Genomic DNA, 56,654 nt, shown 5'->3' on the forward strand with positions numbered 1-56,654 from the left:
GTGGGCGCGCTTGACGCGCCCAGCGCACAAGGTGCGGCTCCTTGCCATCTTTTGGAGCGTCGTGAGTTCTTCGGCGGTCAGCGAACGGACGCGGACAAATGCACGCATACTCGCACCTCCAGAAATACCTATCCAGTGTGCGCCCTGCTGAAACTTAGCGGATGAACCATTAGCGGGAAAAACGGTTCCAACTCTAGCGTGACCCCTACTGGGGACGGTGATGCGTGCGGTGGGGTGTTCCGGGGTGAGCATAGGAGGACCTCCGTAGTGGGTAGGGGATGGGCTGGGTGGAATGCCAGTCCGTTGTACGGGCGCGAGGGGCATGACGCGATGATGGAATGCTGCCCCTGGCGCATGGAGTGGCGCCTCGCTGACGGGGGCGCTCCCCCGTAGGGTGGGGTGCATAGGGGTGACGACAGGGGAAACGCCGTGTCCCTCCCCAGGGTCACGGCGTCGATGCTGCGGGTCGAGTTCTCCAAACCAGTGGCCCCGCGTCTCCCACCCTACCCTGTGGATGGAGGGTGTGCGGGGGCGAGGCGATGCCTGCCGGAGGTGCTCGTTCAGCCCGCCGGAGCGCTGATGCCATCGTCCTGTCAGGCCCTGTGCCCTGCCATGCGTGGGGGTGACGAACGTGAGACCCCAGTGGGGGGGCCGGGCGGGTCACCCCCAGGCCAGTGAGGGTGAAGGGCATGACCACAGGACTGATGCAAGCCCCTGGCCTTCGGACCGACGCTGTGCCTACCGTGGAGACCGTGGTGCGGTTGGCGCTGGGTGAGGTGCCCCGCGCGGACGATGGGCGGTGGTTGACGCGGACCCTGGCGCGGGAGGTGCTGGGCGGGCTGCTGCGGGTCTGGGGTGATGTGGGGGTGCTGGGTGCACTGGACCGGATCATGGCCCTGACCCTGGAGGACCTGCTGGCGCTGGAGGGCCTGGGTGGGGCGGACGGGGCGTTGCGGGGGGCGGTGGCGCGCGTGCAGGATCTGCCGGCAGTGCATGCGGCGCGGGTGTGGGGGGAGGTGCGGCGGGGCGTGGCGGTCCTGCTGGCGGCGTGACGGGGTGGTCGGAGCCGTTCCGGTGGACGGTGGTGGTGCAGCGGGCATTGATTGGGGAGACGGAGGCGGCGGTGCGGGCGTTGGCGGTGCGGGTGGTGGCGTGCTGCCCGGCGGCCGCGTCGGTGATCGTGAGCAGCTGCGCTGGCGTGGGGCTGCTGGATGCGGAGGGGGAGGTGCTGGACGTGGCGGATCTGGATGCGGACGTGGCCGTCGAGGTGGCGGAGTTGTTCGGGGTGGGCGTGTACGCGTTGCCGCTGCAAGGGCGGCCGGGGTGCCGGGTGGAGGCTGCCTACGAGCCGAAGGTGAAGCCCAAGGTGAAACCGTGAGTCCCGAGGCGGTGTGGCCGCCCGAGCTGCCGGAGGTGGTGCTGGACTGGCCAGTGCCGCGGGGCGTGAAGATTCGTCCGGCGCGGTGGGTGGGCGGGGACGCGGCGAACTACCGGGCACACTTTCAGGCGGCGGTGGAGGCGGGGATGGTGTTGGCGGTGATCTGCAATGATGCGCCGAGGGGGCCTAGGGCGCGAGTGACGCGGTGGTTTTGCCCGGGGGTGCCGATGCACGTGACGGGTGAGCAGGTGGTGGGGGAGGATGGGCGGGTGCGGCACGTGTTCCTGGTGCCGGCGGCCGCGGCGCTGCTGGCGCTGGAGCGCGGGCTGGTGACGTGCTTGCCGGAGTGAGCAGCCATCAGGGCAGGCGGTAGAGTGCCGGGCAAAAAAATGGAAAAAGGCCGATCAGGACGATACAAAGAAGACGGTTGAAAAACCGTCGACGGGAAGCCGTCAACGGTACGGCTCCCCGGGACGTGACCGGGCAGGTCCGGTGGAGTCACGTTTCCAACGTGTAGATCAGGGCTGTGAAGCTCGCCCGGTCGTACTCCGGCACGACCGGAGACGCCTTCTCAGGTGCGGTGACGCGCGGCGGCGTTCCAGCACGTGGACGAGGATCACCGCCACGCACCTGCGGGCCTACCCGACAAGCAGGGTGCGAGGCAGTGGCGGGTCGGGAAGCAGGTTGAGCGACAGAACCCCGGTGCCCATCAGGAACTGGAACGCGTGCCCGACACCAGTGCGCGCCGGGTTTACCGGGCCGCGTCCTCCACTGGCCGCCACTGTACCCGCATCTCCGCGACGGGCCGGTCGAACAGTCCGGCGCCGCGCCCACTGAACAGCTGCTCCCAGTCGGCCGGGTCGAGCGCCTTGCGCAGCCGCGTGGCGTAGTTCTGCACGAGCGCGGCGCGGTAGTGCCCCGCGTCGTAATCGCGTCCGTCCGGGTCGGTCAGGACGCTCAGGCCAACCCCCGTGCGGACGTACAGGTCAATGCGGTCCCCCACCCGGAAGTCCAGGCCCGCCTGCCACGCCGCTTCCAGATGCGCTTCCTTACGCTGGCCGCGCGTCTGCGCGTAATCGGCGCGCGCCTTGCCCATCCGGACGCGGCTGCTCACGTCCGCGTTCGTGACGTCACGCGCCGTCAGTCGGGTCGTCGTGTCCTCGAACGCCGCCTGCACGCCGGGCACGTCACCCTGCAGCAGGGCCCGCAGCGCCGTTCGCAGGAAGGCCGTGCCGTACCGCTCGGACCGGCTGGATTCGAACGACGCGCCACTGAGGTCCAGCGTGCCGTCGTAGCGGAGCAGCACGTAGTTCTTCACCTGATGGCTCAGCATGGCCTGCGCGCGGCCGTCGAACTCCAGCGTGATGCCGTCCGGGAGGCCCGCCGAGACTTCGCTGATCAGTTGTCGCTCCTGCGCCTCGCCAGTGTCCTCCCCGGTGCTGAAGTACACGCCGTCGGTGTCCGACTCGATCAACTGCACGCCCCGGGCTTCCAGCGCGCCCGTCACCTGCTGGAGCAGCGCGCGACCCCGGGCGGTGACCCGGTCGGCAGCCTCCCGGTCCCCCAGCCGTGCGAGCCGCCCGGCGCCGAGGTACCCGTACGCGGCGTTCACGACGAGCTTCATGGCGTCCTGCATCGCGTGATGCTCCCGGCGCTGTGGGCCACTCAGGGTGGCGTCGCGGGCGGCTCGTTTGTGGGTGAGCCGCTGGGTGGTCAGGTCACTCACGATCCGGTGGAAGACGCCAAGCTCGTCCTGGCGTGGCCCGATGCCCTCGGCGCGGATGATGCTGGGGTACATGCTCGCCACGTCCGCCTTGACAACGTGCCGCAGGACGCCCTCGGCGTGCAATTGCACGTGCCCGCCCCTGTGCGGTTCGAGGTGCCCCCGTTCCGACGCGGGGAAGGGCCGACCTGCTTCGACATATGCGCGGATCAGCATGGGTTCGAGCACGCCCTTGGCGGGCCCGGCGCGGGTCAGGCGGTGGTACGGGCGGGGCGTCAGGCGGGCCAGCGCGAAGCTCGGGGCCAGCACGATGCGGGCCAGGTCGTCCACCTCCTGCACGTCCTGCCGCGCGTACTGCCGCACGCGGGCCGAGTGGTCCCGGTAGGTCTGGACGATCTGGTCGCCCTCAAGGTAGACGCGGTCCTCCGGGGCGATGCCGAAGTGCCGCGCGGCGGCCTTCAGGCCGCTGGACGGCAGGTTCAACCGGCGCACGGCGTCGAGCGTGTCGAGGATCTCCCGCCCGGGGCAGACCCACATCGGCACGCGGCTGCCGTCATCAACGGTCCAGGGCACGCCGTCGCCGGACCGGCCGAGCCGGAAGGGAATGCCGTGCCGCCGGGCGCGGGCGGCCAGGAATGGCAGGTCGAAGCCATGGATGAAGTGGTTCTCGATGACGTCCGGGTCACGCTCCTGCACCAGGGCCAGGAACGCCTCGATGATCTCGCCCTCCTGCGCGGGGCGCCTGGCTTCGAGCAGGGTGTCCAGGCCGCGGTTGTCGCGCACGGCGATCAGGAAGAGGCGGCCCTCGTCGGGGCTCAGGGCGGTGGTTTCCAGGTCGAACTGCAGGCGGACGGGCTGATCGAAGGTCAGGCCCTGGTGGTACGTCTGCCGGGTCGCGATGAGGTACTGCTCCGCGTACCCCAGGCGCAGGTAGCCGCTGAGGTCACCGAGCGCAGGTCTCGCCTTCAGGGCGCGGGCGGTGACGGCGCCCCGCTGGATCTCCCCTTCCAGCTGCCGGGGACTGGGACCGCTCAGGAGGTAGCGGTAGGCGCGGGGATCCACCTGGCTGTCCGGGGCGAGGTCCTGGGCGTGGAAGACCGCTCCGGGCGGGGCTGGGTCAGCGGAGACCGAGAGCCGGTTCCCGAGGTGGCGGAGGTCGTCCACGGTCCGGGCGTAGATCCAGCCCCGCTGCCGGGTGCGCCGCACGTGCCCCTCACCGGTGACCGGGTCGCGGCGCCAGACGTCCACCGCGCCGTCCGCCGTGGCGTGCACCGAGACGATGCCTGTGCGTGGTGCGGACGGCGTGGTGAGGTCGGGGGCGGGAAGGCGCACCGACCCAGTATCCATCAGGGTGTGGGGTCCACGGCCCCATCAGCGGTGCTCAGCAGCCTGAGCAGGGCCCGACGCCATCACTACGGCGCGGGGTCGGGCGTGAAGGTGCGGGGGTAGTCGTCGTGGTCGTCATGAGGGACAGTGTTCCAGAAGCGGGGCGCTGAGTGAGGCTCAAGTGGGAACGGGCAGGTGCCGGTCCTACCCCAGCTCGCGCCTCCATGACGAAAGCGTGGGCTGGGGTAGGACCATCCGGTTGCCGAGTGTCGTCCCAGTGGTCCCTCGTTGGGCACGTGTGGCGCCCATGCCTGAAGATGCTGATGTCGTTCGGAACCCCTCGCCCACCGTCGCTACTCGGTATTCTTGAATGACATGGCCTTACTTCAATTCCGTGTTCAACACTTCCGCAGCGTGAAGGATAGCGGGTGGATTAGCTGTGACGACGTTACGACCCTGGTAGGGATGAATGAGGCAGGAAAGAGCAACATCCTGCTGGCCCTCTGGCGCCTGAACCCTGCACAAAGTGGAGAGATTGTCGCCCGCGCCGATCTTCCTCGCCACCTGTTCGCCGAAGCGCGCAACAAGCTCAAAGACTACACTTTTATTGAAGCCGACTTCCAATTAAACGCTGAGGACACTGCAAGAATTGCCGAGAAGGCTCTCATTAAGAATAAGGACAGCCTCAAGGTGCGGGTGTCCCGCCGCTTTGACGGGTCGTATTCCATCCAGTTTCTCGACGCGCAACCGGCCGAGAGCTTTACGTGGGGTCTTATCCGTAATGTTCTCCTACAGCAATTACAAGCAGTACAGGAGGGCCACGCTGGAACGCCGGAACTGCAGGATGCCAAGGAAAAAGTCACGACTGTCCTGACGCACGCCACTGAAGCCCTGCCAGAAGGCCAATCCATTACAGAACCGCTGACGAAAGATCTCACGGCGAGATTACTCAGCGTCTGGTCGGCGCTGCCTGACAGTCCGTTCCGCAAACATGTTCTGACCGCCTGGAATCAGGTGCGTGACGCGCACCTGCACTTCGAGAACCCCGCCAAGGTCAACGGCGTCCAGGACATCGTGCTCAAAGCCATTCCGAAATTCGTCTACTACAGCAACTACGGCAACCTCGACTCCGAGATCTTCCTCCCGCACGCCATTGAGAACATGCGCCGCACGGACCTCACCGGCACGGCCGAAGCGCGGGCCCGCACACTGCGGGTTCTGTTCGAGTTCGTGGGCCTGAACCCTCAGGAAATCATGGAGATGGGCCAGGAACTCCCCACCCATCAGGCCACGGAACAGAATGTTCACGCCATCGCCGAGCGCAAAGCGGACCGTCAGGCCCTGCTGCACTCCGCGATGGCCCGCCTGTCCCGGGAATTCAAGGCGTGGTGGAAACAGGGTGAGTACGATTTCGACTTCCGCGCGGACGGCAACTTCTTCCGCATCTACGTCTCGGACAAGCTCCGCCGCGATCCGATTGAACTCGAGAACCGCAGCACGGGCCTGCAATGGTTCCTGAGCTTCTATCTCGTCTTCCTGGTGGAAAGCGGCGACGCGCACCGCGATGCGATCCTGCTGCTTGACGAGGCGGGCCACAGCCTGCACCCGCTCGCTCAGCGGGACCTCGCGGCGTTCTTCGCGAACCTCAGCCAGACCAACCAAGTGATTCACACCACCCAGTCCCCCTTCTTGGTCGATACGAACCACGTCGAGCGCGTCAAGGTGGTCTACGTGGACGACGAGGGCTACACCGTCACCAGTGAGAACCTGCGCGCCAACGAGGGCACCGGCACGCAGCAGCGTAGCGTGTATGCCGTCCACGCCGCCCTGGGCCTGAGCATCTCCGACACGCTCCTCCAGGGGTGCCTGCCCGTGATCGTCGAAGGGGTGTCGGACCAGATCTACCTCAACGCGATCAAAAACTACCTCGTGAGCACCAAGTCCATCAGCCCGTCTCGGGAAATCCTCTTCGTGCCGTCCGGCGGCACCAAGGGCATCAAGCCCCTAACTGGTCTCCTCGTCGGTCGCGAGGGTGATCTGCCCAGCGTGGTGATGGACGCCGACCAGGCCGGCCGAAACATGCACACGCAGCTGAAAGCGGACCTGTACAAGAGCAGCCCCAAGCGCCTCATTCCCGTGTCGGACTTCATCAGCGTGCCGGACGGTGAAATCGAGGATCTGATTCCTTTCGAGATTCTGGCGCCGTTCCTCGACCGGATGCTGCGGGACGCCCCCGACCTCTTCGCCGACACCCATAACCCTGCTGTGCCACTTGTGAACCAGGTGGAAGCCTTCGCTGCGGCGCACGGCATCACCCTCGATCCCGGATGGAAAGTCACGCTGGCCAAAGGGTTCAAAGGTCGCCTGCTGCACAAAACACCTCCGGCGATCGATAAGACGACGGTCGCCCTGTGGAAGAAGATGTTTAGCCGAATGCTCGCCTGATCGCAGCTTCCATGCCGGAGGGGGTTGCTGGGAGCGGCCGCGGCCCCACTGTTATCGCTTCTTGGCCGGGGGCTTCTGTGCCAGTGCGCTGCCAGCAGCCCGCTTGGAGGTTTGACCAGTGGAACGGCTCTGGAGCACATTGGAGGCAGCCTCTGCGGCCTTCTTGCTCGTGGTGCGGCCCGTGTTGACCTGAGACAGCGCGCTGCCAGCAGCGGACTTGGAATCCTGACTCGTGCGCCCGTCACGCAGTGTTTTGGAGGCGGCTGTGGCGGCTTTGCTTCCAGTAGTCTTCCGTGTCATGTGATCCTCCGGTTGTGTGGAACACCATCAGTCTACCCGCCCCCGCTTGGGCTGCGCCTGCGATCATGGGGTATGTTCCGCCCCGTACCCAGGCAACCCGGCAAGGTCGCTGCGACCGTCCTCCACCACCAACTGATCACTGTGGAGTGGAGTGCCGACGGTCCCCAGTACGTCCGTCCTCCGTGGACTGGGATGGTCGAAACGCTCTACATGCGGCTCCAGGCTACCCAGGAGCGTCTGCCGTTCCGCGTGCGAACCACCGCGCAGGCCCGTACGGCTGCTGAGGTGGTCGGGGTACGCGAGGCTTCTCTGTTGGGTGCGCGAGCCGCGCTGCACAGCTGGTTGACCGCTCCCCCACCTCACGTGGCCCCACTCATCGTAGATCACACTGCCGTGCCCCACCTGATTCGGCAGACCGATGATGAGGACGCGCGGGGGCTGCTTCGCCGGTTGTTGCAGGCATTGGCGCGCATCGACCAGCAGCTTTCCCTTACTCCGGTGGGGGCAGCCCTGGGCACAGGCTTGCCTTTCGAGCAGTGCCGCATACTGCTCTTTCAAATGGAACGCGACGGCCAGCTGCACGTCTACGCGGATCACTATCGGCTCAAGGTCCTCCCGGCGCCCACCCCAGTTGCGGCTTTACGTGATCTGCCCGCACCGGCCTTTCATGCCCTGACCCGTAATCCTCAATTGGCCGATTTGCTTGAGGACCGGTGGAATGAAGCGGAACTTCTGGCCCGTACACCTGCCCACCGCATGGCGTTGATTGCCTACGGTGCTGTCCTCGAAGGGGCGCTCCTGGCTGCTGTGCAGGACGATCCTCGTGTGGCGAACATCCAGGTGGCCACTCCGAAAGAGCGTGATAGCGGTAAACCAAAACCCTTCCATGATTGGACCTTGACAGATCTTATTCAGGTGGCTGAGCAGGCTGGGTGGCTTCACAGGGCGCGGGGAAAACTGGGGCACGTTGTGCGTGATTTTCGTAACTACGTCCACCCCCGTGAGGAACTTCGCCAGCAGACCTCTATTGACCTGGGCGTCGTGCATGTCAGTCGGGAGGGCGTGTGGTTCTGCGTTGATGACCTTGTACGGGCGCGCCCTCAGTAACCTGTGGCGCGGCCAACTCTGCTCTACGAATGAGGTCAAGGAGTGATTCAAGGGGACGGGTGGTGTGGTGCAGGGCTTGAAGGTCAGTCTCTCAAGTGGCTGTGGTCTACGATGCTCTGGGCGTGCCTGAGGGCTTTTCGGTAATCCTTGTCGCGGGTGTAGCCGAGGGTCTGTGGGGTGCCGGGGTGGTCGCGCAGGGCGGCGCGGCGGATCATGCCTGGGGGAATGAAGGGGAGGTCGGCGTCACGGGTGACCTGGCGCAGGCGCAGGCGCAGGGCGTCCTGGGTGTCGTAGGGGAACATGCGGAGGTCTTCGGTGCGGCCGTGGGTGTCTGGGTAGAGGGGGTCGTAGCCGGCGCGTTGGTGGAGGCGGGTCAGGGCGGCTTCGGTCTGGGGGGTGAGAGGGGTGATGAGGTCGCCGCGCAGGAGGGTGCCGTCTTCGGGGGTGAAGGCGCTCCATTTGAGGCGGAGGAGGATGCTCGCAGGTAGGGCGTGGTGCCAGAGGAGGAGGATGGCGGCGTGGAGGGCGGGGTCTTTGTGGGCTGCCTTCAGGAGGCGGTCGAGGTCGTCTCTGGTGGGGAGGGGGTCGTCGGCGCGTTCGGCGGTGGCGTTCTGGAAGTCGATGAGGGGGTCGCCGGTGAGGAGGGCGAGGCGGCGGAAGGCTTTGTAGAGGGCGCGGAGGGTGCTGATGCGGGCGTTGCGGGTGTTGGGTTTGGCGCTTGAGCCGTCGAGGTTGGTGGCGAGGATGGTGTGGAGCCAGGGGTGGAAGTCGGGTGGGGGGCGGAGGAGGCTGAGGTGGTCGCGGTGGGCGGCGTGGAGGATGGGTTTGAGGTTGCTGATGTGCTGGGCGGGGGTGCCTTGGAGGAGGTCAGCGTGGTGGAGGGTGGTGATGAGGGTGTCGGGGTCGGCGTCGCGGAGGGCTTGGGTGACCTGCTGGGCGAGCTGGTCGTGGGGGTGGGTCATGTCAATGAGTTTATCTGGCGGCATATAACGAAAGGGTGTGATAAAGCGCCTCTGCTCTTCTTCGTCACCCCTGCGTCCACCACTGTGCGTGAATGCCAGCGACACTTGTTCAATCTCAGTCTTGGTTGTGTGGGAAGCCGGGGCCGTTCTACACACGGGTGAAGATTGACGCCCCAACTCGGAACGCTGCAGCGTTGGCATATGCACGGCAGACTTACCGATCCGCAACGGTAGAACACCGTGGACGTGGCTGGTACGACATCACCATCCCCGAATTCGAGTGGGATGGCACGCCCTGCACCCTCGTAAACCACCTCCGCGTGGCACGGCCACCCAGTCAGGAAGGTCGAGGCCTACATGAAACCGCGGCCCGGCAGGCACTCATGGCGTTGCATCCAGCCAGCTGGGCCATTCCGGAGATCAACATCCTGTCCGCTGAGGGCTTCTCCGGTCGGGCAGATCTCTGTGTGATGCCAAATGAAGGCCACAGCATTGGGTACGAGATCAAAACGGAGAAGGACAGTCTGAGCCGATTAGCACACCAGGTCCGCATGTACGACCACTGCTTTGCGGAGCGCGCTCTGGCTACGACGCCGCGTCACCTGGCAGAGGCGCGCCAGTTACTCCCTGAGGCCTGGGGGCTCATCGTGTTGGATCCAGTCAGTCACGAAGTCATCGAGCGTCAGCGGTTGCCTCAGCTACAGGAGCAGGACCTCGCTGGGCGCCTCATCCTCGAGACGCTCCGCGTCGAGGAGCTCAACGGACTCCTCCATCACCTAGGGGTGACCCGCACCCACACGATGAACAACGATCAACGCCGCGCCTTACTCAACACCCACTACGACGTGGCGACCCTCCGCGAACTGGCCTTACGCACTCTGGCCACCCGAGAGAACGCGCGTGTTACGGCTACACGATTGGGAACGACGTGAGCAATGCACCACAAGTGGGCATAAGGGAATGGGGAGGGAGGATGGGGATGGGAACCGGTTCTCGTATATGCCGCCACATGTAACAGATGATGAATCTCCTACTGAAAAAACACTTCTGACCGTTAAATGAGAAGGAAAAAGCGCGATACACGCACAGACTGCGCGCAACGCCTCAGCACCTGACACTTTGCGATGAATGGCGTCCTGGACGCAGTGCGGCATGACAAAGGGCAGCATCTTGGTCTGTGAGGTTCTGGCAACTTAACGCTGATAGGCTGCCGAGCTGTGACTGACCGGAAGCCCTATCGACATCGATTCCCGCTGAGTGTCATTGGGTATGCCCTGCGGCTCTACCACCGCTTCCCCCTCAGTCAGCGGGACGTTCAGGAACTGCTTCACGAGCGTGGTGTTCAGGTCAGTCACGAGACCCTCCGTCAGTGGAACATCAAGTTCGCCCCACTCCTGACCGAGGAACTGCGCCATCGAGAACCCCGGCGGGGTTCTCGATGGCATCTGGACGAGGTCTGCGCCAAGGTCGGCGGGGTCAAGCATTGGTTGTGGCGAGCGGTCGACGAATACGGGGACGTGCTGGACATTCTGCTTCAGGAACACCGAGACACCCAGGCGGCCAAGTCCTTTTTTGTCCGCCTCCTGGGGGAATACGACGTGCCGGAGGTGATCCATACCGACAAGCTGTGGAGCTATGGGGCGGCGCTGCGTGAGATTCCTGTGCTCCACGACGTGGAGCACGTTCAGGTCGTTTCCACCGCCCGCTGTAACAATCTGGTGGAGCAATCTCACCGACCCACCCGGCAGCAAGAACGAAGCCAACTGGGCTTCAAGCGCCGGAAACGAACACAAGAATTCCTCGCCCTGCACGCCCGAGTCTCGAACCTCCATCGACACGCGAACCACCGTTCCCGCCACCCTCAGACGAAGCCATCAATCCGCAGCTCTTCTCCGCTTGCGAGAGGCGATGCAGCAGGTGGCTTGAGAATCAAGCCACCTGCTGCGCTACTCCGGCGTCACTCAGGTTAAGTTGCCAGAACCCTCCCAGGCGTGAACAAGGCCCGCCTGGGCATGTGGGGCCACTCCATGGGCGGCCACATCACCCTGCGCGCCATGGTGGTGAGTCCTGACATTAAAGCCGGCGTCGTCTGGGCGGGCGTGGTGGGCCCGTACGATCTGCTGTTCAAGGCGCTGCCCCAATGGGGCCGCGGCGACCCTAACGATCCACGTGCCCGACTGCTCGCCACCCTGGGGCGCCCCGAGCGCAACCCGGCCGCCTACCGGGCCATCTCCCCGAACGCCTACCTGGCCGACCTCCGGGGCCGGCCCCTCCAGCTGCACCACGCGACCGGAGACACACACGTGCCCTACAGTCTGTCGCAGTCACTCGCGAGCAGCCTGAAGGCCGCCGGGCAACCCGTGACCTTCTACACGTACGCAGGCGACAACCACGACCTCAGCCGCAACCTGAAAGCGGCGCTGGACCGGTCCATCGCCTTTTTCAAGACGCACCTGTGATTCCCTGTGAGGCACCCATGACCCTGACGCCCCTGCACCGCGCCCTTCTGCTGAGCGCCGCCCTGCTCACCAGCGTGGCGGGCGCGTACACCGTGAAACCCGGCGACACCCTCTTCAGCCTCGCGCGCGCCTCTGGCACGACGGTCGCGGACCTCATGCGCCTCAACGACTTGAGCAGCACCACCCTGGAGGTCGGGCAAACCCTGCGCCTTCCGGGTGAAGCCGCGCCGTCCGCGTCGCCGGCGCCTGCCTCGCCCTTGCCTCTTCCCCCTGCACCGGCCCTGCCGGGGGTGAACGTCACCGCGCCGACCAGCCTGCGTATGGGCGACGCGTTCGCGCTGCGCCTCACGGGTCCGCGCGCGGCAGAGGCCCGCGTCCACTTCCCCAGTGAAGTGGGCGAGGATGTGCGCCTGCCCGCCGAGCGCCTCACGCCGGTCCCTGCAGGCAACGGCACGTTCATCGTGCTGGGCCGGGTGCTGCTGGGCAAAGCCACGCCGCTGATCTACGAGATCGAGCTGGATGGGCAGGTGCTGCGCCGCAGCCTCCCCGTGGCGGGTCTGCCCCAGCCGGTCCAGCGCCTGAACCTCCCGCCCAGTATCAGCGGCAAACTGCAGGACCCGGCGCGCGCTGCGGAGGACGCCGCGGTGGAGCGCGCGTACGCCCTGCGAACCCCGCCCGTCTGGACGAAGCCCTTCCAGGACGCCGTCCAGGTCCGCGCGCAGAGCAGCGCGTTCGGGCAGCCGCGCACCTACGTGGCGGGCGGTCCCGTGCAGTACCACTACGGCACGGATTACCGCGCCCCCGCGGGCACTGCGGTCCGCGCCGTCAATGACGGCACGGTGGTCATGGCCGGGATGTATCCCGTGCGCGGCGGCCTGGTCATCCTGGACCACGGCGCCGGCGTGACCAGTCTGTACTTTCACCAGCGCCGGGTGACGGTGAAGGTGGGGCAGAAGGTCAGCCGCGGCGACAAGATCGGCGAGGTGGGGAGCACTGGGCTGAGCACCGGCCCGCACCTGCACCTGGAACTTCGGGTGCGCGGTGAGGGCACCGACCCGGCCGGGTGGATGAACCGTCTCTGGCCGAAATAAGGGGGCGCCCGAAGGTCGGCCGGCAGGCGACCTGCCGTTTGCACCACTGCTCTGGGTCACCTCCTATGACCGCTCTGCCCGGCGGTCAAAGCCTCCTGGGCTTCTGCCAGGGGTGGCGTGAAGTCGGATACGCTGATGGCATGAGAAGGGCCAGGACCGTGTTCGGTGATGGGCGTCAACCATGAGTCGGGGCCGCAGCGCTCAGCGCGCGGCGGCTGAGGACGCGCCGGTGGCGCCCAAAGCCTCCCCCTGGAACCTCGGCAATATTCTTGGGTTACTTGCCCTGCTGGCCACCATTGCCTTTGGCATCATCCCGCTGATTGTTTCATCAGCCCAGCAACGGTTGCGGCTGGACGCCACCATTCAATCTGCGGCGCAGATCGTGGGTTCCACACTGCCTTCACAGGTCCGCGTGACCGTCGGTGGCAAGGAAGCGAGAAACGTCTACGCGACGGTGCTCAAGGTGGCCAACTCGGGCGCGCGGCCCATCACGCCTGACCTCTTTGCACCGGGCACGGTTCTCCGCTTACGCCTGGGCGACCAGTGTGAAGTGGTGGAGCAGCGCGTCGTTGGCGCACGTCCTCAGGATGTTCGCGAGCGGGCGCGGGTCACCGTGATTCCAGGCGGCGTGGCCCTCGCACCCTTGTTGCTGAATCCTGATGATAGGCATTGCGGTAGTAATGGAGCGGAGAGTCGGGTTTTGGGGGTCGTGCATCAGCCTTCAGCGTCGCCTGGGGCACGCAATTTTCTGAATTTTCCGGAACGGGTCGTTTCCTCTAGATTGAAGTGATACCGACCCTTGAGGTGGATGTGCTCATATTTCAGTGGAGAAAGGCGCTTGGCCTCTTCTGGATTGACCATTTTTCCCTCTGACCGCAGCTGTTCCAGCACCAGACCGATGTATCTAGAATTCCAGACGATGATGGCGTTCATGACCAAGCCCAGCGCGCCCAACTGATCTTCCATCCCGGCCAAGTAGTGTTGCCGTAACTCCCCACGTTCTCCCTGAAACAGGGCGCGGCCCAGACTATGCCTGGCCTCCTGGCGATTGCGCTGCGTGCCGATGACCCGGCGATAGACCGGATCATCGTGGTAGGTCAGCAGATGCTGGGTGTACGAAATGCGGCCAAAGTGTTCTACGGCCCGCACCACCGAGCTTTTGGGCGTCACGCCCAGGACTTTAATCAGGTCAGATGCTCTGACCTGACGGGTCACCAACGATCCAGCAATCCGCAGGAGGTCATCCCAGTGCGCGGTAATCAGTTTGGACTGAATATGGTTGGTGGCAATGGCGTCTAATGCGCCGTACTTGGCCTGTGGGTTCAGCCGCCAGTAGCGGCGTTCGGGCAAGTTCGCCAATTCTGGGCTGAATTGATAGCCCAGCAGGCTGAATAGCCCAAAGATCAGATACGAGGAGGCCCCTGTATCCGAGATCAGTTGCTTGGGTCGCAGCGTGGTGTTGTGTTCAATTAGGCCATCCAGGGCGTACAGCGAATCTCGCAAGGTGCCTGGCACCACAATGCCGTGAAAACTGGTGAACTGGTCGGCCACAAAGTTCACGTACGTGACACCACTGCCTACGCCAAAATATTTGGGGTTCTGACCACTGTAAATGGATTTCACAGGCACTCGAAAGCGCAGGCCATCCACCGAAGCGACATACCCCTGGCCCCAGGCGGGTAGGTCCGGCAGGGTGGACTGAAAGTTCACCAGACGAGCATTCGCCGCCGCGATGGTTTCAGCCCGGACATAGTTCTGGCTGACCCAGGAGAGACGACTGGACCGGAGCGCCTCGCGCTCCGGTTGCACGACGGCGTCCAGACTCACGTTGCAGGCCTCGGAGAGCAGCACGGCACAGACGCTCATGGGCAGGTGCTCCACCCGGCTGCGGCGCTCACTGAGGTGCTGGAATTCATCGGCAAAGCCCGTCCAGCGGTGAACTTCCAGGAGCAGGTCAGGGAGGTCGATCCTGGGTAAACGTGCGGCCACATCTTTGTGAAGCTGCCGCAGACTGGGCGGTTCATCCTGCGCTTCATCAAGCTGCAGCACCAGACGCGATTTCCCGTCCACCTCCTCAATGGACGCAGAGGCATTCTCGGGGAGGCGTTCGGCCAGGAGGTGGTAGGTCTCATCCAATTGCCGCTCCAGACGGGCCAGGACCACTGCAGGATCAGGGTCGAGATCAAGACTGCGGCAGACTTCCACCTTGAGGTCCGCCCAGCGCGGCCCCGAGAGGAGCCGCAACCTGGGGTCATTGAATTTGTCGCTGGCTGGCACATAGAGGTCGCGGCGCTTCAAGCTCAGGTGCAGCTGCTCCAGTACCCCGAGGGTGTACGCACTGCGCTGCACCTCACCTGCCGCAGATCTCAAATGCTTTCCCCAGCGGCCGGTGATCCAGTCGGTAGGCAGCGATGACAGGTCTTTCTTCCGGCGCTCCAGGGTTCGCAGGGCATTGATAGCGGCCAGCAGAGGCTGACCGGAGCGGTTGGCTTCAAAGCCCACCGTGTGCAACAGCGTCGGAACAAATTGCTGAACGTAGCTGTAGCGGGCCAGCAACTGCTCAATGTGCCGATCAGCGGTCGGTTGGGTCAGCTCAGCAATGGCCTGCACGGTCCGCTCCAGCACATCTTTTGAAACAAGGGTCAACACCTGCTGTGAAAAAGCATCAAAATCATGCTGCTCCGTCTTCAAGTGCTCTAGAAACAAGCGAGTCAGCTGGTTCTGAGAACGGGCCGCTTCTTCCAATGAAGGCAAGGAGGCCAGCTTCTGCTCGGTGTCCTGGCGTTCTATCCGGTTAAAGACATCCGTCAGCAGGCTGTCGAGCACGGTCAGGGCGTCATCCAGCGCACTGGCCTCCAGGCGCGAGACCGTGACGAGCAACACCGCCAACTGACGGGACGAGGTCAGCCTTCGTAACGTCTGCGTCTTCGACCCCAGTCCTATTCTTGACAGCGTGTCCAGGCGCTGCGTGGGGAAGGAACGTAGGTTAACGGTCCGCACACCGACCTGGCGAATCCGTTCGACCCGCTTCAGCGCCCCGACCAGGCCCTGGGCCGAAATGGAAATCGGGGCTTGGCGGAGTTGCTCGAAGGAAGAGACTTTGGCCCGCTCAGGCACACTCAGCAGGGTGACCAGACGCTCGCGCTGCTCAGGGCTGAGCAGCGCCACCAGACGGTCACATAACTGTGTCTCACTGCGCTCCTGCACCCGGGCAATCAATCGGGAGAGGGTGGTCACACCTGGCAGAATGATGTTGTGTTCGTAGAGGCGGGCCGTCGCCCGGTCCAGCAAGAGGCTTGGAGATTCGGCTTGTAAGTGGGTGCGGGCCATCAGGAACCGGATCAAGCCGATCCAGACGGCGGGCTCGGAGAAGACGCGGTAGCCATACGTTTGCCCGATGTCCCGCTGGTGGTCCCATTTGGTTTCACCTTGACGGTAGCGATCAAGTTTGACCTGCTTGGCCTGCACACCAAGTTGCCGGGCGACAAAGCGCAACACATTGGGGGGCACATCGAGTGGATTGAGGAGGAATGTGCCCAAAAACCGCAAGGTCGTGAGCTGGAGGGCGTATCCGAGGCGATTATGCTTGCCTTTTTTCGAAGCGATCCGCGTGTGATCGCGGTCATCCAGAATGAAATACCGCCGGAGTTGCTCGGGACTGGGCGGTGCATTGAACTGGCCGTACTGATCGGTCCCTCCTGCGGCCAGTTCAGCAGGCACAGATCAGGCGGCGCGGCGCAGGAGACGGAGAATGGTACTGGGATGCACCTTGAAGAGCCGCGCACACTGCGCCGCAGTGTGCCGCCCAGAGTTCACCGCGTCACGGATTTCCTGCTCTTGTGTGGAGGTGAGCTTGCGTTTGCGGCCGCCCACCCGGCCTTCCCGCCGGGCCTGCTCCAGTCCGGCCCTGGTGCGCTCGCGGATCATGGCCCGCTCGAACTCGGCGAACGCCCCGACCATCTGCATCATCATCCGGCCTGCTGGTGTCGTGGTGTCAATGGCTTCGGTGAGACTGCGAAAGCCTGCACCAGCAGTTTCGATCTTCTCCATCAGGTGCAGGACATCCTTCAGGCTGCGGCTGAGCCGATCCAGCTTCCAGACGACGACGATATCGCCTGGCCGGAGCTGGGCGAGCAACTTGTGTAATTCAGGTCGATCCCAGCGGCCCCCGGACGCGTGTTCGGTGAATACGCGCTCGACTTCGGCATCTTTCAGGGCGCGGAGTTGGGCGGCGGTGTCCTGATCCTGCTGTTTGCTGACGCGAGCGTACCCAAGCTGCATAGCGCCTCCCCTTGTTGCGTCAGCCTATTGCCAATGAGGAGTATTGTGCAATATGGATGTGCAACGCGGGGAGGCGCAGCTGGTCAGAGGCCGAAACCTATTGCGGAAACGGCCGTTTCTGCAACCTTAGCGTACAGTCAGGACTGATCCGTGTCGTGACCCCACATTGGGCGGGTTGGAGGCTCCTGCAAGATGGGCATACCCGTGGCCGCTATCCGCTGTTTTTCCCGCCAAGGATCGACGACCCCCTGGTCATCTGGTATTTTGAGACTCCAGGCGATGGCATTCGCCTTTCAGAACCGCCCCGTGTCCGGCTGATAATGCCTACCCTTCAGGACGCAGGGGGAAGCTATGCCCATCTGGATAGGAATTGCACTTGGCGGCGCCTGCGGTGCACTGGCGCGTTACGGTCTCAATCTGGTGATCCAGACCCGGCTCGGCCCTACGGCCTGGGCCGCGTTTCCGCTCGGGACGCTGGTGATCAATGTGCTGGGCTGTTTTCTCCTGGGGCTAGTGATTGCCCTGAACGCCCGGGGTCTGGTCAGTGCCGAGTGGCGTCTGGCTTTCGGAACCGGCTTCGTCGGGGCCTTCACGACCTTCAGCACGTTCACCTGGGAAAGTGATCTGCTCCTGCGCAGCGGCGAAAGTCTGCGCGCCTCGCTCTACATCGTCGGCAATCTGGTGTTGGGCTACGTGGCCGTCCTGCTCGGGCGCTGGGTGGCCATCCGGCTCGAAGGTGGATTATGACGTGGCAGGATGCAGAGTTGCTCCGCTGCTACTTGGGCAGCACCGACAAAGTGGGCAGCGAAACGGCTTACGATTGGCTGGTCTCTACAGCACAGCGGGCAGGCCTTCCTGGAGCCACCGTCACCCACGGGAGTATCGGCTATGGCCAGGATGGCCAGATTCACCGCAACCGCGCTTTTCAGTGGGCCCCTGACCTTCCTGTGGTTGTCGAATGCGTCGCCTCCACCACGCAGCTGGAAACGTTCCTGGCCGAGGTGGCCCTGACCTTGCCTGATCTCCTGATCACCCGCCAGGCGGTTCGTCGCCTGATGCGGCGCGGTGAACATCGATGAGTGGGGCTGAACCACTGTGTTTGCTGCGCTGTTATACGCGTGCCGGAGATCAGTTGGAAGGTCGGCCTCTGGCAGATGTCGTCATCGAGACCGCCCGTGCCCTTGACCTGACACTGGCGTTTGCCCAGCACGGAGCAGGCGGATTTGGACGGCGCGGTCAGGTCGCCAACCCCATCCTTCTGGAGATGCGCCCGGCCCAGCAGCCCATCATCGTTCAAATTCTCGGCCAACTGACTCAGTTGGACGCCCTGTTGATCAACCTGCACACCAGGGGTCTCCCTGACCGACTGTGCGTACTTGAACCCTTCGCGGCCTTCGATGTTCAGGGATAGGGCGGTGGGTGTCTCCAAAGCAGGAGACACATGAAGTCGGGATAATTCACCAGTCCATTCAGGAAAGACCGGGAGTGATCCATCGCTCCCGGCCCTCCAGCACATTTCATCTGTACACGACCTGACGTCCAATTCAGGGCTGATTCTGCCCCTGCAGAGCCGCTGTTCTGGACTCCAGAAGTCGGTGCATGTAGTCGATCTCCAGCGCCTGTTCCGTCAGGATTTCCTGGGCCAGTCGCCGCACCTGCGGGTCCTTCCCGTAGAGGAGCTCGGCCTTTGCGGCGTCCACTGCCCCCTGGTGATGCGGAATCATCATGGTCAGGAAATCACGGTCCGGGTTGCCGGAAGGCGTCGCCGCGTGCATACCCGCGTGCATCCGCATCATGGCCGAGTCCATCAGACCCTGGAAGGTATTGCCCGCAGCGAACGCGCCGCCGGTGAGCAGCAGGACAAGGGCGACCCGCCTCACTTGCTCTGCACCAGCACGGTCGCCCCGCCTACTTTGGCCACCACGCTCAGCTGACCGGCACCCTGCGGGGCATTCAGGAGCTGCTTGACTGGCCCGATGGTCTGTGCGGTCACGCCGCCCTGGGCCGTGGTCATCAGGGCGGCGAGGTCCTGCGCCTGCCCCGTTGGCCCGGTCAGGCGCAGCACATACGCCGTATTCGGGGTCAGTCCTGTCGCGACGATCTGCACCAGATCGACCAGGCCCAGGGGATTGACGCTGACGGTGGCCCGGGCTGCGCTCCCGGAAGTCAAGGTCAGGGTCAGTGTGGCTTTCGTGCTGTCCAGGGGCTGTAAGTGAGCTGTGCCCGCACCTGAGCGCACTGCGCCGGGCACATAGACCAGCGCCTGTGGCAACTGCCCGGTGGGAACCTGACCAGTCACCGTGTTGCTGGCTGTGTCGATGATCTGGACCTGGTCTGCCGCTTCCAGTCCTACGTACACCCGTTTCCCGTCCGGCGCGGCCCAGGCACCATGGGGGAGTGCCCCCGTCGGAATGGTCGCCACCAGCCGGGGCGCAGCGTCGCGCGTATATACCTTGACGACGTTCAGGCCGCCCACAGTGACATAGGCGAAGCGGCCCGTGGGTGTATCGGCCAGGGCGACATGGTTGGTGACGGGGCCGCTGTCCAGCGTCGCCGTGATGTCGAAGGGTGGGCGCGCCCGCATGACCTGCGTTTTGCCGCTGTCTTTGAGGGTGAACCAGACCTGATCGCCCTGCGGACTGACCGCCAGATTCGGGCTGAATGGGCTGGCCTGCGGGACCCGCGCCACGACCCGGTACGTGCGCGTGTCGATGACACTCAGTTCCGGGGTGAAACTCGAAGGCACATAGGCGTAAGGCGCTTTCGGATTGAACAGCACCATGCCAGGGCCGTCCGGAACAGGAATACGGCGCGTTTCGGTAAAATGCACGGGATCGACGACGGAGACGTAGTTCTCGCCACGCACGGCCACCCACAGTTCACGTCCGTCCGGGGTGAAGAACGCCTCGTGGGGACTGCGGCCCAGGTAGACCTTGCCGCGCACCGCGTTGGTGGCGGTATCAATCAAAGTCACTGAGTTCGAGCCTATGGAGACGGCAGCCAAGGTCTTTCCGTCGGGTGAGAAGCCGAGGCCGTGAACCAGCAATTCCCCTTTGTACAGTGGTGAGAGTGCGGCGGGCGCCTGTGTGCCCAGCGAAATGACGCCCAACAGTTTGAGGGCGACTGGGTCAATGACCGAGACGGTATTGGAACTCTGGTCAGCGGTGTACACCCGGTCACCCACCGACTGAGCGAAGACGGGGGCCGAAAGGAAGAGTGCAGAACATAGAGTCAGGGTGCGGATGAAGTGGTTTGACATGGAACTCCTCGAGGATCTTTTTTTTCGGCAGGAAAGAGCTCGCCTGGTAGGCGGCCCTGACCACGGAATCTGGTCTGACTCCGCTCTGCCTGCTGACGTTGATCGTTCAGGAACAGGGCGTGAGCCGCTCCTCTCCTTCCTCAGCGACGGACAGCGCTCCAAACGCCCATGAAGCCCTCGCCGAGCGCGTCACCGCGCTTCAGGTCGTTCTTCCAGTTGTATACAGGCAGGCCGTTGTAGGTTACCTGAAGGCTGCCATCCTTGCGCGTCAGCGTGCCAAGCTTGCCGCGCACCGCCACGCCCGCCGTCAGGCCGGTGGCCGGGAACTGCGCCACCAGCAGGGGAGGCCAGTTGGTGGCGCAGGCTCCCTCACAGTTGCTCACTCCGGGCGCGTCCTTGGCGAAGGTATAGAGCGTCAGGCCGGTCGGCCCGGCCAGCACCATGCCCAGATCGTCCACCCGCGACACCTGCACGCTCGGGCCGGCGTTGGCCGCGTGCCAGACGTTCATGAAGCCCTGACCGTTGATGTCACCGGGTTTGGCGTCGCCCTTCCAGCTGTAGAGCGCCGCGCCATCGTAGCTGAGCTGGGTCTGACCATCCTTGCGGGAAATCAGGCTGAACTTGCCGCTCAGTCCGGCGGGCAGGCGCGGAACTTCGCTCAGCAGCAGGGGCGGCCAGTTGGTGGCGCACACGCCTTCGCAGTTGCTCACTCCCGGCGCGTCTTTGGCGAAGGTGTAGAGCGTCAGGCCGGTCGGCCCGGTCAGCAGGGTGCCGAGCCGGGCGTCCCGGCGCAGCGTGACGGGCGCTAGCGCGGTCATCTTCATCTGTATCGCCGGGGCGGTCTGGCCGGAAGCGGTCTGCACGGGAGCAGTCTGGGCTATCACGGGCGTGAGGAGCGCGAGGGTGAACGTGAGGGTCAGAGTGCGGGCGGTCGTCATATGGGTCATGGTGGTGCCTCCACCTTCCCGTATGCCGGGCGTCGCCCGTTTGGATGCATTCAGAGTTCGGGCAGCCGGGTGCGGCCCAGTGGGTGGGTCGGGGCCGGGCTACCCCCGGCGGGTTCGGTGCTCACGCCCACCGAGTCGTACCCGCGCCACGACACCTCCAGCACCGTGCCGCCCGTCAGCCCCAGGCTGGTCGGTACGCCCGCACGCGGCCCGCTCGTCCGCCGTCCCCACGCCTGATACACCTGCCCCGGTGCGGCCTGTCTGTCCAGCACCAGCAGCGCCCGGCCATCCGACCTGACGTACATGGCCCCGTAGGGCACACCGGTCTTCGAGGCGAGCGTGAGACGTCTCGCCCCCTGCTGCCACTGCTGCACGCTGCTTTGAGCGGTCGCCGCAGGCTGGGCCGGACCGAGCTGGAGGTACCCCCCGACCGCCACGATCAGAGCGACGGCTGCAGCCAGAGGCCAGACTGGAAGCCACCTGGAAGGGGCCGAGGGCAGTGACGCCTGTGCGGACAGACGTTCAGGAGACACCACGCCCCGCCGGGCCTGAATCTTCTCCCAGCTCCCTGCTGGCGCTGGGACGCCGGGCAAATCGTTGGCCAGTGAGAACAGGGCGTCACGCAGCCGGCCCACCTCAGCGCGGCAGACAGCGCAGCTCAGCAGGTGGCTCTCCACATTCACGGCCTGTGCCGTATCGAGGCTTCCCAGGACGTATTCAGGCAGCAGGTCGCTTGGATGGTCGCCGCTGGAACGGTCTGGTTGACGGGTCATGGCAGCATCCTTTCTCTGAGTTTCAGCAGGGCGCGGCGCAACCGGCTCTTGACGGTGCCGAGCGGCAGGCCGGTGCGGGTGGTAATCTCGGCGTGGGTGTAGCCACCGAAGAACATCGCTTCCAGCAGGGCCCGGTCAGTGTCCGGTAAGCCGGCCAGGGCGGACTGTACCAGGGCCTCGTCCAGCGAATCACGGGCAGTGGGAGCAGGCACATCGAACGCTCGGTCGTCTTCCCATTCCTGTTGCCGCTGTGGACGGGCGCGCCGGGTCCGCAGCCGTTCCAGACAGAGGTGGTGGGCGATGGTCAGCACGAAGGTTTTGACGGTTCCCCGCGACGGTTCATATACATCGGCCCGGTCCGCGAGCCGAACGAAGGTGTCCTGGAGCGCCTCCTCGGCGTCTTCCGGCGTGCCCAGCATCCGCAGGCAGACGCGGTAGGTGACGCCGGACAGGTCATCGTACAGTTCCCTCAAGGCGTCGTCCTGCCCATGCTGCAGTTGGACGATCAGCCGCTGATGTGCGGTGTCAGATGTAGACGATACCCGAAGTTCGAGTAGGTTCACCATTGGCCCGGGTGATACAGGTCGACGCCAGTTTCGGCGGGGAATGGGCGCAGCATACATACCTTCCTCTATGCGCAGAGTACATGTTCTGGATGCAATGGTAGTTGGCTGGAACTACCAGCCAACTACCCCGTCGGTGGAGACCTCCACCTTCGTGACCGCGCCGCGACCACTCATCGCCAGTCCCTGCACGTTCAGGGGCAATCCTGCCGGGGCCTTGACCGTCTCGTCGGGCGTCACGATGAACGAGCGCACCGGCATGCTGCCCACGGGCCGGAACTTCACGGTCTTGGCCTTCACGGCTTGCGGGGTGGTCGTGCCACGCAGGTTGTCGGGTTGCAGGTAAGCGGTCGCCATCCAGAAGTTGTCGTCGGGCTTGGTCAGGACCCGGATAAAGCTCAGGGTCTTCATCCAGTACGTCGCGAAGTAGCCGGGCACGACCAGCCGCACCGGAAAACCGTTGACCATCGGCAGCGGCTGGCCGTTCATGGCGTAGGCCACGATGCACTCGTCCAATACAGGGTCATTCACGTTCAGGCTCTTCTTGTAATCGGCCCCACCGCTGCCGGGTGCGCCCGCGCCCTTGTCCAGGCCCTGAAACTGCACCTGCACGCTGCCGGATTTCACGCCCGCTTTCCCCAGCAGGTCACGCAGGCGCACACCCGTCCAGGTGGCGCAGCCCATCGCACCGTTGCCCCACTGCCCACCTGGGCGGCGCGGTTGAAAGCGGCTGCGGCTGTTGCCCGTGCACTGCATCACGGCGTTCACGCTGACCGCTTCGAAGTCCTGGGTCAGTTGCGCCAGACTGAACGACTGCGGCGTGCCCACGTTGCCCTCGATCTTCAGCCGCCAGGTCTTCAGGTCGATATTGGTCGGAAACAGCGACAAGTTCGAGCGCACGAAGAATGCGGCGGCGGGCGTAAAGGGGCTTTGGAAGTAGGCGCGGGGCGTCTCGTACAGCGGGGGGCGGTCCACCAGCCGGATCAGCGGAACCTTCTGTGGCAGGGCGATCAGCGGTCCCAGGCCATTCCAGCCGTCCAGCGGACCAGGGCCACTGAAGATGGGGGCGGTGCCGGTGGTCACAGTCGTCTGCGCCTGAGCGGTGCGGCCAGGGTCAGGGCGGCTCCGGCGCTGCCGAGCAGGCCCAGGGCGGCGCGGCGGGTCATGGGGGTGCGGTCGTCGGACATGGTGGACCTCCGGTGAATGAGGGGACGAGGGGAATCTATAGAAGTCGAAGCAGGCTCAGGGACGGGGCAGCCCGGTTTCACGCGAGAGGGGGGGCACGCCGAACAACTCGCCGCGCCACACGCCGCGCAGGGTGTGCGCCGTGACCAGTCCCCACAGCGCCGTGAGGACCACCACGAACACGTGGCCCAGATGGGTAAAGACGTCCAAATGGGTCAGCGCGCCCAGGCCAAAGGTCGCTGCCGTGTAGACCCCCAGCGGGAAGGTCAGCCCCCACCAGCCCAGGTTGAAGGGCAGCCCCCGGCGCACGAACCGCAGGGTGGTCAGGGTCGCCAGTGCCAGCCACCACGCCCCGAAGCCCCACAGCACCAGCCCGCCCGCCAGTCCCAGCCCGGTCAATACCGGGGCCAGTTCGCCCAGCCCCTGCGCGGCCAGCACGCGCGGCGCGGCCTCGCCCAGTTGCAGCAGGGCCAGGGCACCCGTCGCCAGCGGCCCCAGGGGCAGGAACATGCTCACGGCCAGGTCGGGGGTGGGCAACTTGTGCTGGGCCAGCCGCAGGATCAGCACCGTGATGACCATCAGGGCCAGCGGCACCGACAGCGCGAAAAGCACGTATCCGGCGTAGACCAGCGTGGTCGCGCTGCTGGTGTCCAGGTGCGGCGCGATCAGTCCGGCGCTCGCGGCGGCCACCTCCGAGGCGACGATGGGCAGCAGCCACACGCCGGTCATGCGCTCCAGGGCGTGGTCCTGCCGGGTGAACATCAGGTAGGGCACCAGCAACCCGACCCCCACCGAGAGCAGGGCGTCGAAGGCCCACAGGTCGCGGGCCAGCACAGCCGCGCCCTCGCCCCAGCGCGGGACGCCGAAAGCGATCAGGCCGTTGATGACCGTTGCCAGGCCCATCGGTACGGCGCCCAGGAACATGCTCTGGACCGGGTGGTGCAGCGTAGCCAGGCTGTCTTTCGGGAACAGGGCGATGCGGGCCACTGAGAGGGCCGTGAACAGGACCAGCAGGACCATGTTCAGCACCCACAGACCTTCACCCAGGAGTGCAGTGCCGGGCAGCGGCAGGTGCGGGAGCATCAGGGCCAGGATGCCGGTGCCCATGGTCGCGGCGAACCAGTTGGGCGTGAAGGCCTGCACGACAGTCAAGGCACTGTCCTGGCGGGCAAATAGAGGCGAAGCAGTCATGAATGAAGGATAGATGTCCCGTATTATAAACTCAAATTAGAGTTGATTTTACTGAGGCAAAAAATATATATATCTGGCATGGCCCTGAATCCGGAGCATCTGTTGACGTTCGTGCGGGTGGCGCGGCTGGGCAGTCTGAGCGCTGCCGCCGAGGAACTGAACCTGACTCAGCCCGCCGTGTCCAGCCAGCTCAAGTTGCTGACCCAGGCGGTCGGAGAGCCTATCTTCCGGCGGCACCGGACCGGGGTGACGCTGACCGGGGCGGGCGAGGGCCTGCTGGTGCACGCCCAGGCGCTGGGCCGCGTGATGGACGGCGCTCGCACCTACGTCCATGAGCGTCAGGGCCTGGAAACGGGAACCCTGCGGTTGGCGGCCAGCAGCACGATTGCCGCGTCCCTGTTGCCTGCGGCCCTGGCGTCCTACCATGCCCAGTATCCGGGCGTGGCCTTCGAGATCCGGCAAGGCAATACCCAGGAGGTCATGGGGCTGCTCCAGGCAGGTCAGATCGAAGTGGCACTGATCGAGGGCCCACCAGGCCCTCTGCCTGCGGAGTGGCAGGTCCAGGTCTTCGGACACGACGAGCTGGTGTTGGTGGCCGCCCCTGATCATCCACTGGTGGACTCATTCCCGGCAGATACGGTGCTGCCACTGATCTGGCGGGAACACGGTTCCGGTACCCGGGAGGTGGCGGAGCAGGCGCTGGCGCACACCAGGATGGTCGGCAGCAATCGGCTGGAACTACCTGGCACCGAGGCTGTCAAGGAAGCGGTCATTCAGGGATTGGGGGTTGCGTTGCTGCCGGAACTGCGGGTGCGCCGGGAAGTGCAGTCGGGGGTGCTGGTCCGGCTGCCCCTGGACTTGCCCGAGTTGCGCCGTCCGCTGAGCCGAGTCAGCCTGCCTCTGGACCAGGTTTCCTACGCCACCCGATCCTTTCTGAATGGGTTGGAGACCAGGCTGGGAATGAGATGAACAGCGCGTGGAAGGAATGTGCCGTCACAAACGGATAAAATCACGCTCTGATTTCAATAAACCCCGACTCTCCGTTCCATTACTACCACCGTGCCGTGAACAGGCAACGACGGGAAAAGGGCAAGCGGACCGCCGCGTTCCGGATGTGATCTGGGTCCGTCAGCGGCGGCTGGCCAACGGCGCGTTATTCACCCTGGCAACCTGACAGGGGGTTTGCCGTCACTCAGATGTACTTGAGCACGTCCATGAGCTCGTCCACCATGTCCTGGGCGTCGCCCCGGGTGGCGGCGGTCGCCACGTGCGCTTCGAGGTGCCCGCGCAGGACCACGCTGGCCGCGCCGTCGAGCGCGCCCTGCACGGCCTTGATCTGCCGCAGCACGTCCACGCAGTAGACATCGGGATCCTCCAGGGAGCGGCGGATGCTTTCCAGGTGACCGCGGGCGATGGCGAGACGACGCGCGGCGCGCTGGCGACTGTCTTCGGGCATGCAGAGGTGCTGGCTCGTGTGACAGGCCTCCCCCTCAGGGGGATGGGGCGCAGGCGGCCTGGCGGTCGTCGCCTTCGGCATTACTGAGGCGAAACGGCCGCGCCGTACCCTTCTTCCTGCACGGCGGTGATCAGGTGCTGCGCGTCGGCGCTGCCCTGCACAACGGCCTTGCCGGTCTTGAGGTCCACCTGGGCGTCCGTGACGCCGGGCACGCTTTTCAGGGCGCTGGCGACGCCGCTCTGGCAGTGGCCGCAGGTCATGCCAGTGATGGTCAGTTCAATCTGGTTCATGGTCTTCCTCCTGGCATTAAGCTATACCCTCCCCCCTGGGATGTCAAGAGAATTAGAGAAGAGAGAGCCAGAAACACAAGCTTTTCCTGGTGGCATCTTGCACATCCCCTCCCCCGGGGTCTATGCTGGCCTGAGAAGTAACCCCCTTGGGGGGATTGGAGGAATCCATGACACACACCATCGAGCTCGGCATTCAAGGCATGACCTGCGCCAGTTGCGTGGGCCGCGTCGAACGCGGCCTGAAGAAGGTGGACGGCGTCCAAGACGCCACCGTGAACCTTGCCACCGAGCGCGCCACCGTGACCTACGACCCTGCCCTCACCGGCCCGGACGCCCTGCTGGCCAAGATCAAGGACGTCGGCTACGATCCCCTCGTCAGCACCACCGAACTCGGGATTCAGGGCATGACCTGCGCGAGCTGCGTCGGCCGGGTCGAGCGCGCCCTGAAGAAGGTGGACGGCGTTCTGAGCGCCAGCGTCAACCTCGCCACCGAACGCGCCAGCGTGACCTACCTCCCGGCCAGCGTCAGCCCCGGACAGCTCAAGGCCGCCATCCGCGAGGCGGGCTATGAGGTCCTTGACGAGCAAGCTGGTCTGAGCCGTGAAGATCAGGAACGTGAAGCGCGCGCCCAGGAAGTCGACCACCTGCGCCGCCAGGTGCTGTTCAGCACCGTCTTCGCGCTCCCCCTGCTGCTGATTGCCATGGTGCCCATGGTCATCCCGGCCGTGAACGACTGGCTGATGGCCACCTTCGGGCACGGCGTCATGGGCACCCTCAACTGGATCATGCTTGCCCTCGCCCTGCCCATCCAGTTCGGTCCCGGACGGCGCTTCTACCGGCTGGGCTGGAAGAGCCTGAAAAACAAATCCCCTGACATGAACGCCCTGGTGATGATCGGCACCACCGCCGCGTTCGTGTACTCGCTGGTGGCCACGGTGGCCCCCGGCATCTTCCCGGACGGCACCGCGCACGTGTACTACGAAGCCTCGGGGGTCGTGATCACCCTGATTCTGCTCGGCAAATTCTTCGAAGCGGTAGCCAAAGGCCGCTCCAGCGAAGCCATGAAGAAGCTGCTGAGCCTGCAGGCCAAAACCGCCCGCGTCGTGCGGGGCGGACAGGAACTCGAGCTCCCCACCGATGAAGTGCTGGTCGGTGACCTGATCTCGGTTCGCCCGGGCGAGAAGATCCCGGTCGATGGGGAAGTCGTCAGCGGCAACTCCTTTGTCGATGAATCCATGATCACCGGTGAACCGGTGCCAGTCAGCAAGCAGACCGGCGCCCCCGTCGTGGGCGGCACCATCAACCAGAACGGCGCCCTGAGCTTCCGCGCCACGAAAATTGGCGCCGACACCGCCCTCGCCCAGATCATCAAGCTGGTGGAAACCGCGCAGGGCAGCAAACCCCCCATCCAGGGCCTCGCGGATAGGGTTGTGGCCGTCTTCGTCCCCGTCGTGCTGGGCATCGCGGCCCTGACCTTCCTGCTCTGGCTGATCTTCGGTGGGCAGACCGCCCTCTCCTTCGCGCTGGTGACCACGGTCGCGGTCCTGATCATCGCCTGCCCCTGCGCCATGGGCCTGGCCACGCCCACCAGCATCATGGTGGGCACCGGCAAAGCCGCTGAACTAGGGGTCCTCTTTAAAGGGGGCGGCGCCCTGGAAGGGCTGCAGGACGTGCAGGTCGTCGCGGTGGACAAGACCGGCACGCTGACCAAAGGCAAACCCGAGCTGACTGACCTGGTGACAACAGACGCCTTTACCCGCACCGACGTCCTGCGCCTGGTCGCCGCAGCGGAGGCGCAGAGTGAGCACCCCATTGCCCGCGCCATCGTGGACGCCGCGAAAACAGAAGGCGTTGCTCTGGTGCAGCCCGAGCACTTCGAAGCGGTGCCTGGATTCGGCCTGGAAGCGCGGGTGGATGGCCACCTGGTGCAAGTGGGCGCCGACCGGTACATGACCCGCCTGGGCCTCGACACGGCCGTCTTCACGGCGCAGGCCGAACGGCTGGGCGATGAAGGCAAGAGCCCGCTGTTCGCGGCGATTGACGGTCAGCTCGCGGCCGTGATCGCGGTGGCCGATCCCATCAAGGATGGGAGTCTGGAGGCGGTGCGCGCCCTGCACGCCCAGGGCCTGAAGGTCGCCATGATCACTGGGGACAACACCCGCACCGCGCATGCGATTGCCCGGCAGCTGGGCATCGATGAAGTCCTGGCCGAAGTGCTGCCCAGCGGCAAGAGTGAGGCGGTGAAGGCCCTGCAGGCTGGGGGCCAGAAGGTCGCCTTCGTCGGAGACGGCATCAATGACGCGCCGGCACTCGCCCAGGCAGACGTGGGCCTGGCCATCGGCACGGGCACGGACGTGGCGGTGGAAACCGCCGACGTGATCCTGATGAGCGGCGACCTGCGCGGCGTGCCGAACGCCTTCGCCCTGAGCCGCGCCACGCTGCGCAACATCAAGCTCAACCTCTTCTGGGCCTTCGCCTACAACATCATCCTGATTCCGGTCGCGGCTGGCGTGCTGTACCCCGCCTTTGGCCTCCTGCTCAGTCCGGTCCTGGCTGCCGCCGCGATGGGCTTCTCCAGTGTGTTCGTCCTGACCAACGCCCTGCGCCTGCGCGGCTTCCGCCCACCCGTTAACCCCGACCCCGCCCCGGTTCGTGCCGGGACGGTGAGGGCCGCGTCCGCCTGAGCGGAGGTGACGTGCCATGGCGAAACTGAAGGTCGCGGCCCTGATGCAGCATTTGCGGCGGCATGCCAAGCACGCCCAGTGCCGGCGCAGCTTCCTGGAGCGGGCCCAGATGCGCGCCGCGGTGGACGCCGAGCAGGGCCTGACGTTTCTGGGGGTCGGCAGTTCCTGCGGGAAACCCGCGTTCGCCCTGCCGTACCCGCTGACCTGGACCGAAGCAGCGCTGGACCGACTCGAGCACCTGGCCGAGCAGCACTTCTGTTACGTCGAGTATGGCCAGCTCGCGCACCTCAAACGGCGGGTGGACGACCGCGAACTGCTCGCCGTGCAGGACTGGACGCCGTTCGGGGTGGTGTACGTGCGGGCGGAGTACCCCCTCGCGGACACGTTGCTGCGCGACCTGACCGTTACCCTTCAGCCGGAGGACGCTCCGGAGAGCACCGCGCCGTGACGCCACACCGCCCGACCCTTGCCCTCCCCCTTCTTCCCTGGAGATTCGTATGCCCAAATTGACGGTTGGCCCCTGGATTGCTGCTCAGAAACTCCCCAGCCGGGACGTGGCCCGTGACCGCTTCGCCTTCCTGGACCGCACCCGCCTGCGGGACGAGACCCCCACCGTGGCTGGCCTGCCGCTGGTTGGCATGGGCGGCTCATGCGGCAAGCCCTGCTTCGCCCTGCCGTTCGTGTTGACCTGGACGGACGAGAACACCCGCGCGTTAGAAGAAGTCGGACGCACGTACGGCTGTTACGTCGAGTACGGCCTGTACCCGCACCTGAAGCTGCGCGAGAATGATCAGGAGGTGGCGGCCGTGCAGGACTGGACCACGTTTGGCATGGTGTACCTACGCCCGGGGTACGAGAAGGCCGAGGAACTGCTGACGGATCTTGTGCGCGCCCTGAGCCCCGCGTAAGCGAGGGGCCGGACGCCGACAGCACACCGTGTGCTGTCGGCGTCTGTTTATGGGACCGCACCCCGGGAGGGCCAGAAATTCCGCGCCGCGTTGTGGGACGACACGTCCCGCCGAGGCTGATTCGCCATAAACCATCTCTGGAACAGTAAAACGCCTGTCTTTGGTGTTTTTGCCACCGTACGCCCCGGAGTTGAACCCAATCGAGCTGGTGTGGGCGTATGTGAAGCGGAATGTGCTGGGCAACTGCTGTGCCCGCTCGGTCTCCTTCCTGAAGGCGAAGCTCGTGACAGCCTGGCAGCGGATCCGGTACATTCAACGCCCTCGTCACCTGACGGATGCCAATGTCCAGCGGGAGCAATAAATTACCGCGAATAGGGGTTGACAAGGGCGGCTAGAAAGGCGCTAGGGAGAGGGCTCATGAGCCCTCTCGATCTCACTTTCCTCCCGCTTTCAGCCGCAGTAACGCGCCTCACCCAATGGATCGCTCCGCACATCCCAGCGAAATTGCTGCACCCACACGAGAAAATGTCCGACGCTGACAATGAGCGGGCGAGCTAGGCCGAGCCCAGCACCGTCAGAATCAGCAGGACTGTCCCCAGCCAAGGACCCGCCCGTCTGCGGCGGGGACGTGGCGAGGTTACGTGGACCCCAGCTGGGTGGACGGCAGGGAAGCGGGCGGGCAAGGGCGGGTGGACATGTCAGGTTCCTCCACCGCGAGCTTAGGTGGGACGTGTTGGCGTCGTGTAAAGCTTTACCGCATCTGAACGCGACTCCCGTAGGGTGCGGCGCGTGAACGACCGTGTTGCCTTGTGGAGTTCCCGACTCAACCCTCCCCCTTGGCTGGGGGACGCCTTGGGCGGCGTGATGCTGGGCCTGATGTTCCTGCCGTCACCGTTGGCCGTGCTCGCTCCACTCCCGCTGGCGATGCTGCACCACCGTCTGGCCCACAGCACGGCCGGGTGGGGCGCTTTCCGGCATGCGTTCGCGTTCGCCTTGGCCTTTTTCGGTGTGCACCTCGCCTGGCTGCCCATCAGCATGGCGGCCGTGCTGGGGCCCCTGGGTGGGCTCCTCACCGTGCTCGTCCTGCCCGCTGCGGCGCTGACTTGGGCAGTGCCCCTGACCCTTACCCGGGTGGCCTTCGGCCCCCGCACCCTGCTCGCTCTGCCCCTTGCCTGGGTCCTGCTCGAGGCGCTGCGCACCCAAGGTCCCCTGGCCTTCCCGTGGGGCGCGCCCGGGTACGCCCTGATCCAGACCCCACTGGCCCAGCTCGCCAGCATCGGTGGGGCCGCGCTTCTCACGCTGCTGGTGACCGGAACCGCCAGCGTCCTGGCCGGTCTGGGGGGCAGCCGTCCTCCTGTTCTCCTGATGGGGCTGGCGGTCTGGGGCGCTGGCCTCGTGTGGGGCCGGGAAGTCACGCCCCCCATCACGCCCGCTCCCCGGACCGCTGTGCTCGTGCAGGGGGCGATCGATCCGCGCCTCAAGGCCCAGGGGCGCACCCTCAATGAGTTCCAGATTTACCTTGATCTGACGCGGCGCGCTCTGCGTTCAGGGGAAGCGGACCTGGCCGTGTGGCCGGAGACGGCGAGTCCGCTGCCCGCCTCCGATCCGGGGGTGCTGCCCGCCCTCCGGGGCCTGGGCGTTCCCCTGCTGCTCGGTGCCCCGGGCGATGTGCCCGGCCAGGCGCGCAACAGCGCCTACGGTGTGGACGGCGAGGTCACGGGGCGGCAGGACAAACGCGTCCTGGTGCCATTCGGGGAGCGTTTGCCTTTCTCAGGTGTGCTGGGGGGGCTCTATACCCCTGTCTTGAGGAGCCTGGGGATGGCCGGGTACACCAGCCTGACCCCTGGAAGGCTGCTGAACGTGCTGCCCGTGCGGGACCTGCGCGCGGGGGTGAGCATTTGCTACGAGTCCGTGTTTGGGCAGCTCAGTCGGCAGGCCGTGCGGGCCGGAGCCAACCTGCTCGTTGTGCTCTCCAACGACGCGTGGTTTGGGCAGGGGGCAGGGGCCGAACAGCATTTTCAGATGGGCCGCCTGCGCGCCATCGAAACCCGGCGGTTTCTGCTGCGCGCCGGGAACGACGGGGTCAGCGCAGTCATTGACCCCTGGGGCCAGGTCCGGTTTCGCGCGCCCCGGGGCGCGCGGGGCGCCTACCGGGTCACCTTTGATCTCTCGACAATTCGCACGCCCTTCGTGCTGTACGGCAACTGGGTCGTATGGGCAAGCGCACTGGCACTGCTGATGGCCGGTGCCAGGCTGATCCGCAATCCGGGGATTTCGCTCCGCCCGATCTCCAGTCAAGCCCTCGATACGAGAGCTGACCACGGGGAGCGTTGTCAGTCCACGGGTCCGCTGTATGGCCGATGAACCGGGTTGTCCATGATCAGCAGCCGGCGGCGGAAGCGGCGCGTCCAGGACGTCTTCAAAGTGCGCTTTCATCCTGTGGCCACCGCCTGAGGAATGCTTGATCAGCACAGGTGACCGGTGCACCACCGCCATCTTCGTCGGGTTTCCGGATCATGTGGCAGTCTGGGTTCCCCTAGAGATTCAAAGGATGGTGTCGAGCTGGACACCTTGCCCAGCCATGTAGCGGGTGACGCCCTCTTGGTCAATCTCGCGGAAAATTTGTGTGTCGGCCGAAGCGCACTGTACAGCTCAGTTTGACCTGGTCGTGGTGGAAAACGTTGAAATCCTGGGCCCTGAAGGGGTGCCGGGTGGAGCTCTGATTCGAGATGGTGGGGCGCGCCTTCCGGAACCGGATGACCGCTTCCTGTGGCTTTGGGGTGTCGGAAACGTCATCGCCTGGTGAAAGACCCTGCCATCCGTCATGAACGGATGAACGCTTGGTGGGAGCGCCTGCGCCCAGGTCATCCCTTCGAGCATGAATGCTCACCCAACACGTCAAGCCATGAGTCGAATGCATCCTTCAGGCGCCCAGGCCACACTGCAGCATGACGCGTCGCTGGTGGCTGATCCTGGGGGCGGGGTGGAGCTGGGGCGTGGCCAGCGCCCAGCCCGCGAGCGTGACCTTGAAGAACATCCGGCATGACTTTCAGGCGCTGAACAACTGCGCGCCGGTCACGGCCATGACCCTGCTGGGGTATTACGGCGCCTCGGTCACGCAGGCGCAGGCGGCCGCCGTGATGAAGGATTACCCGGGTGATCCGCAGGTTACGAGTCTTGAGCTGGCCAGCTATCTGGGCCGCGCGGGGCTGCAGAGCGTCATCCGCTACGCCGGGGACGCCGAACTGCTGCGGTCACTGGTGGCGGCGGGGTTTCCGGTGGTGCTCCAGCAGCGGCTGCAGCGGGGCAGCAACGTGGCGCATTTCCGCACGGTGTACGGGTACAGCGCGGGCCAGTTTCTGATCAGTGATCCGCTGCTCGGGCCGTCTCTGCGGCTCAGTGCCCAGCGGCTCGCCGAGCTCTGGGCGTACTACAACGGGGAGTACCTGGTGGCGTTTCCCCCCGCCAGGGCTGGGGAGGTGCAGCGCCTTCTGGGCAGCGATTACAGCGCCGCCGCGAACTGGCAGCACCTCCGGGCACATGGGGAGCAGGATATCAAAGCGCGCCCGCGTGATCCCTACGCCTGGTGGGGGCTGGCCAAGGCCACCCTGTGCCTGGGCAACGCCGCGCTGGCATCGGACTACTTCGAGCGGGCCGTGAACCTGGGGGTGCCCACCATGTACTACCTGTACCGCCAGGAAGCGTTCGAGGCCTGGACGCAGGCGGGACGGCACAGCCGGACCCTGAGCGTCACGCAGCGGGCCCTGCAGGCGTTTCCGCGCAGCAAGGAACTGCAGTATTTCCGCACCCTGGCCGGCAGAGCGGTGGGCCAGTCGGGCGGCTGAGGACCGCAGCAAGGGGCTTGGCCGCCTGTGTCCGCCCGGGCCTTAATGGTCCGCGCGGTCATCAAATCTTTACAGAAACTTTATAAACCGCCGGTACGGTGGCCCGGATGTGGCGTTCTTTGCTCCTCACCCTGGGCCTCGCCGCCCTGAGTCTCTCCACCGCTGCGACCGTGACGGTCAAGCCCGGCGACACGCTGTACGGCATTGCCCGGCGGCAGGGGGTGAGTCTGGAGGCGCTGCTGGCGAAGAATAAGGGCCTGAATCCGCAACTGGCCCTGAAGGTGGGGCAGGTGCTGCAGCTGCCAGATCGGCCCTCGGCCACCCGCGCGGCGACCGTGACCGCCACAGGTGGGGCCACCGTGCGGCCTGCGGGCATCCGCGTGACCTCGGTGCTGCCCGTGCAGGGCCGGCTGACCAGCCCGTATTCGCCCGCGCACCTGGGCCTGGACCTGGCGGCGCCCACAGGGACTCCATTCGTGGCGGCCCGTGGAGGGCGCGTGACCGAGTCCCGGTTTGACGCGCGGACCGGCTGGGGCTGGACGATCGTGCTGGACCACGGGGACGGCATGACAACGCGCTACAGCCACAACAGCGCCAACCTCGTGCAGGTGGGTCAGACCGTGGAGACCGGGCAGGTGATCGGCCGGGTGGGCAGCACCGGCAACAGCACGGGGCCACACCTGGACTTCCGCGTGATGGTGAACGGCAAGGTCATCAACCCCATGGGCCTGTACTGAGCGGCGCCAGGGGAGAAGGTCATGCGCCTTTCCCCTTCAGGGTTTCTTAAGGCGCGCTCAGCTTTACAGAAACTGAACACGCGCGGTCCAGGGTGAACGTGTTCCCTCCCCCGGGAGGGCCGCGGGACCACCGTGGTCCCGCGTCATTTCACGCCCTGGAGGCCCCCGATGGACACCCTCACCCGCATGCTCAACACCCACCCCAAGGCCAGTTCCATGGACGCCGCCCTGCTCGCCACCTGCCTGCAAGCATGCCTGGAGTGCGAGGCGGTGTGCTCGCTGTGCGCCGATGCGTGCCTGAGTGAACACGAACACCTGCACCACCTCACGCACTGCGTCAGTCTGAATACGCAGTGCGCCGCTGTCTGTCAGGCCACCGCCAAGGTGCTCGCGTCATCTGGGCAAGGCGACGCGCAGGTCCTGCAGGCGCAGCTGGAGGCCTGCCTGCGCGCGTGTCAGGCGTGCGCCGAGGAATGCGAGCGGCACGCGCAGGAGATGAACATGGCGCACTGCGCGGTGTGCGCTGAGAGCTGCCGCCGCTGTGAGCAGGCCTGTCAGGCCCTGCTGGGGAGTGTGCGCGCATGAAGCGCATGCTGTTGACCGTTGCCCTGCTGACCTTGAGCTCCGCCCAGGCCGGTGGAATGGACATGGCCATGCCCGGCATGACCCACATGACGATGCCCATGACGCCGTCGGCGTCTGTGCCGGGGCTGTCCCAGATGGGGCTGCAGATGCAGCTGGACATGCGCATGATGATGATGCCGATGATCAGTGACCTCGCCCGGTTGAGTGGGCGGTCCTTCGAGCGGGCGTTCATGTCCATGATGATTCCGCACCACCAGAGCGCCATCGACAGCAGCCGCGCCGTTCTGGAGCGCGCCAAGGATGAACAGGTGCGCGCGTGGGCGACCCAGATCATTGCGGACCAGACGCGCGAGATTGCTGAGATGCAGGCCCAGTTGCGCGCGTATGGCGGGCCGAATCAGGCAGTGATGGCGCGCATGATGCAGATGAACCGCATGATGGACATGCCCGCCATGATCCGCGCGTCAAGCATGCCGGAACGCACGTTCCTGGAAGGCATGCTTCCGCACCACGCGGCCGCCAACGAGAAATCGAACCTGGCCCTGCAGCGGACGCAGGACCCCTTCGTGTTAGAGCTCGCGAAGAAGATCATCACCGCCCAGGCAGGCGAAATGCACGACTTCCAGGGGTGGCTCAGAGCGCATTGAGGCGCCACCAAAAGGTGACCGGCTGATCGTTCATGCTGGTCGCCTTGCGCATGTTTGTGTGGCGGAACGTGGCGTGTGAAGCCTTCGCTTCAGCGTGCAAAACACCCGACCAGGACGTGGCGAAGTCAAGCGCAGCAGGCGGTGGACCCCTCTCGGGTCTGGCGCCTGCTGCGCTTGATTTCAAAGTGGTGGAGCGGAGATTGGACGGTTACAGCCGGGGATCGAAGGTGAGGGGTACAGCGCCCAGGAGGCGCACCAAGGCGGCCGTCTGGGGGTGGCGGGTGTTGATCAGGTAATTGGCCTGGCCAGGCACGAAAACCGAGAGAGGCAGCACTGCGGACGGAATCCGCAGGACCGGTGAAGCCTGAAGGTCATACCACTCGTCCCCGATTACCTGCGTGGCCGGGGTTTCCGGTTGGGCATTCCAGGTGGCGGGTAGATCGCCGGGCGCGAGGTCCAGAATGCCGGCTGGGTCCACCTCCAGGGTGACGTGCCCGTGCGCCACGGTGTGCAGCACCTGGCTGTCCACGTGCACGATGACTTCCAGTGTGGCCTGGGCGAGGGTGTCACTGGTGTAGATGATGCGCCGGTCGTGCTGCAGCGCGGGGTCGGGGCTGTTCCAGCGGCCGCCGTATTGCGCGGCGCCCAGACCATGCGCGTCGAGGGTCGGGAGGGTGGCGTACTTGAGTTTGCTGATGCGGTGGAGGGTCAGGCTCACGTGTAGACTCCGTGCTCAAGTCTGCTCAGCACGGTCGTCACGTACTCGGCACCTCCAGGCAGGAGGGCGAACTGAAGGGGGGTCCGGTGGCCGAACGTGGGTCGGGCGGTCTGCAGCCAGGCGTGGGCCGCCGGCGCGTTCTCGAAGTACGCTTCGGCCGCTTCGGTCACGCGCGCCAGTTGGTACAGGTGCGTGCTCACGTCAGGGCTCAGCGCGCGTCCATTGCGGCGGTAGCTGTGGTACGTGCTGTCACTGAGCCCGATCAGGGCCAGTGTTTCACCGATGGACAGGCCGATGTGCTGCGCGAGGCGCTGCAGGGTGGTGGGCTTGAAGCCCGCGTGAACCGCGTCGCCCAGGTCGAGCAGGGTGGTCGCCTTCAGCCCGAGCAGCGACGTGCCGGGCAGGGCAGGAACGGTGCGGGTGGGGGAAAACGTCTGCGTCATGTCTCACAGCCTTCTGGGCGAGTCCGGCGGGCGCTCACCCCTGGTGTGCGCACCGGTCTGCTGGGTCACGTCCATCCCTGATGGGCCGTGACTTGCCGGGAAGCAGCCCACGCAGCGGTGCCCTGCACTGCTTCGTGGGGACCACGCCGCCTGGTCGGCGCGGTGGGCGGGCGATCTGCGCCCATGTCCCCTGGACATGAGCGCCTTGACCCCTGGTCAAGTGATCGGCGGCGCTGGCGGCTGGGTCCAGGGCCCAGGCCGGTAGGGAGGCACTCCCAACGGCTCTACTTTAGCAGTTTTAAAATCCAGAAATGAAGTGAAGCTCGCAGGTGACAGGACGAAGAGTCAGCACTCCAGCCCAGAAGCGTGGCCCAGGGAGGAACAGGGGTCAGTCTCTTTGCATAACGGGCGAGCAGGTAGCCTTAAGCCCGTCGTGAACCAGGAACTGGCGTGTTCCTGGCAGCAATGTTCAGGCACACCCTCTTCCTGTTTGCCCCACTCTTCAACGTCTTGGGAGACAGGCGAATCTGCTCCTGAGCACCCGTTCACGCAGCTGAGGACCGGGTCAAGGTCCTTTTTTGTGAGCCTCCCCCAACCGACGTCCCGCAGTGAGACTTCCGTCCGCCGTCAGCTGCTGCTGCCGTTTTTTGCGTACTTCCTCCTGCTGGCCTCCACGAGTTTCATCGCCGGCGGCATCGTGCACCTCGGATTGGGGGAGAACACCGCGTACTACCTGGCGCTCGCGGTGCTGGGCGTCGTGTGTTTCACGGTGGGCAACTACCTGCAGGAGTTCGTCCTGCGCAAGAAGACCCGCCCCACCAACCTGGGGGCTTTCCTGCTCGTCTCGTTTGTTCTCTCCGTGGGCATGGGCATGATGACCGGCGGCGTGCAGCACTACCTGGATAACCCGGCTTATTCCTCCGTGCTGATTCCGGTGGGTCTGATCCTGGCGGTGCTGGCCTTCCTGAGCCGTGAAGGCGTGAAGCTTGGCCCCAAGCTGCCGGCCCTGATGGGCGGCACGGTGGCGGTCGCCGCCCTTCTGTTTGGCGGCCTGTCCACCATCGGCCGGGCCATCACCGTGCCCGGCACGGCTGGGCATGCCCACGGCTCCGCCACGTCTGAGCCCACGCCCGTGGCTGGGCACAGCGCGCCCGCTGAATCTGTCGTCTCTGCGGCCCAGGTCACGGAGACGGCTGTGCCTGCCGCCCAGACCCCCGAGGCGGCCCCCGCCCACGCCGAGCCTCACACGGACGCCCACCCGGAAGGCGGCGAGGACGGCCACGACGACCACTGAGGTCACCCAGAGGTGGCCTGCCCCAGTCGCCCCCGGTTAAGCAGGAGCGCGTTCCCCGTAACGATCAGGGTGCTGACGCTCATCAGCAGCGCCGCCCACTCCGGGCGCAGCAGCACCCCGTACGCCGGGTACAGCACGCCCGCCGCGAACGGAATGGCGAGCACGTTGTAGATCACGGCCCAGAACAGGTTCTGGCGGATCTTGCGCTGCACGCGCCGCGCCAGACGGAGGCTGGCCGCGACCGCTGCCGGGTCACTGTTCACCAGCACCACGTCCGCCGTCTCCACCGCCACGTCCGTGCCGGCCCCAATCGCGATGCCCACCTCGGCCTGCGCGAGGGCCGGCGCGTCATTCACCCCGTCCCCCACCATGGCCACCCGCTGCCCCTGGCCCTGCAGGGCCTGCACCTGCGTAGCCTTCTGCTCAGGCAGGACGTCCGCAATCACCGTGTCCAGGCCCAGCTGCCGCGCCACGGCCTGCGCGGTGCGCTCGGTGTCGCCGGTGAGCATGACGGTGCGCACACCGAGGGCCTGGAGTTCGGCCACCGCCGCGCGGGCCGATTCACGGACGCGGTCCGCCACCGCCACGAGTCCCAGGAACTGCCCATCTGCGGCCACGAACATGGCGGTTTTGCCGTCTGACGCCAGTTGCGCCGCCTGGTCTTCCGCGGCCGCGACACTCACCCCGGCCTGCGTCATCAGCGCCCGGTTGCCAATCCAGACCTGCCGCCCATCCACCGTCGCCTGCACCCCCCGCCCCGGCACGGCCTCGAAGGTCTCCGGTGCGGTCACCGTCAAGCCCCGGTCCCGGGCGCCGCGCACGATCGCGTCGGCCAGCGGATGCTGGGAGGGCTGATCGGCGGACGCGGCCAGGCGCAGCAGCTCATGCTCGGCGACCCCCGCTGCAGGCACCACATCCGTCAGGGCCGGCTTGCCTTCCGTCAAGGTGCCCGTCTTATCGAACACCACCGTGGTCACGCCCGCTGCCGCTTCCAGTGCTGAGGCGTTCTTGAACAGCACCCCCGCCTGTGCGCCCCGCCCCACCCCCACCGTGATGGCGGTCGGCGTGGCCAGCGCCAGGGCGTCCGGGCAGGCAATCACGATGGCGGACACGGCGGCTGTCAGGGCGAACACCAGGTTCTCCCCCAGCAGTGTCCACGCGAGGAAGGCCAGCAGGCCACTGCCCAGCGCCACGAACACCAGGTACTTCCCGGCCGTGTCCGCCAGACGCTGCGCGGGCGCTTTGCTCGCCTGCGCGTCCTGCACGAGCTGCACGATGCGCGCCAGGGCGGTGTCCACGCCCACGGCCGTGGCCCGGAACTGAAACGCCCCGTTCTGGTTCACGGTGCCCGCAGCGACCCTCGCCCCCGGCGTTTTCTCAACCGGCACCGGCTCCCCGGTCAGCATGCTCTCGTCCACGAAGGACGTGCCGCTCACCACCTCGCCGTCCACCGGCACGCGGTCGCCTGGGCGTATAGCCACGAGGTCACCCGTCACCACCTGTTCGACCGGCAGTTCGACCTCGGCGCCGTCCCGGATCACCCGGGCGGTCGCAGGTGCTAGGCGCAGCAGGGCCTCCACCGCCCGCCCCGTGGCGAATCGCGAGCGCATCTCCAGCCAGTGGCCCAGCAGGGAGAAGGTGGTCAGCATCGCGGCCGCCTCGAAAAACACCTCCTGCGAGCCCAGCGCCAGGGTGGCCCACACCGAGTACGCGTACGACACCAGGATGCCCAGCGCGATCAGGGTCATCATGTTCGCTTCGCCCCGCCGCAGGGCGCGCCAAGCGGCGGAGATGAAGGGCCACCCGCCCCACCACACGACGGGCGTGGTGAGCAGCAGCCCGAAGACATTCATGCCCAGGCCGAAAGGCGGCATGGCCGTAAAACCGATGGCTTCTCCGATCGGGGAGTACAGCACCGCTGGAATGGTGAGCAGCAGTGACACCGTGAAGCGTCGCAGCATGTCGGTGACCATCGCTTCCCCATGCCCGGCATGTGCGTCCCCGTGTCCGGCATGGTCCGCGTGCCCGCCCGGCGCTGGGGCAGGTCCGGCGTGTGAGGTCTGCGGGTGGTGTGCGTGCCCTGACGCGGCGGCCGACGCGCGTTCACAGGTGCAGAGGTACCCAGCGGCCTCCAGCTGGGTCCGGAGGCGCGTTTCATCCGTCACCGCCGGGTCAATCTGCACGTGTGCCACACTGCGGGTGCGGTCCAGGTGGACCTGCGTCACGCCTGGCCGCTGACGAATAAAGGTGTCTGCGCCTTGCAGGTCGGTGCCGCTGTGGCAGGTGCGCAGCGCCACCTCCAGCCTGGCCGCGTCGGATGAATGATGCGCGTGGGTCATGGTGGCCTCCTGAGGAATGGTCAGTGGGGAAAATTGACGTGCTCGGCACACCAGTGTCGGGAGTCAGCGCTCAGAAGCCCAGTGCTGTGTAACGCGGCCTGCCCTGTTGCTGGTTCCACGTCCTTGCCGCTCCACGGTTGTACTGTGAAACGCCCGTGTTAAGTTCGAGTAAAGCGCAGGGCGTGCGGCTGGGGCCCGAAGTCGCCCCTCAGCTTCAGGAGCGCTCAGCCCCCCTGTCGGTCCACCCTTCGTTTGACCTTCAGTCCCGACACTGTGAAAGGTTTGTCCAGGGCTGCATGTCATCAACGCCGTTGAACCTCTGACCTTTCCAGCTGGAATCACACCAGCGCACCAAGGGAAACACCCAGGAGAAACGAAGGCGGGTGGGACAGAGAGACGGTAGCCAGCTTTGAGGCATGGAAGGTGGCCTTGATGTAAACGCAGCGCCGCACTCATGCTGCCTGTCCCCCGAGTCCATAACGAGACTCAAACAAGAGGTCCAGAAATGCCCGGTGGACATGAAGGTTGGCCTGTGCCCGGAGGAGTTGGTGCCCTCTGGTGGCTCTGCCTGACGAAACCACCGTGGGTGGCCATAGTCTTGCGCGCCTATTCGGTGCGCAGTGTCTCTTCAGACCGCGCCTAACAGCGAGGGCAGCGGCAGCACAGCAGCCACGCGGCAGTACACGGCGCAGAAGGTCAGCGTCCAGGACTAACCCAACAACAGCGAAGGACACGGGCTTGAACCTTGTGCCTGCACCGGCAGACACCTTGGCGGCAGGTGCTGCAGCCGCCTGGTACAGCAGGTCCAGGTTGGACGCCAGGCGCTGAACGCAAAAAGAGCGGCAGCTCGGCCTGACTGACTGCGGAACGGTCACGCCGGGATGGCCAGGAGAACGTGGTCAGGGTCGGGCCTAGGATGGCCAGCGCTGATCAGGGGCGCCCGCGCGGAAGACGGTGGGAGAGGTTCTGCGGTCCCGCTGGCACTCCGGCGGTGTACCTTTACAGAAACGCAATACGTGACCTCTAGACTGATCGGGTTCATGAGGTTTCCCCACTTGTTTCAAGGTTCACATCAAGCCCGGCAGCGCCGCCGGGTTCGCCTGATGTGGACGGCTGCCTTCCTTGCGTTCACGTCACTCCTCCCAGCATTCTTCAAACTGTCCTGGGCCGGGGAACCGCGCGTAAATGCGGTGACGCCCACCCGCGGCGCCATTCGCTTGATGGACGGCACCCTGGTGGCCGTCCACACCCCCCAGGGCCGGCAGTATCCCCTGGGCCCGATGGCGGCGAACGTGGTTGGGTTTCTGGGCGCAGATGGAGGTCTGGAAGGACTGGAGCGAACGCTGAATGCTGAGCTTGCGCAGGGCAAGTCCCAGACCCTGACGCTGAACGGCACCATCCAGGCGGCGGCCGAGCAGGTGTTGGAAGAGGCGGTCAAGCGGGTGGAAGCAGCGTCAGGGTCTGTGGTGGTAATGGACCGCCACACCGGGCACCTCCTGGCGGTTGCCAACTGGCCCACCTTTGATCCTGGTGCCTGGGCAGGAACCGTTCCAGCGCAGTGGCGCAACCGGGCATTTGTGGACGAGTACGAGCCGGGCAGTGTGATCAAGGCACTGACGGTGGCCGCGCTCCTGGAAGAGAACCTGACGTCACCGGCGCAGGTGTATGAGACGCCGATGCGCCGGCCGTACGCCGGCACGGTCATCAATGACCTGGTCCCGCACCCCTCGGTCCTGCGGACGTGGGAGATCCTGCGGTACTCCAGCAATGTTGGGATGACGCGCTTAATCGAAAACGTGCCGCCCATGACCCTTCACCGCGCGTTTCAGGCCTTCGGACTGGGCCTGGCAGTTGAGCTTCCCGGCCCCACTGCAAACGGGAGCCTCGCCGCTCCAGACAGATGGACGCCCTTGACGCAAGCCACCATGTCGTTCGGGCAGGGCCTGAGCGTGACCAACCTCCAGATGGCCGCTGCGTTCAATGTGATTGCGAATGATGGCGTGTATATCGCCCCCCGACTTTCTCCCGACCAACCGCGGCGCACGCGCCGCGTGCTGCGCCCAGATGTCGCCCGCACCATGCAGCGGCTCCTTCACGCGGTCATTGATGAAGGCATTCAAAGCCGCGCAGAATTGCCGGGGTATCATGTGGGCGGAAAAACTGGTACAGCGCAGGTCGCTATCGGCGGCCGGTACAGCAGCGAAGTGTTTACCAGTACGTTCGCTGGCTTCTTTCCAGCCGAACAGCCGCGTTATACCGTGACGGTGATGGTGCGCGGCGCAAAACGTGAATATCAGGGCTCGCAGCTGGCCGCCCCGATTTTCCGTGACATCACCGCCTACATCCTCTCCATGAATGGCGCGCTGCCTGCACTGATCCCGCCGCCCACCACCCACGAGGCGGATGAGGTCGGAGCCCAGTCGGACCGTGCTGCAGAGCGCTCCGCGAGGGCTTCCAGAGAGGCAGCCGGGCCGGAGGCAGGCCCCGTACATGGACCATGACACGTGCTGCAGCTACTCGTCAGCGACTTCTTTAAAGCGGTACCCGACGCCGCGAACGGTTTCGATAAAGCGCGGTGTGTCCATGGTATCCCCTAGTTTACGGCGCAAGGCCGTCATGTGGACATCCACGACACGTTCCGTGCCCGGAAAGTCCAGACCCCAGATGCGTTCCAGCAGCCGTGTCCGGGTCCAGGCAAGTCCAGCGTGCTGCGCCATGGTGGCAAGCAGTTCAAACTCCAGTTTGGTGAGGTCGAGCCGTTCGCCCGACAGTCGCGCTTCCCGGCCGCGAACATCTATCAGGAGCTCACCCGCGCTCAGGATGTTCTGGATGCCTGCGCGGCGGAGCAGCACCCGGATACGGTCCGTCACTTCACACGGACTGAAGGGCTTGACCACATAATCATCCATCCCACTGTCCAAACCGTGCAGTTTGTCAGCTTCTTCGCCGCGGCCGGTTAACATCAGGATCGGCAGGGTCAGCCCTGCGGCCCGGGCGGCGCGGGCCAGGTCCAAGCCCGAGCGGCCAGGCAACATCCAGTCCAGCACGGCCACGTCCACTTGTGTTAGCAGAGGCCACGCGCTCAACCCATCTTCCGCGTCCAGCACGGTATAACCCGCGGCGCCCAGATAGGCACGCAGCACCTCCAGGATGGCTGGGTCATCATCCACGATCAGCACCTGCGTCACGGCGAATGGCCCCGGTCAGCTGGGCACCGGCTGATGGGGGTTACCTTCCTGAGATGAGGCGTAGGTGCCCAGCGGCAGGACACATGACCGTGCGGCATACGCACCACTGTGCTGGGTTCCTGTTAAGTTCCTGTCAAGACGTGAGAGGACAAGCAGGGTCAGCAGGCCCACTGCCGCCGACTACTCCACGCACTGCAGAATTTGAGGCGAGCCTTGTCTGACCTTGCGCCTGAACACAGTGTGCTCCTGTTCAGCGACCGGGGCACGGGCGTGATCAAAGGGTGCGGCGCCGAAGCACGCTGGACCAGTCGCCGCCGGTCAGAAGACCCCGCGACAATTCGAAGTCCACACAGATGGGCCCTGGCGGACCGCACTGCCGCCGGCCGTCCCCTTGATGCCCGCCGCCACGACGTTCTGTCCACACCGCGCCTGGCGCCGTTGATGCCGCGTCGCCCAGGACAGCCTGTTGTGGTGTTCATGTGGTTCCGCCGGGCGCAATGTGGCGCGCGGTCTGGCCCTCCTACCCCTGAGCCCTGTGCGCACGGCGCTCTCACCCTCCCGACTTCGGGTTGCATCTGACCGTGGACCACGGCGGAGAAGAGAGGTTCAGTTGCCCGCTCAGACCGTATCGTCGGACGCGCCCGTGCAGGAAGCGCCAACCTCAGGGGCTTCACCGGCCTGCTCGTACTTCTGGATGAACTGCGCGATGCGTGCATCCCCGGCGTCCTGCACTTCAAGTTGTTTGTTCCAGGCTGTCACAATGATCGGCGCCGACTGAGACTCATGAGGAGAGAGGAGGGTGGAGGAACGCCCATCCACCAGCCCTTTGAGCTGCTGCACCTGACTGGCGCCCAAGTCCGGCTGATACGACACCCATACGGCGCCGTGCTCCAGGCTGTGGACGGCGTATTCATCGTAGATGGGTCGGTCGTACACCCCGCAATTCTGCCAGGTACTGTTGTGCGCCCCGCCCGCCGGTGAGCGCTGGGCATAGTCCAGTCGCCCAGCTTGGTGCAGCCCACCTTCATTCTTGAAGCTCTTCACGCCCTCAATTTCACCGCCGTTTTGGGCACAGGCAGCGAGCAGGACGGCGAGCGGCAGAAGACGTTTCATGGCACTCCTTTCACAGATTGACCTTGCGACGGTCGAATTGAGCGAACTGAGGTGGAGTCGGACACGAGCCTTTCCCTGAGGGCGTTCGATATCACAGCGTGGGCACCCCGATCTTTTGAAGGCCGATATTCAAGCGTTCCCGACTCAGGCCGCCCCGGTCCACATGCTGAACCACGCCATCAGCGCTGATGAAGAAGGTCTCTGGTACGCCAGCCACCCCGTAGTTAATGCCCGTCCGCGTGCCAGGATCACGAAGGTTGGGGTAGGCCAAGCTGTACTCGCGGATAAAGTCGCGGGCGTTCTGCTCACTGGGCTCCAGATACAGCACGCCGAGGACCACAAGCCCCTCCTGACCCGTCTGACGCGTACTCAGTTCCCGGAAAAGGGGCGCTTCCTCACGGCAAGGCCCACACCAGGACGCCCAGAAATTGAGGATGACCGGCCGTCCCTGGAGTGAGACGAGGCTGATGGTAGAACCGTCGAGGGTCTGCAAGGTGAGCGGAGGCGCTGATTTCCCCACAAGAGGACCGCCATCAGTGGCGTTGCGCGCGGGACTCAGGAGGGTGGCCGCCAGAAGAGCAACCAGACCAGCAGCCAGGAGGGGGGGCAAGAGCTGGCGCCACAGGGGCGGACGTGGTGAAGCGGAGAAGAATGGTGTCATGTGTGGCTCCAGGACCACGACCATTTGGGCGTGGGCGTTTGATGCTCAGGGGGCCGGGAAAGTCCAGCAAGACAGTTGCGACGCATCTGCAGCCGGGGGTGAGGCCTTTCCGACGGTCAGACATGGCGAACACGGAGGGCCACGCCTCGATCTCTCCGCGCACGCGGTGACCTCAGCCGTCGTGCCCGACTGCTCCTTCAAGGGCGCGGCGCCATCACGTAGGCCATGCCGCCCGCATGGTTCAGCCACAGCCGTTCGAACACGGCCCGGGGGTACGTGCGTTTAACGGTCGCGTCGGACGGCGCGGCCGGGTCGTTCACGACCGGGTTCCCTCGGGCGTCAAAGCCAGCCAGGACCAGCAGATGCCCATTCGACCACGACAGGGGCGCGCCAGGGAGTTCGCCCGCTTGAAACCGAATGCTGACGGCCAACGGTATGCTGCGCTGCACGAACACCTCCGCGTCCCGCAAGCTTCCCAGGCGGGTGACATACGCCTGGAGGCCCTGTCCCCCGGCGTAAGCGGTATTAAACGACCAATTGCCATACCCGTCGTACGCCTGATCAAAGGTGGCTGCGGCGGCGACCGGCACCGGTACAGGCCGGTTCCAGAAGCCGAGCAGCATGCTGACGCTGGTGGGACTGCACCAGACCTCCCCACCACCCGGGTAGATCATCTGCGACCGGCGGGGAACGTCGAGCACGCGGTTCCAGGCATTGTGCTGGCCGGCTTTGCCCTGATCTCTCAGGCGCAGCGCGGTGTCAGACGTATTGACGGACAGCAGGTGAACTTGGAGACCCGCGCCTAGGGTCACGCGCGTCTGAAAGGCGGTGCTGCGGAAGCCCAGCGTCAGGGTGTCGGTGTTGACCGTGCCGTCAGCTGTGCGTGTGACGGGCGCGCTGCGCCGCGCGCCACTGGCCCGCCAGGTGCCGAATCCGAAGTACGGCGTCCAGCGGCCATCGGGCCTGCGCACCCGCACCTCGAGCTGCAGGGCGCTGCCCGCTGGGCCCGTCACGTTCCAGCTGGGAATCAGCTCATTGAATGGCGCGACTTCCATGACGGGGGTCTCCAGCCGGCCCCCTGCCGTGGCTGGCAGGACCTGCCAGGTGGACGGCACACTGGTCTCGGCCTGTGCCGCCTGAATCAGAGGGGAGGGAACGCCAAAACTGGTCTGCTGAGCGTAGGGTGCGGCGGCCCCCACAGACAACAGGCCTGTTCCGAACAAGGTCGTGCGTGCAAGCTTCACAGTCCTGACCTTAAGTGCGCCCTGTTTTGTTCGTGTTAAGGCGAACGTGGGGCCCGCACGCCGCCTGGGCCTCGCCAGCTTCACCCCATGTGGAAGGCACCCGCGCTGGGTGCCTTCGGCCGGTTCTTGTGGTGAGGTCTGGCCTGGACGCGGCGGATCTTATCCGCTGCTGGCCCCTCCGCCTGGGGCGCCGCGCCTTACAGGCCGCGCTTCTTGAGCCACGTGCGGTAGTCGAGCATTTCTTTCGCCTGCGCCGTGATGATGGTTTTGGCAAGGCTCAGCACACGGGCGTCCTGCCCCTGCTGCAAGGCGAGGTTGGCCATGTCGATGGCGGACGCATGGTGGGGCAGCATGCCCTGCACGAACGCCACATCCGGGGTCTTGGACTTCTTCACCATGTCGGCCATGCCGCTCATGCTGCTTTTCATCTGGTTGGCCATGGCGGTGTTCACACCGCCCATGCTTTTGAGGAGGGTGTTCATCTGGGTAATCTCGCGGGTCTGATCCTTGATCACGGCGTTCGCCCAGGCTTTCACGGTGGCGTCCTTGCTCACCGGGAGCGCGGCCTTGGCCATATCCACCGCCATCTGGTGATGGGGCACCATCATGCTCAGGAACGCGCGGTCAAAGGCTTTTCCCTCGAGTTTGGTCAGGGCGCTCAGGTCCATTTTGTCCATCTTCATGGCGCTGGACGCGTTGCCCATGCCCGGCATATTGCTGTGGTCCATCCCGGCCATGCCCTGGGCAAGGGCCGCGCCGGTCAGCAGGGCTCCTGCCGTCAGGAGGGTGATCAGGCCAGCAGGTTTGGGAGTGCGTCGTGTGGTCGTCATACCTTCACCCTAGAGAAGACATGTAAAGTTCCTGTAAAGCCCGCCCCGCGCGGTAGGCTCAGGGGGCGTATGCGCCTGTTTCCCCGACTGCTGCTCAACCACCTGGCCGTGATGGCGGTGCTCAGCGTGGTGCTGCTGGTGGCCGCAGAACTGGCGGCGCATCCGTTCATTCAGCACCACGTCAACGAGATGGTGCAGCTGCTGGGGGACGCGGGGGCCGCCATGCGCGGTGACCTGAATGAGGGCATGCGCGCCACCCTGACCCGCGCGCTGTTCAGTGCCCTGCCGCCCGCGCTGCTGGTGGCGGCCGTGACCGCGTGGGTGGCCGCGCGCCGGGTGACGGCGTCGGTGCGCACCCTGCAGGCGGGCAGCGCCGCCCTGGCCCGGGGGGAGTACCGCCGCCGCCTGCCGGAAGGCGGGCAGGATGAACTGGCGGAGCTCGCGCACAGCTTCAACACCATGGCCAGCACCCTGGCCAGCGTGGAGCAGTCGCGGGTGGAACTGATCGGGAACGTCGCGCATGAGTTGCGCGCGCCGGTCGCGGCGGTGCGCGGGTACGTGGAGGCCGCGCAGGACGGCGTGATGGCGCATGACCAGGCCTTGAGCGCCATTCAACGGGAACTGGCGGGCCTGGAGCGCCTGGCGGGGGACCTGAGTCTGGTCAGCCGGGTGGAGGCCGGGCAGGTGGAGTTGACGCTGCAGGACGTGCTGGTGGCGGCGTTGCTCGCCCAGGTGCAGGACCGGTACGCGCTGGCGTTCGAGGACAAAGGCGTGACACTCCAGGTAGACGCAGGCCGGGCAGGACTGCAGGTGCGGGCGGATCCGGCGCGATCAGTGCAGATTCTCGCGAATCTGCTGAGCAACGCGCTGCGGCACACCGCGCCGGGCGGTGCGGTGCGGGTGGGCGCGCAGGACGCCGGCGGTGGGGTGCGCCTCGTGGTGCAGGACACCGGCACCGGCATCGCGCCCGAGCACCTGCACCGGGTGTTCGAGCGCTTCTTCCGGGCGGACGCGGCCCGCACGCGGGGGGAGGGCTGTGGCGTGGGCCTGACGGTCGCGCGGGGCCTGACGCGGGCGATGGGGGGCGAGTTGAGCGTAACCTCCACGCCCGGTGTGGGGAGCGTGTTTCAGGTGGAGTTGCCGGCCAGCAGGGACCGGCTGGACCCGCCCGCCTTTACAGAAACGTAACGTCCGACCCGTACGGTGGGCGGGATGAGACGGATGGTCGGCTGGGGGGTGGGGGCGGCGCTGGTGCTGGCGCTCGTGGGGTGCGGGCGGGCGCCGAAGGCGCAGACCTTGAGTGGGGACTTTCACGCGCTGCAGGTGCTGGGCAGCGGCACGATCCTGTACGGGGAGCATGCGGGGGTGCGCCGCAGCGTGGACGGGGGGCGGACGTGGGCCGCGCCGGACGGGGCAGGCGACGCCATGGCGCTCACCCGGACCCGGGACGGCACGGTCCTGGCAGGGCATGAGGTGCTGAAGGTCAGCCGGGATGACGGCCGGACCTGGACGGACCTGGGGTTCGGGAACCTGCCGGGCCGGGACCTGCACGGGTTCGCGGTGGACCCGGGCCGGCCGGAGGTGTGGTACGCGAACGTGATGGGGCGGGGGGTGTTCCGCACGGCAGACGGTCAGGACTGGACGCACCTGTCGGACGCCACGGCGGGCGCGTCGGTGCTCGCGGCAGGCCCGCAGCCCGCGCTGTACGCGCTGGACGCCCAGGGTCTGCTGGTGTCGCCGGACGGCGTGACCTGGACCCGGCGCCCGGACGCGCCGCGCGGCGTGCATCTGGATGTGCACCCGGACAGTGGCGTGCTGTTCCTGGCGGGGCCGGACGGCGCGTTCCGGTCCACCAATCAGGGGCGGACGTGGACGTCCCTCGCGTTGCCGGAAGGCGCGCGGCTCATCGCGGTGTCGCCTCAGAATGGGGATCAGTTGATCGCGGTGGGGCTCAGTGGCGCGGTGTACCGCTCGGCGAATGGTGGAGGCCGGTGGCAGTAAGGGAAGGGGGTGCACCGGGGTTCGTGCCTTGACCCCCGTCACGCCCTGACCTGCCGGACCGGCTCCATCACCTGTCTGACAGAAGCTTAACGAGCTTTGGTTACGGTAAGCAGCGTTCCAATCGTAAGGAGGACAGATGGATCCGGTGTTTGTGCAGATTGGCAATTTCACGATTGCCTGGTACGGCGTGCTGATCACGCTGGGGATTGTCGCGGGCGTGTGGCTGGGCACAAAGATGGCGCGGGAGCGTGGCCTGAACGTGGACCTGTTCAACGACATGATTCTGTGGATGATCGTCTGGGGCCTGGTGGGCGCCCGGCTGGTATTTGTGGCCACCTCCTGGCACCAGTTCGAGAACATTCCCTTCCCCCGGGTGCTGCTGGACATCGTCAACCTGCGCCAGGGCGGCATTTCCATTCACGGGGGCCTGATCGGCGGCATTCTGGTCATGCTGTACTACGCCCGCCGCAAAGGCATGGATTTCTACCGCTACGCCGACCTGTGCGTCCCGGGCGTGGCCTTCGGCATCATCGGTGGGCGCATCGGCAACATCATGAACGGCACCGACACCGTGGGCCGCGTGACCGGCTGGCCCGTGGGCTTCCGCTGGCCGGACAGCGCCCGCGCCTTTCACGACGGCATGTGCATCAAGAATGCCAACCCTGACATGGACCTGTCGCAGTACTGCCAGCGCATTGGCGATCAGCTCGTCATGACCGCGCCGGTGCACTTCACCCAGCTGTACGGCGTGATTATCGGCATCATCCTGTCGGTCGCCGCCTTTTTCTGGCTGCGGTCGCGCATTCCCGGCTGGGCCTTCTGGCAGTTCTGGCTGTGGTACTCGATTCTGCGCGCCGGCTGGGAAGAAACCTTCCGCCTCAACCCCCTGTCGCCCAGGGCCTACCTGAACCAGGGCCTGGACGCCCCCGGCATCGGCTTCTTTACCGACACGCACCTGATCAGCATTCCCCTGATTCTGGTCAGCATCTGGATGCTGCTGCGGTTGAGAAGAAGGACAGCGGCCGTGCCGGTGTAGCGCCTGATCCGCAGTGCTCCCATGGCCATTCTGGTGGAACCGCGCCTCCCTGTTGAGCCTGGGCCCGCCTCGGAAGGTCCTGGGGGATGAGGGTGGTCCACCGCAGTGGAAGTGAGGTGGGCGGTCTCCAGATGGTCAGCCCGGTATGGCCCGGGGCGCGTCCTCATCGCGGAAGCGGTACCCGACGCCACGCACCGTCTCCAGAAAGCGGGGGGCGTCCGGGGGATCACCGAGTTTGCGGCGCAGGGCGGTGATGTGCACGTCCACCACGCGTTCGGTGCCCGGGAAGTCCGGGCCCCAGACGCGTTCGAGCAGGCGTTCGCGGGACCAGGCCATGCCGGGGTGCTGCGCCATGGTGCTGAGCAGGTCGAACTCCAGTTTCGAGAGTTCGACCCGCACGCCGGCCAGGTGGACGTCGCGGGCGCGCAGGTTGATGGTGAGGTCGCCCAGCGTGAGGGTGTGGTGCACGCCGGCGCGGCGCAGCAGGGCGCGGATGCGGGCGGTGACTTCGCGGGGGCTGAACGGTTTGATCACGTAGTCGTCCACGCCGCCGTCCAGGCCCAGCAGTTTGTCGTCCTCTTCCCCGCGTCCGGTAAGCATCAGGATGGGCAGGCTCAGCCCGGCGGCGCGGGCGCCCCGGGCGAGCTGCACGCCGGTCATGCCGGGCAGCATCCAGTCGAGCACGGCGAGGTCCGCGCGGGGCAGCAGGGCCCAGGCGTCCGGGCCGGTCTGCGCTTCGAGCACGGTGTGCCCTTCGGCGCGCAGGTACACGCGCAGGACCTCCAGGATGGCGGGGTCGTCATCGACAATCAGGACGGTGGGCATGGCCGGCCTTCAGGGTGACAGGGTGAGGGGAGGGCGTGGTGAGGGAGAAAGGGAGCGGGCGCAGGTGCAGGGGCGCTGGGTGTGCCGGGACGGTTCTGGCAACTTAACCTCTGTAGGCTGGTGAGCTGTGACTGACCGGAAGCCCTACCGCCACCGTTTTCCCCTGAGCGTGATCGGCTACGCTCTGCGGCTGTACCACCGCTTCCCCCTCAGCCAGCGGGACGTTCAGTAACTGCTCCACGAGCGCGGCATCCAAGTCAGTCACGAAACGCTGCGGCAATGGAACATCAAGTTCGCCCCACTCCTGACCGAGGAACTGCGCCATCGAGAACCCCGGCGGGGTTCTCGATGGCATCTGGATGAGGTCTGCGTCAAGATCGGCGGGGTCAAGCATTGGTTGTGGCGAGCGGTCGACGAATACGGGGACGTGCTGGACATTCTGCTTCAGGAACACCGAGACACCCAGGCGGCCAAGTCCTTTTTTGTCCGCCTCCTGGGGGAATACGACGTGCCGGAGGTGATCCATACCGACAAGCTGTGGAGCTATGGGGCGGCGCTGCGTGAGGTTCCCGTGCTCCACGCCGTGGAGCACGTTCAGGTCATCTCCACCGCCCGCTGTAACAATCTGGTGGAGCAATCTCACCGACCCACCCGGCAGCAAGAACGAAGCCAACTGGGCTTCAAGCGCCGGAAACGAACACAAGAATTCCTCGCCCTGCACGCCCGAGTCTCGAACCTCCATCGACACACGCGAACCACCGTTCCCGCCACCCTCAGACGAAGCCATCAATCCGCAGCTCTTCTCCGCTGGCGAGAGGCGATGCAGCAGGTGGCTTGATTCTCAAGCCACCTGCTGAGCTACTCCGGCCTCACTCAGGTTAAGTTGCCAGAACCGCGGTGACACACCCGTTGAAAACCACCATCCACCCGGAGACACACCTGTTGAAAAAAGCACGGCACGCGGTGACACACCCATTGAATCCAGACGGCCACCCCAGTGACACACTGGTTGCTAAGCCCAATCAACCGAGTGACACACCCGTTGCACAGGCGGTGTCCCACCCGTCGCGTCCCCTGTGACACACCTGTCGCACCCAAAACACGCCCGGTGACACACCTGTCGCATTGATCACCCACCACGGTGACACACTCATTGCATCCACGGTGACACACCCATTGCAACCAGGCAGAAAACCGCGATCCAGTCGACATCCAATACCCGTCACTGATGATGTCATCATTTCAAATCTTTACTTCTTTTTTCCAGAAGTACCCATAGAATCATCATCACGACCTTGAAGATCCAGCCGCGCCACCACGACGACCTCAACCTCTCCCGCCTCAACCTCATCGTGGCGCTGGACCAAGTTGACATGCAGGAATGGAGCGTCACTTACGAGTCCCGCGGCCGCATCGTCCGCATCAGTTGCGAAGCAGGCGTCAAATACGCCGTCCCACACGGCCTCGACAGTGACGTCAGCGCGGCCCTGATCAACCTCTACATCGAAGAAGGCATGCCTGACGACGGCCGCATCACCGTCGCCGCCACTGCCCTGCTTCACCTGTGCGGCTGGCACAAGTCCGGCAAGTACATGGGCCTGCTGCGCGACTGCCTCGAACGCCTCCACCAGGCGAACTACACCGTCTCCGGTGGATGGCGCGACCACCCCAAACAACGCTGGACGCACGCGAAATTCCACTTCATCGAGTCACTGAACTTCACGACACTCGACGGCGTCGGCCTCTTCGACGAACGCTCCATGATCGTTCTCCGCCTCGCCGAAGACGTCACTGCCAGCATCCGCAGTGGATACCTCAAACCCCTCGACTCCGAGTTCATGACCTCCCTCTCCCGCCCACGCACCCGCGTGCTCTACCGGGTCCTCGACGCCGCCCGCTTCGACCCGGAAAACCCAGACCGGCAGGTCGATACCCTCACCTTCCCCGTCCTCGCCTGGGGCGACCAATGCAAGATCCCCAGCGAAGGTCAGGCCTGGCGGGTCATCCGCGCCCTGACCTCCCCACACCAAGAACTGATCAAACGCGGGTACCTCGCCGACGTCATCCTCTCCGGCCGCGGCAAAGACCAAACCGTCCGCTACGAATTCGCCCGGGACTTCACCAAGGTCGACCCGGCCCTCATGCGCAAGTTCCGGGAGTATGGCGTCGCCGACGGCATGGTCCGCAAACTCGTCCGGGAACACGGCGAGAGCTTCCTGACAGAAACCATCACCCGCTTTGCCGCACTGGTCTCCTCCGGCGTCCTGGTCGTCCGGAAAACCAAAGCCGCGGCCCTGATGCACCTGATCGCCCATCCCGACGACTACCCCTACCCGAATAAGGCCGCCCCACCCCCCACGAAAGCTGCACCAACCATGCAGCCTCTACTCGCTGAACCCAGCCTTGAAGAAGACTTCGCGGATCTGACGCCCGAGCGGGCAGCAGACCGCCTGATCCGCCGACTGGACCTGCACTACCGGAAGTTGCTCCGCGCGCCGGACTACGACCAGATCCGACACCGCGTCCTCACAGGCGACATCATTCCAGCAGAACTCCTGCGAACTGCCGTATCGGCCGTCGCCGCTGGAAAACAGGAACAATTCGTGGCCAACTTGAGGCAAGCAACCGGCCACTGACAGGGATCACTCAACATCGATGTCGAGAGGTGAATTCTCTTCCCCCTGTTCCTGCCCCAACTCCACAAAGTGTCTCCGCACGATCACGCTCAACTGGCCTGGAGGCGGCCTAGCTCTGCTGGCCGGATGAACGGCGCGAGCGGCTCCGCCCCATCCAGCAGTTCCCCACTTGCCCGGTCGAACCGCAATTCCACGTCCCCCAGTGCCACGCGCAGAACCCGCCCGCTCAGCCGCACCTTGCGCGCCAGGCGCACGCGCAGCAGCGGCCCTTCGAACACGCACACCGGCACGCCCGATCCGAACAACGCTGGAATGGCCAGCCGCGCCTGCCGCGCTGCCTGCTCGAACAACGCCAGGTGCACCTCGTACACCGCCACGTACGGCGCCTCCACGCCCTGCAGCAGCGTCAGACCGTCTGCCGCCCACGTGCGCAGCAAGGTCCGGTCCTCCTCGGCGAGCGCCTCCAGCCGCTCGCGTACGAGACCCACCGGCATGGGCGTGCCCCCACCGAACAGCGGCCACGCCCCCCGGGGATCCGTCAGAGTCGCCACCGGCGGTCCCCCCTCCGGCAGCGCCGGCAGCATCGACCGGCACCCCGAGCTGGGCGGCATCACCGACATCGTCAGGACAGGCGAGGGCGCCGGAGCCGCACTCTCCAACACTTCAGGCCAGGCAAATACCTCAGGCGCGACCTCCTCCACTTCTCCAGCGGGAAGGACACCCGGCACCACGAGCTGCTGCGCCGCCCACGCCTCCTTCCCATACGCGAACCGCAGCACCCGCTGCGCCCGCGTCACCGCCACGAACTGCACGGCTCGCTCCTCCGCCTCGTCCCCCTGACTCAGTGGCATCAGTTCCGGGTACAGGATCGTCACCCGCGGCCACTCCTTGCCCTTCGCCCGGTGCACGGACGCCAGCAGCACGTCCGCCTCCGCGTCCTCCCGGCACAGCTGCCCCAGCAGCGTCAACGCGTCCACCTGTGTCCCCATCCCCGTGCGCCGCGACACCACCCACGCCAGGTACCGCAGGCAGCGGCCCACGTCCAGGAGTTCCGTCAACGCCCGCCGGGCTCCCTGGTCGCCCGTGCTTGCCCGCGCCTTCAGTGGAGCGGCCGCTGGTTCCAGATACGCCCGGACGAGATCTGTGACTGCGTCGTTCTCGAAGTCCGGTGGGAACGCCTCCGTCACGCCGTCCCGGAGACGCTGCGCGAGATCCCGCCCCGTCACCGCCACACTGAGTTTCCGGCTCATCAATTCCAGCGCCAGGCGGATCAGCGGCGCGTTCGTGCGGCACAGCACCACATCCCCCCGAGCGTACGTGGCCGTTTCCGCACTCACATGCTCGACGATGCCCGGCTCCGCCCGCGGCGCTGGCCGGATGAAGCTCGAGTGCGCCCGCGCGTACCGCACCACCTCACGCGGACAGCGGAAGGACACGCTCAGCGGGAGTTCCAGGGCGTCCACGCGCTCCTTGAGGCGGGACAGCGCCATGGGGTCAGCCCCCGCCCAGGTGTAGATCGACTGGTCGCTATCCCCCACGAAGATCAGCCGCCCAGGGGACGCGGACGCTCCACGCAGCCCCAGCAGGTGCAGCACGTACCGCTGCCGTAGTGGCGTGAGGTCCTGCGCCTCGTCAACGAGCGCCAGGGCCAGCGAGCCCATCCCGTACTCGAGCGTCACGGGCAGCCACAGCAGGTCCGTGAAGTCGGCCGCACCCGCGTCCGACCACAGGTCCGCACCCACCTGATGGAACACGGGGATCAAGTCGATCAGTTCGTCGGGCGCCGCGGGCCACTCTGCCCGGTCGGCGAGCCACTCCGCCCGTTCGGGTGTCAGCAGGTGTAGGCCTTCCTCCCGCGCGATCGTCCACGCCCGCGCAGCTGGAGCATGCAGCTGTGTGCGGTCTGGGATCACCGTGGACGCGACCAGGCGGCCCTTCTCGTCGAGGATCTGCAAGGGGCTGCCCAGCTGCTGCTGCAAGAGGCGGAATCCATGCGCGTGCAGCGTCAGGGCGCGCACCCGGGCCGGTAAGCGCGGCTGGAGGTCCGAGACGGCGTGCCGGTTGTACGCGAAGTACACGCCACGCTCCTCCAGGTGCCACGCCGCCTCCGTCAACGTGGTCGTCTTCCCCGCCCCGGCGGTCGCCCGCAGGAACAGGTGTCGTCTCGACGTCGTGACGGCCGTC

At 65.7% G+C, this 56,654-nt stretch carries 49 protein-coding genes, 5 pseudogenes and 1 riboswitch (1 of these 55 running past the window's edge); of the genes and pseudogenes, 31 read left to right on the forward strand and 23 right to left on the reverse strand.

Annotated elements, in window-relative coordinates:
• Nucleotides 1-743: 743 nt before the first annotated feature.
• Genes DEIGR_RS17585 through DEIGR_RS17595 form a run of 3 tightly spaced genes read left to right on the forward strand, consistent with a single transcriptional unit; the run spans nucleotide 744 to nucleotide 1,728 of the window.
• Nucleotides 744-1,052, forward strand: coding sequence for a hypothetical protein (locus DEIGR_RS17585; RefSeq protein ID WP_160329963.1), 309 nt, complete (start codon nucleotides 744-746; stop codon nucleotides 1,050-1,052).
• Nucleotides 1,049-1,378: a hypothetical protein gene (locus DEIGR_RS21530; RefSeq protein ID WP_058979582.1), complete on the forward strand. Its 330-nt coding sequence runs from the start codon at nucleotides 1,049-1,051 to the stop codon at nucleotides 1,376-1,378. Before DEIGR_RS17585 ends, DEIGR_RS21530 begins: the two co-directional genes overlap by 4 nt.
• Nucleotides 1,375-1,728, forward strand: coding sequence for a hypothetical protein (locus DEIGR_RS17595; RefSeq protein WP_058979585.1), 354 nt, complete (start codon nucleotides 1,375-1,377; stop codon nucleotides 1,726-1,728). The genes DEIGR_RS21530 and DEIGR_RS17595 overlap by 4 nt, the downstream gene beginning before the upstream one ends.
• A 401-nt stretch (nucleotides 1,729-2,129) precedes the next feature.
• Here DEIGR_RS17595 and DEIGR_RS17600 read toward each other — a convergent pair whose 3' ends face one another.
• Nucleotides 2,130-4,433, reverse strand: coding sequence for a ribonuclease H-like domain-containing protein (locus DEIGR_RS17600; RefSeq protein WP_153013928.1), 2,304 nt, complete (start codon nucleotides 4,431-4,433; stop codon nucleotides 2,130-2,132).
• Between the two features lie 369 nt (nucleotides 4,434-4,802).
• Here DEIGR_RS17600 and DEIGR_RS17605 point away from each other — a divergent pair, with 369 nt between their 5' ends.
• Complete coding sequence (locus DEIGR_RS17605) at nucleotides 4,803-6,872, forward strand: AAA family ATPase (protein ID WP_083524283.1); 2,070 nt, start codon at nucleotides 4,803-4,805, stop codon at nucleotides 6,870-6,872.
• Nucleotides 6,873-7,565: 693 nt separating this feature from the next.
• Nucleotides 7,566-8,279 (forward strand): hypothetical protein, encoded by a 714-nt coding sequence (locus DEIGR_RS20570; RefSeq protein ID WP_153013929.1) that lies wholly within the window; start codon nucleotides 7,566-7,568, stop codon nucleotides 8,277-8,279.
• 83 nt (nucleotides 8,280-8,362) lie between these two features.
• On the opposite strand, the gene DEIGR_RS17615 is transcribed toward DEIGR_RS20570, so the two are convergent.
• Nucleotides 8,363-9,241, reverse strand: a complete 879-nt coding sequence (locus DEIGR_RS17615; protein ID WP_058979591.1) for a hypothetical protein — start codon at nucleotides 9,239-9,241, stop codon at nucleotides 8,363-8,365.
• A 383-nt stretch (nucleotides 9,242-9,624) separates the two neighbouring features.
• On the opposite strand from DEIGR_RS17615, the gene DEIGR_RS20575 reads away from it, so the two are divergent.
• From DEIGR_RS20575 to DEIGR_RS20580, 5 genes and pseudogenes are all read left to right on the forward strand, one after another.
• Complete coding sequence (locus tag DEIGR_RS20575) at nucleotides 9,625-10,173, forward strand: sce7726 family protein (protein ID WP_058979593.1); 549 nt, start codon at nucleotides 9,625-9,627, stop codon at nucleotides 10,171-10,173.
• A gap of 285 nt (nucleotides 10,174-10,458) precedes the next feature.
• A pseudogene (locus DEIGR_RS19970) lies at nucleotides 10,459-11,167 on the forward strand (IS6 family transposase).
• Between the two features lie 62 nt (nucleotides 11,168-11,229).
• Nucleotides 11,230-11,700, forward strand: a pseudogene (locus DEIGR_RS17630) (alpha/beta hydrolase family protein); the annotation flags it as partial.
• A 17-nt stretch (nucleotides 11,701-11,717) separates the two neighbouring features.
• Nucleotides 11,718-12,791 (forward strand): LysM peptidoglycan-binding domain-containing M23 family metallopeptidase, encoded by a 1,074-nt coding sequence (locus tag DEIGR_RS17635; protein ID WP_058979596.1) that lies wholly within the window; start codon nucleotides 11,718-11,720, stop codon nucleotides 12,789-12,791.
• Nucleotides 12,792-13,020: 229 nt separating this feature from the next.
• Nucleotides 13,021-13,581, forward strand: a complete 561-nt coding sequence (locus DEIGR_RS20580; protein ID WP_153013931.1) for a hypothetical protein — start codon at nucleotides 13,021-13,023, stop codon at nucleotides 13,579-13,581.
• On the opposite strand, the gene DEIGR_RS17645 is transcribed toward DEIGR_RS20580, so the two are convergent.
• Both DEIGR_RS17645 and DEIGR_RS17650 read right to left on the reverse strand, forming a co-directional pair.
• Complete coding sequence (locus DEIGR_RS17645) at nucleotides 13,506-16,511, reverse strand: Tn3 family transposase (protein WP_083524286.1); 3,006 nt, start codon at nucleotides 16,509-16,511, stop codon at nucleotides 13,506-13,508. The two genes, DEIGR_RS20580 and DEIGR_RS17645, sit on opposite strands and share 76 nt — an antisense overlap.
• A gap of 3 nt (nucleotides 16,512-16,514) precedes the next feature.
• Entirely contained in the window at nucleotides 16,515-17,072 is a 558-nt protein-coding gene (locus tag DEIGR_RS17650; protein ID WP_058979603.1) for a recombinase family protein, read from the reverse strand.
• Between the two features lie 266 nt (nucleotides 17,073-17,338).
• Nucleotides 17,339-17,406, forward strand: a riboswitch (Fluoride riboswitch).
• Nucleotides 17,407-17,423: 17 nt separating this feature from the next.
• Here DEIGR_RS17650 and crcB point away from each other — a divergent pair.
• Genes crcB through DEIGR_RS19975 form a run of 3 tightly spaced genes read left to right on the forward strand, consistent with a single transcriptional unit; the run spans nucleotide 17,424 to nucleotide 18,483 of the window.
• A complete protein-coding gene (gene crcB / locus DEIGR_RS17655; protein WP_058979605.1) occupies nucleotides 17,424-17,819 on the forward strand; it encodes a fluoride efflux transporter CrcB in 396 nt (131 codons plus the stop codon).
• Nucleotides 17,816-18,151, forward strand: coding sequence for a DUF190 domain-containing protein (locus DEIGR_RS17660; RefSeq protein ID WP_058979606.1), 336 nt, complete (start codon nucleotides 17,816-17,818; stop codon nucleotides 18,149-18,151). Before crcB ends, DEIGR_RS17660 begins: the two co-directional genes overlap by 4 nt.
• The gene (locus DEIGR_RS19975; protein ID WP_083524287.1) at nucleotides 18,148-18,483 is read left to right on the forward strand and encodes a DUF190 domain-containing protein; all 336 of its coding nucleotides are present in this window, start codon (nucleotides 18,148-18,150) and stop codon (nucleotides 18,481-18,483) included. Before DEIGR_RS17660 ends, DEIGR_RS19975 begins: the two co-directional genes overlap by 4 nt.
• A 133-nt stretch (nucleotides 18,484-18,616) precedes the next feature.
• On the opposite strand, the gene copM is transcribed toward DEIGR_RS19975, so the two are convergent.
• The 7 genes from copM to DEIGR_RS17695 all read right to left on the reverse strand — a co-directional run bounded on the left by copM (nucleotide 18,617) and on the right by DEIGR_RS17695 (nucleotide 24,990).
• Nucleotides 18,617-18,952 carry a CopM family metallochaperone gene (copM, locus tag DEIGR_RS17665; RefSeq protein WP_201785777.1) on the reverse strand — a complete coding sequence of 112 codons (336 nt, stop codon included), beginning with the start codon at nucleotides 18,950-18,952 and terminating at the stop codon, nucleotides 18,617-18,619.
• The gene (locus DEIGR_RS17670) at nucleotides 18,949-20,331 is read right to left on the reverse strand and encodes a YncE family protein (protein ID WP_058979608.1); all 1,383 of its coding nucleotides are present in this window, start codon (nucleotides 20,329-20,331) and stop codon (nucleotides 18,949-18,951) included. Before DEIGR_RS17670 ends, copM begins: the two co-directional genes overlap by 4 nt.
• Nucleotides 20,332-20,471: 140 nt before the next feature.
• Nucleotides 20,472-21,269, reverse strand: a complete 798-nt coding sequence (locus DEIGR_RS17675; protein ID WP_058979610.1) for a hypothetical protein — start codon at nucleotides 21,267-21,269, stop codon at nucleotides 20,472-20,474.
• Nucleotides 21,270-21,328: 59 nt separating this feature from the next.
• The gene (locus tag DEIGR_RS17680) at nucleotides 21,329-22,051 is read right to left on the reverse strand and encodes an anti-sigma factor (protein ID WP_083524288.1); all 723 of its coding nucleotides are present in this window, start codon (nucleotides 22,049-22,051) and stop codon (nucleotides 21,329-21,331) included.
• Nucleotides 22,048-22,617 (reverse strand): RNA polymerase sigma factor, encoded by a 570-nt coding sequence (locus tag DEIGR_RS17685; RefSeq protein ID WP_058979613.1) that lies wholly within the window; start codon nucleotides 22,615-22,617, stop codon nucleotides 22,048-22,050. Before DEIGR_RS17685 ends, DEIGR_RS17680 begins: the two co-directional genes overlap by 4 nt.
• A 111-nt stretch (nucleotides 22,618-22,728) precedes the next feature.
• Nucleotides 22,729-23,697, reverse strand: coding sequence for a molybdopterin-dependent oxidoreductase (locus DEIGR_RS17690; protein WP_236704962.1), 969 nt, complete (start codon nucleotides 23,695-23,697; stop codon nucleotides 22,729-22,731).
• 159 nt (nucleotides 23,698-23,856) lie between these two features.
• Complete coding sequence (locus DEIGR_RS17695; RefSeq protein WP_058979615.1) at nucleotides 23,857-24,990, reverse strand: TDT family transporter; 1,134 nt, start codon at nucleotides 24,988-24,990, stop codon at nucleotides 23,857-23,859.
• Between the two features lie 78 nt (nucleotides 24,991-25,068).
• Between DEIGR_RS17695 and DEIGR_RS17700 the strand changes: the two genes are divergently transcribed.
• Nucleotides 25,069-25,959, forward strand: a complete 891-nt coding sequence (locus DEIGR_RS17700; protein WP_058979617.1) for a LysR family transcriptional regulator — start codon at nucleotides 25,069-25,071, stop codon at nucleotides 25,957-25,959.
• Nucleotides 25,960-26,182: 223 nt separating this feature from the next.
• Here the strand turns inward: DEIGR_RS17700 and DEIGR_RS17705 are convergent, their stop codons facing one another.
• Both DEIGR_RS17705 and DEIGR_RS17710 read right to left on the reverse strand, forming a co-directional pair.
• The gene (locus DEIGR_RS17705; protein ID WP_058979619.1) at nucleotides 26,183-26,446 is read right to left on the reverse strand and encodes a metal-sensitive transcriptional regulator; all 264 of its coding nucleotides are present in this window, start codon (nucleotides 26,444-26,446) and stop codon (nucleotides 26,183-26,185) included.
• A gap of 80 nt (nucleotides 26,447-26,526) precedes the next feature.
• Complete coding sequence (locus tag DEIGR_RS17710; RefSeq protein ID WP_058979620.1) at nucleotides 26,527-26,736, reverse strand: CopZ family metallochaperone; 210 nt, start codon at nucleotides 26,734-26,736, stop codon at nucleotides 26,527-26,529.
• Nucleotides 26,737-26,903: 167 nt separating this feature from the next.
• On the opposite strand from DEIGR_RS17710, the gene DEIGR_RS17715 reads away from it, so the two are divergent.
• From DEIGR_RS17715 to DEIGR_RS17750, 10 genes and pseudogenes are all read left to right on the forward strand, one after another.
• Complete coding sequence (locus DEIGR_RS17715; RefSeq protein WP_058979811.1) at nucleotides 26,904-29,420, forward strand: heavy metal translocating P-type ATPase; 2,517 nt, start codon at nucleotides 26,904-26,906, stop codon at nucleotides 29,418-29,420.
• 16 nt (nucleotides 29,421-29,436) lie between these two features.
• Nucleotides 29,437-29,868, forward strand: coding sequence for a hypothetical protein (locus tag DEIGR_RS17720; RefSeq protein ID WP_055362850.1), 432 nt, complete (start codon nucleotides 29,437-29,439; stop codon nucleotides 29,866-29,868).
• A 49-nt stretch (nucleotides 29,869-29,917) separates the two neighbouring features.
• Complete coding sequence (locus tag DEIGR_RS17725) at nucleotides 29,918-30,328, forward strand: hypothetical protein (protein ID WP_055362849.1); 411 nt, start codon at nucleotides 29,918-29,920, stop codon at nucleotides 30,326-30,328.
• A gap of 151 nt (nucleotides 30,329-30,479) precedes the next feature.
• Nucleotides 30,480-30,689: pseudogene (locus DEIGR_RS19980) on the forward strand (transposase); the annotation flags it as partial.
• A 56-nt stretch (nucleotides 30,690-30,745) separates the two neighbouring features.
• Nucleotides 30,746-30,868 (forward strand): annotated as a pseudogene (locus DEIGR_RS21675) (IS982 family transposase); the annotation flags it as partial.
• 324 nt (nucleotides 30,869-31,192) lie between these two features.
• On the forward strand, nucleotides 31,193-32,692 hold the full coding sequence (gene lnt / locus DEIGR_RS17730) for an apolipoprotein N-acyltransferase (RefSeq protein ID WP_058979622.1): 1,500 nt from the start codon (nucleotides 31,193-31,195) through the stop codon (nucleotides 32,690-32,692).
• Between the two features lie 584 nt (nucleotides 32,693-33,276).
• Complete coding sequence (locus DEIGR_RS17735) at nucleotides 33,277-34,173, forward strand: C39 family peptidase (protein WP_058979624.1); 897 nt, start codon at nucleotides 33,277-33,279, stop codon at nucleotides 34,171-34,173.
• A 107-nt stretch (nucleotides 34,174-34,280) separates the two neighbouring features.
• On the forward strand, nucleotides 34,281-34,910 hold the full coding sequence (locus DEIGR_RS21570) for a M23 family metallopeptidase (protein WP_058979625.1): 630 nt from the start codon (nucleotides 34,281-34,283) through the stop codon (nucleotides 34,908-34,910).
• Nucleotides 34,911-35,078: 168 nt separating this feature from the next.
• A complete protein-coding gene (locus DEIGR_RS17745; RefSeq protein ID WP_058979627.1) occupies nucleotides 35,079-35,495 on the forward strand; it encodes a hypothetical protein in 417 nt (138 codons plus the stop codon).
• Nucleotides 35,492-36,142 carry a DUF305 domain-containing protein gene (locus DEIGR_RS17750; RefSeq protein WP_058979629.1) on the forward strand — a complete coding sequence of 217 codons (651 nt, stop codon included), beginning with the start codon at nucleotides 35,492-35,494 and terminating at the stop codon, nucleotides 36,140-36,142. The genes DEIGR_RS17745 and DEIGR_RS17750 overlap by 4 nt, the downstream gene beginning before the upstream one ends.
• 208 nt (nucleotides 36,143-36,350) lie before the next feature.
• Here DEIGR_RS17750 and DEIGR_RS17755 read toward each other — a convergent pair whose 3' ends face one another.
• Both DEIGR_RS17755 and parS read right to left on the reverse strand, forming a co-directional pair.
• The gene (locus DEIGR_RS17755) at nucleotides 36,351-36,860 is read right to left on the reverse strand and encodes an RES family NAD+ phosphorylase (RefSeq protein ID WP_058979631.1); all 510 of its coding nucleotides are present in this window, start codon (nucleotides 36,858-36,860) and stop codon (nucleotides 36,351-36,353) included.
• Nucleotides 36,857-37,303, reverse strand: a complete 447-nt coding sequence (gene parS, locus DEIGR_RS17760; protein ID WP_058979633.1) for a type II RES/Xre toxin-antitoxin system antitoxin — start codon at nucleotides 37,301-37,303, stop codon at nucleotides 36,857-36,859. Before parS ends, DEIGR_RS17755 begins: the two co-directional genes overlap by 4 nt.
• A gap of 580 nt (nucleotides 37,304-37,883) precedes the next feature.
• Here parS and DEIGR_RS17765 point away from each other — a divergent pair.
• On the forward strand, nucleotides 37,884-38,597 hold the full coding sequence (locus DEIGR_RS17765; RefSeq protein WP_058979635.1) for a hypothetical protein: 714 nt from the start codon (nucleotides 37,884-37,886) through the stop codon (nucleotides 38,595-38,597).
• 2 nt (nucleotides 38,598-38,599) lie between these two features.
• Here the strand turns inward: DEIGR_RS17765 and DEIGR_RS17770 are convergent, their stop codons facing one another.
• Nucleotides 38,600-40,936, reverse strand: a complete 2,337-nt coding sequence (locus tag DEIGR_RS17770; RefSeq protein WP_058979637.1) for a heavy metal translocating P-type ATPase — start codon at nucleotides 40,934-40,936, stop codon at nucleotides 38,600-38,602.
• Between the two features lie 1,040 nt (nucleotides 40,937-41,976).
• Between DEIGR_RS17770 and DEIGR_RS17775 the strand changes: the two genes are divergently transcribed.
• Entirely contained in the window at nucleotides 41,977-43,437 is a 1,461-nt protein-coding gene (locus DEIGR_RS17775; protein ID WP_160329964.1) for a peptidoglycan D,D-transpeptidase FtsI family protein, read from the forward strand.
• A gap of 12 nt (nucleotides 43,438-43,449) precedes the next feature.
• On the opposite strand, the gene DEIGR_RS17780 is transcribed toward DEIGR_RS17775, so the two are convergent.
• From DEIGR_RS17780 to DEIGR_RS17800, 5 genes are all read right to left on the reverse strand, one after another.
• The gene (locus DEIGR_RS17780) at nucleotides 43,450-44,124 is read right to left on the reverse strand and encodes a response regulator transcription factor (protein WP_058979642.1); all 675 of its coding nucleotides are present in this window, start codon (nucleotides 44,122-44,124) and stop codon (nucleotides 43,450-43,452) included.
• 618 nt (nucleotides 44,125-44,742) lie between these two features.
• The gene (locus DEIGR_RS17785) at nucleotides 44,743-45,237 is read right to left on the reverse strand and encodes a DUF3105 domain-containing protein (protein ID WP_058979644.1); all 495 of its coding nucleotides are present in this window, start codon (nucleotides 45,235-45,237) and stop codon (nucleotides 44,743-44,745) included.
• Between the two features lie 91 nt (nucleotides 45,238-45,328).
• Nucleotides 45,329-45,898 (reverse strand): TlpA disulfide reductase family protein, encoded by a 570-nt coding sequence (locus DEIGR_RS17790; RefSeq protein ID WP_058979813.1) that lies wholly within the window; start codon nucleotides 45,896-45,898, stop codon nucleotides 45,329-45,331.
• 197 nt (nucleotides 45,899-46,095) lie between these two features.
• The gene (locus tag DEIGR_RS17795) at nucleotides 46,096-47,142 is read right to left on the reverse strand and encodes a C39 family peptidase (RefSeq protein WP_058979646.1); all 1,047 of its coding nucleotides are present in this window, start codon (nucleotides 47,140-47,142) and stop codon (nucleotides 46,096-46,098) included.
• 197 nt (nucleotides 47,143-47,339) lie between these two features.
• Complete coding sequence (locus tag DEIGR_RS17800; protein WP_058979647.1) at nucleotides 47,340-47,972, reverse strand: DUF305 domain-containing protein; 633 nt, start codon at nucleotides 47,970-47,972, stop codon at nucleotides 47,340-47,342.
• Between the two features lie 69 nt (nucleotides 47,973-48,041).
• On the opposite strand from DEIGR_RS17800, the gene DEIGR_RS17805 reads away from it, so the two are divergent.
• The 3 genes from DEIGR_RS17805 to DEIGR_RS17815 all read left to right on the forward strand — a co-directional run bounded on the left by DEIGR_RS17805 (nucleotide 48,042) and on the right by DEIGR_RS17815 (nucleotide 51,009).
• Complete coding sequence (locus tag DEIGR_RS17805; RefSeq protein ID WP_058979649.1) at nucleotides 48,042-49,160, forward strand: sensor histidine kinase; 1,119 nt, start codon at nucleotides 48,042-48,044, stop codon at nucleotides 49,158-49,160.
• Between the two features lie 24 nt (nucleotides 49,161-49,184).
• Nucleotides 49,185-49,973 (forward strand): WD40/YVTN/BNR-like repeat-containing protein, encoded by a 789-nt coding sequence (locus DEIGR_RS17810; RefSeq protein WP_083524291.1) that lies wholly within the window; start codon nucleotides 49,185-49,187, stop codon nucleotides 49,971-49,973.
• A gap of 136 nt (nucleotides 49,974-50,109) precedes the next feature.
• Entirely contained in the window at nucleotides 50,110-51,009 is a 900-nt protein-coding gene (locus tag DEIGR_RS17815) for a prolipoprotein diacylglyceryl transferase (RefSeq protein ID WP_058979653.1), read from the forward strand.
• 135 nt (nucleotides 51,010-51,144) lie between these two features.
• On the opposite strand, the gene DEIGR_RS17820 is transcribed toward DEIGR_RS17815, so the two are convergent.
• Nucleotides 51,145-51,834 (reverse strand): response regulator transcription factor, encoded by a 690-nt coding sequence (locus DEIGR_RS17820; protein WP_058979655.1) that lies wholly within the window; start codon nucleotides 51,832-51,834, stop codon nucleotides 51,145-51,147.
• Nucleotides 51,835-51,961: 127 nt separating this feature from the next.
• On the opposite strand from DEIGR_RS17820, the pseudogene DEIGR_RS19985 reads away from it, so the two are divergent.
• Nucleotides 51,962-52,672, forward strand: a pseudogene (locus DEIGR_RS19985) (IS6 family transposase).
• A 457-nt stretch (nucleotides 52,673-53,129) separates the two neighbouring features.
• A complete protein-coding gene (locus DEIGR_RS17830) occupies nucleotides 53,130-54,470 on the forward strand; it encodes a replication initiator protein A (protein ID WP_083524292.1) in 1,341 nt (446 codons plus the stop codon).
• Nucleotides 54,471-54,559: 89 nt separating this feature from the next.
• Here DEIGR_RS17830 and DEIGR_RS17835 read toward each other — a convergent pair whose 3' ends face one another.
• Nucleotides 54,560-56,654, reverse strand: the 3' portion of a protein-coding gene (locus DEIGR_RS17835; RefSeq protein WP_236704963.1) for a UvrD-helicase domain-containing protein. Its footprint extends 710 nt past the window's final position; only the last 2,095 of its 2,805 coding nucleotides appear in the window; the start codon falls outside the window, past its right edge; its stop codon occupies nucleotides 54,560-54,562.

The organism is Deinococcus grandis (assembly GCF_001485435.1).
Lineage (GTDB): Bacteria > Deinococcota > Deinococci > Deinococcales > Deinococcaceae > Deinococcus > Deinococcus grandis.

Bases quoted from the DNA above. Each gene is read 5' to 3' on its own strand.
- DEIGR_RS17820 (WP_058979655.1), bottom strand. From the start codon at position 51,834: ATGCCCACCGTCCTGATTGTCGATGACGACCCCGCCATCCTGGAGGTC.
- DEIGR_RS17720 (WP_055362850.1), top strand. From the start codon at position 29,437: ATGGCGAAACTGAAGGTCGCGGCCCTGATGCAGCATTTGCGGCGGCAT.
- DEIGR_RS17725 (WP_055362849.1), top strand. From the start codon at position 29,918: ATGCCCAAATTGACGGTTGGCCCCTGGATTGCTGCTCAGAAACTCCCC.
- DEIGR_RS17770 (WP_058979637.1), bottom strand. From the start codon at position 40,936: ATGACCCACGCGCATCATTCATCCGACGCGGCCAGGCTGGAGGTGGCG.
- DEIGR_RS19975 (WP_083524287.1), top strand. From the start codon at position 18,148: ATGAGTGGGGCTGAACCACTGTGTTTGCTGCGCTGTTATACGCGTGCC.
- DEIGR_RS17650 (WP_058979603.1), bottom strand. From the start codon at position 17,072: ATGCAGCTTGGGTACGCTCGCGTCAGCAAACAGCAGGATCAGGACACC.
- DEIGR_RS17705 (WP_058979619.1), bottom strand. From the start codon at position 26,446: ATGCCCGAAGACAGTCGCCAGCGCGCCGCGCGTCGTCTCGCCATCGCC.
- lnt (WP_058979622.1), top strand. From the start codon at position 31,193: ATGCTGGGCCTGATGTTCCTGCCGTCACCGTTGGCCGTGCTCGCTCCA.
- DEIGR_RS21570 (WP_058979625.1), top strand. From the start codon at position 34,281: ATGTGGCGTTCTTTGCTCCTCACCCTGGGCCTCGCCGCCCTGAGTCTC.
- DEIGR_RS17750 (WP_058979629.1), top strand. From the start codon at position 35,492: ATGAAGCGCATGCTGTTGACCGTTGCCCTGCTGACCTTGAGCTCCGCC.
- DEIGR_RS17695 (WP_058979615.1), bottom strand. From the start codon at position 24,990: ATGACTGCTTCGCCTCTATTTGCCCGCCAGGACAGTGCCTTGACTGTC.
- DEIGR_RS17785 (WP_058979644.1), bottom strand. From the start codon at position 45,237: ATGAAACGTCTTCTGCCGCTCGCCGTCCTGCTCGCTGCCTGTGCCCAA.
- DEIGR_RS17605 (WP_083524283.1), top strand. From the start codon at position 4,803: ATGGCCTTACTTCAATTCCGTGTTCAACACTTCCGCAGCGTGAAGGAT.
- DEIGR_RS17800 (WP_058979647.1), bottom strand. From the start codon at position 47,972: ATGACGACCACACGACGCACTCCCAAACCTGCTGGCCTGATCACCCTC.
- DEIGR_RS17700 (WP_058979617.1), top strand. From the start codon at position 25,069: ATGGCCCTGAATCCGGAGCATCTGTTGACGTTCGTGCGGGTGGCGCGG.
- DEIGR_RS17805 (WP_058979649.1), top strand. From the start codon at position 48,042: ATGCGCCTGTTTCCCCGACTGCTGCTCAACCACCTGGCCGTGATGGCG.
- DEIGR_RS17790 (WP_058979813.1), bottom strand. From the start codon at position 45,898: ATGACACCATTCTTCTCCGCTTCACCACGTCCGCCCCTGTGGCGCCAG.
- DEIGR_RS17675 (WP_058979610.1), bottom strand. From the start codon at position 21,269: ATGACGACCGCCCGCACTCTGACCCTCACGTTCACCCTCGCGCTCCTC.
- crcB (WP_058979605.1), top strand. From the start codon at position 17,424: ATGCCCATCTGGATAGGAATTGCACTTGGCGGCGCCTGCGGTGCACTG.
- DEIGR_RS17680 (WP_083524288.1), bottom strand. From the start codon at position 22,051: ATGACCCGTCAACCAGACCGTTCCAGCGGCGACCATCCAAGCGACCTG.
- DEIGR_RS17715 (WP_058979811.1), top strand. From the start codon at position 26,904: ATGACACACACCATCGAGCTCGGCATTCAAGGCATGACCTGCGCCAGT.
- DEIGR_RS17615 (WP_058979591.1), bottom strand. From the start codon at position 9,241: ATGACCCACCCCCACGACCAGCTCGCCCAGCAGGTCACCCAAGCCCTC.
- DEIGR_RS20575 (WP_058979593.1), top strand. From the start codon at position 9,625: ATGGCGTTGCATCCAGCCAGCTGGGCCATTCCGGAGATCAACATCCTG.
- DEIGR_RS17685 (WP_058979613.1), bottom strand. From the start codon at position 22,617: ATGGTGAACCTACTCGAACTTCGGGTATCGTCTACATCTGACACCGCA.
- DEIGR_RS17635 (WP_058979596.1), top strand. From the start codon at position 11,718: ATGACCCTGACGCCCCTGCACCGCGCCCTTCTGCTGAGCGCCGCCCTG.
- DEIGR_RS17670 (WP_058979608.1), bottom strand. From the start codon at position 20,331: ATGTCAAACCACTTCATCCGCACCCTGACTCTATGTTCTGCACTCTTC.
- parS (WP_058979633.1), bottom strand. From the start codon at position 37,303: ATGACGCAGACGTTTTCCCCCACCCGCACCGTTCCTGCCCTGCCCGGC.
- DEIGR_RS17815 (WP_058979653.1), top strand. From the start codon at position 50,110: ATGGATCCGGTGTTTGTGCAGATTGGCAATTTCACGATTGCCTGGTAC.
- DEIGR_RS17775 (WP_160329964.1), top strand. From the start codon at position 41,977: ATGAGGTTTCCCCACTTGTTTCAAGGTTCACATCAAGCCCGGCAGCGC.
- DEIGR_RS17710 (WP_058979620.1), bottom strand. From the start codon at position 26,736: ATGAACCAGATTGAACTGACCATCACTGGCATGACCTGCGGCCACTGC.
- DEIGR_RS17745 (WP_058979627.1), top strand. From the start codon at position 35,079: ATGGACACCCTCACCCGCATGCTCAACACCCACCCCAAGGCCAGTTCC.
- DEIGR_RS17735 (WP_058979624.1), top strand. From the start codon at position 33,277: ATGACGCGTCGCTGGTGGCTGATCCTGGGGGCGGGGTGGAGCTGGGGC.
- DEIGR_RS17810 (WP_083524291.1), top strand. From the start codon at position 49,185: ATGAGACGGATGGTCGGCTGGGGGGTGGGGGCGGCGCTGGTGCTGGCG.
- DEIGR_RS17660 (WP_058979606.1), top strand. From the start codon at position 17,816: ATGACGTGGCAGGATGCAGAGTTGCTCCGCTGCTACTTGGGCAGCACC.